Here is a 50,248-nt window from a genome sequence, read left to right on the forward strand (position 1 = left end):
CGACCCCCGCAACTACCTGGCCTTCCTGGGCCTCGCCGCCACCCTCTGCTGCTACAAACGCCTGACTCGCCACACCACATAGGACACGGTCTTAGCGATCTGATGTGCCGTAGGACTCGACGGCGAGAACGAGCTGGGTCACGGGTGGCTGGGATCTGAAGCGGACTTCGACCCTGTACAGCCCGGATTTGCGCAGGGTGACGGGAGCGTCGAGGACGCCGCCGTGCGCCGAGAGCCTCGGACTTGTCGCTGCTGCTCCCGTCACGGTGCCCACGATCCGACAACTGGTGCCAGCGGGACTCTAGCAAGTCTGGTCGGCTTCAGTGTCCAGGGTTGGCCTGCAGTGGCATCATCGGAAGGTAGGAGCAGGCCGAGCGGCTGCGGGCTATCGGGAGTCCGGCATGTTCGTTGTGTTCGGTGAGCGCCCCCGGACGTAGTCGATCACGGCGCGGCCGCCGGGCATCGCGCCGTGTCGCCGTATGGGCCGCCCGCCATCGGCGGACGACCCACACGAGGTCGAGCTCGGCACTAAATGGCGTGGATCGTCTGAACGAAGGCGATCCCCAAGACCGCAAGGAAGGCCATGGTGAAGGCGGTGTACCCGAGTACTCCTAGAACGCCCGGTGACCTGTCCGGACCGCTTTTCCGACGCTTCGCCGAGATGGCCAGAAGGGGGCGCGGCTCGGCCCAAAGGTAGGCGAAGAAGCCGAATCCGGTGAGCAAGCAGATCCAGAACCATGCCCAGTATCTCTGAGTGCTTCTTCTGACACCCAAGAGAATGTGACCGATCGTCAACAGGCCTATTAGATAGGCGCCTACACCCAATGGCGACCAGCCGAGCAGGCTCGGATACGCGACCGAGATCAGTAGTTTCAGGCCGCCGAATCCGTGGCTCGGATCGAAAGCCTGGAACTGGACGGTTGCACCGCTACTGGAGACCTCCTGCTCGATGGCTCGCTCGAACGCGTCGATGGCGCCGGCGGGGCCGGGATTCCCATAGGTGAATTTATAAGTTTCCTTCTTGCGCGACAGTATTCCTGTCGACCACTCGACAAATACCTCTGAGCCGTTAGTGTCCAGATTTACTACCGACGCACGTCGCGACCGCAGGTCGTCGACGAGCTCGTCATTGTCGGAACTCGCTGGGAATACCACAACCAGCACCGCTAGATAGCTGGCTATCAACATGAGCAGTGCGGCCCATTTGGTGGCGTTTCTGGACATCAGGTCCGATATCCTGCCATTGAACCGGTTGCTGCCGAGCCGGGCGCTATCCATGGAAAGTTCCAACCCAGTAGTACTCCTGCCTGACACTGGCACCGGGGCCGGTCCCAGTATTTCCCGTGAAGTGGGTCAGGGAGGCGAACCCGGTGTCGTTGTATGCGGCGAAGGCCACGGTGAAGCTGTGCGTCTTCGGCGATACATTGATCACCTGGTATACCACGTCATATCCTCCTAGGAAGGCTTCCGGCGTGGGGTTGGCGGCCCACCCCTTCCCGTCCGTCGCCATCCCCCACAAGTCCTTCGGAAGGGCCTTTGTGAGCTTCTCGCCCAGGTCTTTTCCGTCGACGAAGTCGTTCTGTCCACCTAGTTCGGACAGCGGTACCTGATAGTTGCCGTTGCGGATCTGGGCGGCCAGGCCGTCGAGAATCTCTTGGCTGTGATGGTCTTTTGCGATCTGTTGGGTCAGTTGGCTTCCCCCATCAAACGAGATGTTGGCGCCGTCCTTTCCCTGCGCCCAGAGTTGAAGCAGATCCTGCCAGGTCAGCTGAGGTGAGGTGCCGGACAACTGATTGCAGGCTGCAATCGTTCCGGATGTCACCTCGGCGCCTTCCTTGCACGGCAGGATGTTCCCACCGAGGGTCAAGATATACTTCTGCAGCTCCACGGCAAGCGCTTGGTGGACCCCCTTCTCCAGCTCGTCGTCCTTCCAATCTCCGTGATGAACAAGTGAGTTCAGAGCCCCCTGACAGGCGCTGTCGCAACCGCCCTTGCCTGACGAACTCCCCTTGCCCGAGGAGCCGGATGTGCCGGTTGCGCCAGAAGCGCGTGGTGTCCCGCAGTCGCCGGGCTTGCATCCGCCGCCGTTGTTAGGAGTAAGTCCGTGCTCGGCACCCCACGCTAGGTTCGCGGAGCTTCCACAGGACCCTCCCTTGCAGCCGTTGTCGGGGGAGTAGCCGTAGCACGCTCCCTCCGTCCCGCATCCTAGCGGGATCAGGCCGGATGGGTCGCTGAGGTTGATGGGGTTGTTGTTGCTGTAGGCGTAGGCGTTCCACTGTTGTGGGTTGGTCTGGTCGAGGATGGGGTCGGGGCTGATGAAGCGGCCGGTGGTGGGTTGGTACTGGCGTGCGCCGATGTTGGTCAGGTTGGTGGTGTCGTCCTTGGTGCCGCCGATGTAGCCCTTGGTGCCGATCCAGGTGCCGGGTGCGGGTTGGTTGCCGCGGGGGTTGCCGAAGGGGTCGCTGGTGCGGCGGGTGGTGGCGGTGGTGGCGAGGTCGATGCTGCCGGTGCCGGTGCCGTGGTGGTCGGTTGCCTGGACGACGAAGGTTCCGGCTGCGGTTCCGGCGCCTTGGCGAATGATGGTGAGGCCGCCGGGGATGGGGTAGTAGCGGGTGCCGGTCTGGGTCTTGGTTGCCGTCGTCGTGTTGACGGTGAGTTCGTCGGTGCCGAGGGTGATGGTGTTCTGGCCGGGGTTGCGGCGGATGAGCTGGTTGCCGTCGGCGTCGTAGAGGTAGGTGGTGGTGGTGTTGGGGATGTTCCACTTCTGCCCGGCGGGGACGGTGCTGGCGCAGTCGCCGAGGGCCAGGGCGGTGTTGGCGGTGGTGACGTCGCCGGGGATGGCGAGGCACCGGTTGGATGCGGGGTTGTGGATGGTTCCGTCGGGGCGGGTGTTCCAGGTCTGTGCGGCGGAGTTGTCGCAGGTCTGGAGCTGGACGGCTGAGCCGGCGGTGGTGCCCATGGCCTGGACGCACTTGTCGAGGACGACGAGTTTGCTGTTGGCGACGGTGTAGAGCTGGCTGCCGCCGTTGCCGCAGGTGTTGATCTGCAGGTTGGTGCCGTTGGCGTTGCTGCCGCCTGCGGTGGCGATGCACGTGCCGCCGTTGCCGGTGATCTGTGCGGGGGCGGTGTAGGAGGCGAGTTTGCCCTCGCTGTTCCAGGTCAGCGCGGAGGTCCCCGTGCCGGGGACGCCGGTGCGGATGGCGGTGGTGTTGCCGGCCGCGTCGTACTGGGTGGCTCCGTTGGCGGTCGTGGTGGCGCCGGTCTTGACAGTGGATCCGAGCAGGGCGTGGGCGCCGCCGGTGCCGCCACCGGTGTTGGCCGCGGTGGTCGGCGTGTTGACGGTGCCAGGGACCGGGAACTGCTGGGTGGTGGTGACGTCCTTGGCGGGGTCGCCGTACTGGTCGTGCTGGATCAGGGAGGTGCGGTTGCCGGTCAGGTCGTAGGTGTACTCCTGCCAGTAAGGGCTGGCGCCGCCAACGGTGGTCTTCGCCGGTGCCACCGCGCCGCTGGTGGGTGTGGTGTTGGCGCAGGCGCCCTGGTCGAGGGTCTTGTGCTCGAGCGGGTCCGGGGTGGTGATGCCGCCGGTGTCGGTCCAGGCGGTGGTGAGGCGGCCGAGGTAGTCGTAGGTGAAGCACTGCCGGTCGGTCGCGGCGGGGTTGTTGTCGGGGATGTCGGTGATCGAGGTGATCGAACCGACGGGGTCGTAGGTGTAGTTGGTCTGCTGGACCGCCCCAAGGGTTGAGGTCTGCTTGTCGAGGAACTGGCCGCGGACGCGGCCGGTGGCCTGGTCGTAGTCCGTGGTGGCGACGACCTCGCTGCCCCACGGGTTGACGGTCGAGCGCATCGGGCGGCCGTAGGCGTCGTACGAGGTCTGGACGTCGTAGGTGGTGGCGCCGGCGTAGGAGAACATCTGGCCGTAGCTGTTGTTCGAGTACGCGAGTTCCTCGTACGGCAGACCGCCGGTGGCGGGAAGAGCGACTTCCTCGGGGGTGCCGGTGATCTGGTCGTAGGTGGTCGATGTGGTGTAGGTATAGGTGCCGGAGGCGAGGCCTGCCTCGGCCCCGGGGATGGTCAGGGTGGTGCCGGTCGGGCGGTAGCCGTTGTCATAGCCGGTGACGGCGGACGTGTACGCCTGACCTCCGCTGCTGCCGCCGACATAGCGGGTGGAGGAGCTCGGTTTGCCCTTCATCACCGTGTCGAAAGCCCACGAGGCGAGCTGGTTGGCTGGTGCGACGGCCCCTTGGTAGAGGCCGACTTTCCGGCCGATCAGATCGTAGGTGTTGGTGAGCGTCCGGCCGCGGGCATCGGTAGTGGTGGACAGACGAGATGCGGCGTCGTAGGTGCGGGTGGATGTGCCTGTGTCCGGGTCGGTGGCGCTTGTCTGGCGCCCGCGCAGGTCGTACGTGTATGTCCAAGTGTTGCCCGCGGCGTCGGTGAGGCCGGCGAGCCGACCGGTCGGTGTGAAGCTGTAGCGGGTCACCGCCGCATCGGAAGCCTGCCCGGTGGCTGCAGTCGTGCGGTACCGCCACGCCTCGATGGTGTGGCCGCGGGCGTCTGTCAGGGTGGTGCTTGGCCAGGCGCCCTGCGGGGGGACCACGTCGGTGCGGTCCACACCGGGATAGGAGGTGGTCGTCTGCTTCTGCAAGACACCCCGGGACCAGAACGCCGAGGTGACCGTCCGGCCGAGGCCGTCGAAAGTCAGGCGCGTCTGGGCCGGGATATCGCTGTCCGGGGCGCTGACCAGCGTCGTCGAGGGGCCGGAGTCCTTGTTGTACCAGGGCGCGCTGGAGGCCCAGGCCCGGCCCTGCGAGTCGTACTGGGTGTCAGTGATCAGCCGGCCGGTGTAGCCGGGGCCTGCCGGCGTGGACTGGATCTGGCGGGTGCGGGCGAAGCCGTCGAGCAGCGTGATCTGTCGCGTGTAGACGGGGGTGTTGGCGTCGAAAGTGAGGGTGGAGGAGGTAGTGGTCGACGGGACGCCGGTGGTGTTGGAGACGTTGTAGCTGAACGTCAGGTTGGCGTTCGGTTTGAGCTCCGAGGTCCGGCCGGGGTACCAGACCGCGGTCGGACGCCCGAGTCCGTCGTAGGTTTCCGTGGTCACCTTGTCATTGGCGTCCTTGACCTTCAGCACCAAGGATCGTCGACTGTCGATGGTGGTGACGATGTCCCAGTTCGCGTTCGCCGTACCAGGGATAGGCGTCGATGCTGTGACGGTGGTGGGAAGTTCGCCGGCAGCGGATGACGCGTACGTTGTCGTGCTGGTCGAGCCGCTGGGGTGTTGAGCGTCGATGCTGTTCGGGTTGGTGCTGGAGACGGTCCTGCCGTAGGTGTCGAACGCCTGGGTACCCACAGTCGTAAAGATCGGTGCGCCGGCGTTGTCGTACTGGTCGAGGATCTGATTGGCAGTCTGGTCAGCTGTCGCAGCTGACTGCTTGTAGGGCTTTCCATCGTAGAAGGACCGTTGCCGGGAGACGGTATTGGTGGCCGTGGCCGGGGCGGTGCAGGCGTCGAGACCGGAGACGATCAGGCTCTCGGCGGCAAGGTCAATGCGCTGGGGATCTGGTCCGATGGCATAGTCCGTGCGGGTGCACAGGTCCTGCAGGCCGTCGGCTTGGTTGAGCGCGGTGACCGGCCGGTTTCCGTGGTTTTCGTCACCAGCGGTGGTGCTGGTGACAGCCTGCCAGCTTCCGTCGGCCTTGCGGGCTCGGTTGGTCGTGCTGTTGACGGTGGCCGGGTAGCGGGCAATGAGGTCTGGAAGGCCGCTGCCGCGCGGCTGGGTCGCGGTGGTCCACTCCCGGGCCGCGCTGTTGACGACCTGTGCCATGGCCTTACCGGTCGTCAGATCGATCGTCTCGGTCTGCAGGACCCGGCCGGAGAGCCATTCGACGTCGGTGACGCTTCGGCCGAGGGCATCGGTGAGGCGGGGCACGGTCCGCTGGGCACCGCTCTTGAGGACGTCACCGTCCATGCCCTGCCGGTAGGTGGTGACGGTCCGCGTTTTGGGACTGTCGTTGCCGCTGCCGACCGTGACGGTCACTGTGGCGAAGCCGCGGAAGTCGTTCCAGGTACGAGCCTTGGGGTCGGTGAACTGGCTGTCGTCGCGGTGCCAGGCCGCAGGACCGTAGTCGTAGCTGGTGATCCTGGCAGGGGCGCCGGTGGCGAAGTCGTTCTCGGTGAGCGAGCGGACGGTGTAGTGGTTGAACCAGTCGAAGATGGGGTCGGCACCGGCGACGGACCCGGGTACGGACCAGCGCACCGGGTAGCAGGCGCGGGTGTTGTCGTCCTCGGCCGTCGGCATCACATGGTTGACGCGGGAGCAGTCGCGGTCGTTGTAGTCAACGTTGAGGACGCCGCCGGTCTCGTTGCGGATCTGCTGGATGCGCGGCCGATTCATCCGCGGCGGTGCCGGGACGAGGTCCGATCCGTCGACCCGGTTCGCCAGCATGACCGGGACGAACGACACCGCCGGGGTGCTGACGTTCGGCGTGGCGGTCTTACCGGTGCGCTGCACCGAGTCGAGCCACAGGACGCGCTGGCTGAGGGCGTCCTTGGGGTCGCTGGTGACGTCCAGGGGGTCGCGGAAGGAGTGCTTCAGCTCGTAGGAGTCGACGTCCTGCCAGGCGTTGTTGACCCGGACCTGGGTGGTGACCGATGTCAGGCGCTTGGTGGTGAAGTACGTGGGGCCCGAAACGGTGCAGGTGCCGGTGTCCTTGCACTCCTGGTCCACCGGTACGTCCGGCCAGTTGTTCTTGTTCGCGACGGAGCGGTTCGCCGGGTCGCAGGCGGAGCCGGTCGCGAGGCAGCGCTCGGCGGTAATGAAGGCGACCCGGGCCGCGGGCTGGAGGGCCCCCTTCGCCGCGACCTGGTCGGCGAGGCGCTGGCCGTAGTCGATGCGAGAGAGCGTGTTCGCCCGGGCGTACGACGTCAGCGTTCCGTTGCCGTTGTTCTGGCCGGCGCCGCGGGAGTAGTAGTTCGTCTCCGGCGCCCAGGTGTAGGTGATCAGGTTTCCGTGGGCGTCCACGACGTAGTCGAGGGACAGGCGCTGCCACATCTGGCACCAGGAGGCCTTGCCCTTGGCCGCGTCGTAGCACGGGTCGCCGCTGTTGGGGGCGTAGACCGGCACGGTGGACGCGGACTTGGTGGCGGGGTCGCTCCTGTCACCACCGGGCAGGTGGTTGAGCCCGAAGTAGTACACCGTGCCGGAGGTGTCGGTGACCTTGGCGTAGGCGCCGTTGTAGGTGCCGTTGCCGCCGGCAGGGTCCGCACCGAACTCGATCCGGGTGCCGTCGTCGTTCTTCAGACGCCATACACCGGTCGCCTCGTCGGACGCGGCCGGCGCTTTCGACTCGCGCACCAGCGGCCCGGCGTGCGAACCCATGGACAGCGTGGCGTTGAACCCGCCCCAGCACAGATCCCCGGACTTGGCGATGCCATCCTTGTCGCACGGGGTGTAACTGCGCTCGATGAAACCGGGGTTGAAGTCCCAGCCGTCACCGATCCAGGACGCCTGGGCGTTGGTGGCCGACGTCTTCCCGTCCACAGACGACGAGTTGTACCCGAGGGACACCTGCGGTGCAGCGCCGCCGAGCGCCGGCGGGACCTCGACGTTGTAGCTGTAGGTGAGCGAGCCGGAGGAGTTGCCGGCCGCCCAACCGGAGGAGCTCGACAGGCTGGTGGCCTGGTACGTCCCGCCGCCGCCGGAAGCGCCGGTCTCCGCACCGAGGAGCACGGCTCCGGCCCCGGTGATCGTCGTCGAGGTGCCGGACAGCGCGGCCTCGACCGCTCCACCGGCCCCCGGCGAGGGCTGCGTGCCGGTGTGTTCCGCAGGGAGTTCCAGGTCGGCGACCAGGCGCTTCGAAGTGGGGTCGTAGGCGGTGGCCACCGGGGTGCGGATCAGGCAGGACGGCACCTGCGGGGTGGTCAGCGCGCACGACGGCATCGTGACCAGCCGGCCGCGGGAGGCGAAGTCGCCGACCGTTCCGCTCGCCGAATCCAGCGCCGCGACATCGACGGCGACCTTGACCGCCTTCGACGCGCCGTCGCCTGCCGGGGCCGGTTCGCTGGCTGCGGGCGCGGTGGCACTCAGGGAGAGCAGGAGACCGTTCACCCGGGCGGCGTCCGCGGTCTTCGTATCGGCTTGAACGACTGTTACCGCGTCCGGGGCGGAGCCCTGCTCGGGGGCGCTGACCCAGACCGGGAGCGTCCCCGCCTGTGAAGGCGCGCTTGTCAGGCCCGCCGTTGCGCTCTTCTGTTCGACGGGGGTCCGGGCGGGGGCGGTGTTGGAGGCCGCCGGGACGGGGTAGTGCGGAGCGGTCTCGGACGGCTTCGGTGTCGGGGTGGCGTTGACCGACGGGGTCTGCGGCAGCGGGGTGTTGGGAGGTGACCACACCCGGGTGAAGTCGGGCTCCGCCGCGATGGCCTGGGAGACGACAGGTCCCAGCAGTGATGAGGTCAGGGCCAGCACCGCGGCGCAGGCTATGCGCCTGCTCACCGGTGGTGATCCGTTTCTTCTGCGAATTGGCATTGGTTGTCCTTTAGCTGACGTTGAGTTAACTAAAGCGCCTCTGTTCAGGGCTGGTGGATTCTATGGGAGGGCTTGAAAGTTGATCCCTTCGTATCGAGAACACGGTGACTGTGATGTGCGTCACTTTGCTGGGGCGGGGTGCCTATGGCAGTCGATGGGGGATATTTCGGAAAAAAAGTCGTTGACGACTTGTCCGGTCCCCTGAGACCGTCCGCCTGGCCTCTGCGCGTCCGGCGTCGAGGGTTCAAACCGGGGAAGATGCCATGGATGCTCCAGGTAGGGATATGACTGACAGTCGACTATCGTTCGAGCGGGCCGCCAAGCCGCGACCCGCTGGACTCCGCTTCTCGTCGCTGGCAGCGATGCTGGCGCTCACGGTGACGCTGCCCGGCCTCGCGTCGCTTCCCGCCGCAGCCGACGCGGCCACCGACCCCTGGCAAGCCGCGCAGGAAGCCGTCACAGCAGGGGACGCCAAGCACGCAGGGGAGTTGCTGGATCCCAGGCCCGCCGAACTAGCCCTCGCCGAGGCCAAGAAGACCGGCAAGGACATCCCGGTCCCCTCGCTGACGGACGAGTTCAGCACCACGGTCGCCACACCCTCCGGCAGGCTCCGCCAGGAACGGAACCTGAACGCCCAGCGCGTGAAGCGCGCCGACGGCTCGTGGACGGCGCTGGACGACACACTGCTCAAGCGCACCGACGGCACCCTCGTTCCGGCGGCAGCGAGTGAAAACCTCGTCATCTCGGGCGGTGGCAACAGCACGCTGGCGACCATGACGACCAAGGACGGCAAGCAATTCGCCGTCGGCTCGCCGTTCCCGGGGCCCTTGCCGGCTCCGACGGTGAGCGGCAACAGCGCCTTGTACGCGTCGGTGGCACCGGATACGGACCTGAAGGTGACCGCGACCCGGTTCGGCGGCTACAGCACCGTGCTGATCCTGCACACGGCCGCCGCCGCCTCGAACCCGGCGGTACGCTCGCTCACCTTCCCCACCAGCACCAAGGGCGTGGAGCTGTCCACCAACGAGGACGGGAGCCTGAAGGCGGTCAGCGAAGGCAAGGAGGTCTTCACTGCCCCCAAGCCGCAGATGTGGTCGGCCGCAGCACCGGTGTCCGGGGGCACCGCGCCGACGCAGGCACCCACAGCAGTGAAGGCGTCGTTCGCCACCCAGTCCTCGGCGACGGCGCCCAGCCCGTCAAGCTCGCCGGCGGAGGGCGGCGGCTCCGGCCAGGCCACCGGGCAGGCATCGGACACATCGAGCACGACGGACGGCCCCGGGGCCGGGGCCACGGTCGCCGATATTCCCGTGACGACAGGAACGGGTGCGAACGGTGGTGGGAGCATCGTCCTGTCGCCCAGCCCGGAACTCCTGGACGGCCCGAACACCAGTTACCCGATCTACGTCGACCCAACGTGGTCGAACGACGCCCGGGGCAAGAGCCACCACGCCTGGGTCCAATCCGCATACTCGACCGGTAACTTCGACCGCACCGGCCCGGCCGGCCTCGACCATCCTGGTGTCGGCTACCAGGGCTGGGAAACCACCAAGGGCATCGAACGGGCACTGTACGAGTTCAACCTGAACGGCTACCTGCCCGACACCGCCATCAACTACGCCAACCTGCGTGTTTGGCAGTACGTGTCCGCCGACCACTCGTGCACCACTCCGTACCCGGTGAGCGCCTACCGCGCCGCAGCCTTCGACAGCAGCATCTCCTGGGGCACCCACCACATCTTCGAATTCCTCGAAGGCAAGGACGTCCCCGGCAATGGAGGCAATGACGCCTGCATGGCTGGCGTCCCCATCGATTTCAACGTCACCAGTGCGATGCGCAACGCCCTTGCAGACACCGGCACACCCCTGGCGTTCGCCCTCATGGGTCGGGAGGGGACCGGTGACAGGATGGCGTTCAAGCGCCTCGCCTACGACGCCGTCCTGTCGACCGAGTTCGACCACGTGCCGCTCCAGCCGGGCGACCCTCGCGCCCTGCCGGCCCCGCGCAGCGTCACCCGAGGCGAGAGCGACGCCTGCGGTGACGGGACGGTCTCCTCGTTCCGCTGGGTGACCGACACGACGGTCAACCTGACCTCGGTCGTCAGCAGCCACAACCAGAGCCAGCTCACCGAGTACGCCAACATCTGGGACGACTCCCTCCCCGGCGCGCCCAGCGTCAGCAACGGCTGGTCGGGCTTCGTCCCCAACGGCAGCCGCGCCTCCTACACCGTCCCCCGCTTCACCCTGCAGGACGGGCACTACTACAGCTGGGCCACCCAGGGCGACGACGGCCTCCTGCGCGGCCCCGCCACGCCCGCCTGCCACTTCGCCGTCGATACCACCCCGCCCGTCGCGGCCTTCGGCACCTTCACCGACCCCAACAAGCAGTTCCCACCGTCCGGCAACGGCCAGACCACCAACCTGCGCCTCGGCGACGAAGGGTCGATCCCGTTCACGGCCTACGACCCCAACCCCTCCGGCAGGCTCGCCTCGGGCGTCGTCTGCGTCCGCTACGGCTACGACCCGCAGCTCGCCGACCACAAGCAGGACTGCGCCCCGGCTGGCAGCACTCTGAACGTCGCCGAGATCAGGACCAAGCCCTCGCACTGGGGCACCAACATCCTCTATGCCCAGGTCTTCGACGACGCCGGCAATGCCTCGCAGACCATGTCGTACGCCTTCTACGTCCCCTGGGCGCCGGGCCCGGTCGCCTTCGGCGACACCACCGGCGACGCCAACCCCGACATCCTGGTCCCGGACAGTGCCGGCAACCTGATCACCCACGGCCGTGCCGCCGATCCGAGCAGCACCGACGTCCCCCCGACCGGGACCGCGATCCCCGCCAACCAGGCACCCGAGGTCAGCGACGGCCGGACGTGGAAGGACTTCAAGGTCACCCACCGGGGCTCCCGCGATCCGGGCAGGAACACCGATGACTTGTTCGTCCATCGCGACGGCGGTGACCAGCTCTACTACTACGCCAACTTGAAGGAGGACCCGGGCCACTTCAACCTGAACGACGTCAAGTCGCTTAACCCTCCGACCTGCTCGGGAGGCGACGCCACCTGCCCTGTGCAGGGTCAGAGATGGGCTCTCATCACCCAGATCACCCCGATCGGCTCGGCCAAGGACACCCGCACCCCCAGCCGTCAGGTCAAGGACGCCACCGGCTTCCTCGCTGTGGAAGACAAGAAGCTCTGGTACTACTCGTTCAAGTCCAACCAGACCCTGCGTGCGCCGACCCTGGTCGCCGCCGAAGGCTGGGACAACCTCGACCTGATGGTCCCGGGCAACACCCTCGCCGTCGATCCCGCCGGTACCACCCCGGTGACCCCGGCCCTGTGGGCGCGTGCCCGCACCGCCACGACCGAACGGGCCGTAGGAGACATCCTCCAGTACGCCCTCACCACCGAGACCCGAGTCGACGGCACCGGCGAGTACACCGTCGTCACCGCCGTCACCCCGGCCAGCGCCTTCAAGATCGGCGCCGGAGTCACCCCGAGCGACTTCCCGACCGTCGGCTCGGACGGTGACGTGACCGGCGACGGCGTGCCCGACCTGTGGGCCCTGGACAGCTCCGGCAAGCTCCACGCCTGGCCCGGCGCACTCACCGGCAAGACGGTCACCGGCCTTGGCACCGACCACTACCGCGGCAACACCCAGGCGCCGGCCGCCCAGTGGAAGCTCCAGGGCAACACCAGCTCCCTCAACGCCGACCCGGCCGTCACTTACAACGCGACCGCCACCGACCTCGCCTTCGCGGACGACACCGTCGACGGTCGCGCCACGAAGGCCGCGGTCTTCAACGGTACGACCTCGGCCATGACCACGGACAAGCCGGCCGTCGACACCCGCAAGAGCTTCACCATCAGCACCTGGGCGAAGTCCAACGGCAGCGGCCAGATCGTCGCCAGCCAGAACACCGCCCACGCCAGCAGCTTCCTCCTCTGGAGCGAAGGCACCGGAGGTGCCTGGCGCTTCGCTCTCGCGCACGGTGACGACAACACCTGGCCCTACGAGTTCACCAACATCAGCAACAGCGCCGCCCTGGTCCAGAACGGCGCCTGGACCCGCCTGACCGCCAGCTACAACGCCGACACCGGCCAGATGAACCTCTACGTCAACGGCACCCTCGCAGGCAGCGCCTTCCACAACGCGGCCACCAGCCCCGCCCCTAGCGGCGGCCTGGTCCTCGGCCGCTTCCAGTACCAGGGTCAGCCGAGCGCCAGCTTCAATGGCAGCATCACCAACTTCGCCGTCTACACCAGCGCCGTCAACCCGCCGACCGCGGCCATGGCGATTCGCCACGCCGCGAGCAACAACTGCCTCGACGTCCCTTACAACGACACCAGCCAGGGACTCGAGATCGTCCCCTGCAACAACACCGCCGCCCAGAGCCTGACCGTCGACTCCACCAATGCCTCCATCAGCCTGCGCGGCATGTGCCTCGACATCACCGGAGGCAGCGCCGCCAACGGAGCCGGCATTGGCCTCGGGCCCTGCAACCCCGGCGCCTCGAACCAGGTCTGGCTCCCCAGGGCCGACGGAAGCCTCTACAACCCGGCGACCGGCCACTGCCTCGACCTGCCCAACAACGACACCACCCCCGGCAGCCGACTCGCCGCCTTCACCTGCAACGGCACACCCGCTCAGACCTGGAGCTTCCCCGCCCTCAGGACCCCGCCCCTGCCGGTCAACCCCTGACCGCACACAACCCGCCGGGGCCCGCGACGCAACACAGCGCCGTGGGCCCCGGCGTTTGAAAGACGAAATGATCCCGGCCGAGCTACCCCAGCGACCGGACGGGCTGCCTCCGAGGCTTTCGAACCGGAATTGGTCCGTGAGGGGTTCAACCGGGCTGGCCACACGTATGCCGCGCACGCCCACGACCCATCGATAGGAGCGACGGCGCACCGTGCCGATCGCGGTGCGGCATGACCTGCTCACCGGCGCTAGGGACCTCGACCTACCGCCGTCAGAAGCACCTGGAAGCTCTCCTGGCACGGCGGCCGGGGCTCCCGTTCGGCATCCTCGTCGACGTGCATGTCCACGCAGTCGCCGGCCATCCACGTTTGAACCGCGAGGGCCACTTGGCCTTCAGCAAGCGCTCCGGCGAACTCGGCGTCATCGCCGGCGACGACCTCGCTGACCGTCGCAGACCTGCTCGACGACGACGGCTACGGCTGGTGCAGCAAGGCACGGCAGCTGCGGCCGACCAGGCCAACACCTACGCCAACCGGGCCGGGGCATCCTCCGACAGAGCCAAGCAGGCCGCCACCTCCGCTCGCCGCGATGCACCTGTTCCGCCACCGCGGCCGCCTCGCTCGCCCACCAGAAGCTGACACTGCTGCGGCGCGAGCGAGACGACCTCCGCCAACACCTCGACATCTACGCGGACCACATCCGGCGTCTGACCGAGGACAACGCCGCCCTGCGGCAGGAACTGGAGAGCCGGAGCGGCGTCACCGTTCTGTCGCAGCGACGCCTGTCGGTGTACACGGGTAAGTGCTCAGCCGCGTACTGCTGAACGTGCTCACCGTGCCGGTTCGGCGGGAGCCTTCTCTCACCGTGCGGTTGCCCGGCGCTGAGTGGCGCAGATCAGTACGGAGACCAGGGCCGCCAGGTCGAGGGCGCCGTCCGGGTCGTCCGCGTAGCGGGTCGTCTGCAGCGGCCCCACTTCGTCCAGGCGTACTCCTTCCGTCTCCAGGACGTGGGCGAGAACCAGTAGCGCCAGGCGGGCGTTGCCGTCCGGGTAGGGATGGAAGAAGGCGATGTCGAGGTACGCCCGGGCCGCGCGGGCCGACAGGGGGACCGACGGGTCGGTGCTCTGCTGCAGGCAGCCGGCGAAGTCCTCCCAGGTGTGGGGCGTGATCCCGTATCGTTCCCGGCCGTCCTTGGCAAAGGCGTCGCTCTGGCGCAGACGCACCTCGTTCACTCCGAGGACCAGCTTCTGCCAGCCGGCGAGAAGGGCCGGGGTGAGCGGCTCTCCCTGCGAGGCCGCGGCGCGGGACAGGGCCATCGCGGCAAGCAGCCGGTCGGCGCGGTCCGGGTCGCGGAGACGGACCGGACCGTCGAACCAGGCGGCAAGTCCGTCGACGGCCGGGCGCGCCGGTGCCGAGCTCACGCTCGCGGCCGAGGACCAGTCGACCTGCTCCCTGACCTTGCATCACGTGGCCAGCGCGTCGTCACTCACGGTAGAATCCGCGGCCGGTCAGGCGAATCGCCAGGTCCTCTCCCACCGCGTCGACCAGGGTCGGGGCGGGCGCGACGTGGCTCTTGAACCGGCCGCCGATCGCGGCCTCCACCGCTTTCTGCGCCTCTTCCAGTCCCAGGCCGGTGGAGGTGAGGAACCAGGTCAGCGTCGTCTCGCAGATCCCGTACCAGGACGACTCGGCGCGGGTGCTGTTGACGACCGCGGTGACCAGGCGGGTCACCGCGCGTTCCAGATGCCAGCTGCGGTCCTCGGCGTCCGCGCCGGGAAGCGGTGCGAGCTGCTCGAAGCGCTCGGCCATGTCCTCCAGCCAGTCACGCCACTCCAGCAGACAGGTCACGACGCGTTCGGCGGTCTCCTCCGCTTCCCCGACCGAGTGCGAATCGCAGCACCAGGTCTCGACGGGACCGCCGTGGTGGTTCGAATGGTCCCAGCCGCAGGCCCACCGGCCATAACGGGACACCAGGAGCACGGTGACCTCGTCGATGAACCGAAATCCCGCCATCCGCTCGGCACCGATGGGAGGCACCCTCGGAACGAGCAGCGCCGTCAGCCGCGCCGCCTCGTCGTCGTCCCAGTCGAAAGCGTTCCGGTCGGGGTCGGCAGCGGACCACGGCAGGTCCCAGGCTCGTTCGCGGTGGATGGACGTGGCGTACCTCCGAGGTGGGACATGACGGAACAACTGATCGATCATGCCGACCGGGTCGAGACCTGTCACCCCAATTTGTTGGCCATCGACCTGCGTCTCCCGCTGTCCGGCTGCCTTCACCCAGCCGGGCACATTCACGTGTACCTGTCTGAGCACTTACCCGGCTCTGGCAAGATTTTCGTAGCCGGAGATCGTCTTGGTTCGGTGGGTGCTCGAACCGCGTTGCGGTCTGCCGTTCCACTGGCCTGGATGGTCGCACGGCTACTGAACCGGACCAGCCAGCGTTTCGATCGACAGCGGCGGGCAGCTCTCCTCTGTCCGGGTAAGGCTTGCCAGCTCTTTCGAGGGTTCGTCACCATCTCGAAGGGCCACGACGTATGCCCTTGCATCCCGCAGACTCAGCCGCGGGGCCTGCTTCCGCAGGTGGCTCATCGCGGCCACCACCCCGGCGGAGTGCATCAGTGCGCGAACGGACAAGGCCAGTGGGTCAGGCGGTCGGATGCCCTTGATCTGCTGGAGGTAGAGCTCCTCCCAGTTCTCGGCTATCCACGTGGTAGCGGGGACGTGGTGGATGCTGCCGTCGTGCCGGTCCACCAGGTAAGGGCCGCTACCAACGAGGCTGTCGCGAACATCACGGGTGCGGGCGTACTCCGCCGAGTTCCAGAAGACGAGCCAGCCGACCGTATGCTCCTCCACGTCGCAGACCGCGAGCTCGCGGAGCGGTCCTGCCCACGTCAGCCGCTCTCGGGCCAGCAGGGACTCGACAAGCTCGACGGCGCGTTCCTTGGAAATCACGCTTCCATCATTCACCGCAGGTCAATCGGGTTTCGGGGGGCGTGGCCGCGCCCGCGTCGAGATCTCAGACGCGGTCTTCAGGCCGTGTAGCGGCGGCGGAGGAGCGGCACTCCGGCACGTCCTGCCATGATGCGCTTCTGTAGCTTCACGTCGGTGATGCGGCCTTCGTTGACGCCGGAGTTGTAGTGCGTTGTGATCCCCTGGCGGACCGCGTGCTTGTCTTCGCGTAGGGCAATGGCCATCCCGGCGAGAGGCGGCAGTCCGCTGGTAGTGAGCTGGTCGAGCCAGCCCGGGAGGGGTGTGCCGTCGCGGGCGTCGAGCATGGCGGCGAACTGGCGGACCAGGTCGTGGGTGCGGTGGAGTTCCGGGCAGTGATCGAGCAGTCGGCGCAGGCGCTGGCCGGTCTGGAGGCTGTGCCGGTGGGGTGCGGTGATGATCCAGCGTGCGGCTTCGCGTGGGGACGGCGGCCGTTCGCGCGGCTCGTCCAGCGGTAGCCCGCGCCGCAGGGGTGCGAGGGCCATCTTCACGCGCTGGTAGTGGCCCAGGTAGCCCTTGCCGAGGAGTTCCTGGTGCAGGGTCTTCGCGCTGTGCTCGTCTTCGTCCCAGCGTTGTTGCAGGTAGTCGAGGTATGGGTCCAGGGCGGAAGGGCGTCGGGGAGCCCGGCGCATTACCTCGTGCCAGGTGCGGGCCCGGGCGTACTTGCGCACCGTGCGGCGGTCAAGCCCGAGCTCTCGGGCCACGGCACTGTAGGGACGGCCGGTACCGGTGAGCGCGTGCACGGCCTCGAACAGTCGCTGGGCATGACGGCCGGCCGCAGTGTCCGCCGGGACGGGACCCGCTGCCGCTTCGTCGGTGGGCTCTGACCCGGCCGGTTCAGCGGCCGGCAGTGCGGCGGGCAGGCAGCTGCGGTGGGCAGCGACGACTTCCTGAACGCGCCGGGACAGGCCTTGCCACAGGTGGAAGCGGTCGCTGACCTGGACAGCGTCGGGGGCGCCGGCAGCGATGCCCTGCCGGTAGGTGAGTGAGCCGTCGCGGCAGGCGATCTCAACACCGGGATGCTCACGGAGCCAGCGGCTCAGCTGTTCGGCGTCCCGTCCCTCCCAGAGGGTCAGCGGAAGCCGTGTCGTGGCGTCGACCAGGAGTGTGCCGTAGGTGTCGCCGTACAGCGCGAAGTCGTCCACCCCCAGCACCCGGGGTGTGACCAGCGGCGGCAGTGGCACCCGCATCAGCTGGGTGAGCACGGTGCACCGCGAGAGCGCGACGCCCAGGACGCTCAGCATCCGGGCGCCACCCCGGCCGGCCAGCACCACGCCGACGGCCTCGACCAGGTGCTGCAACAGCGGGGTTCGCCGCTGGTAGCGCACGGTCAGCCCTGGCACCTGCTCGGCGAAGGTCACCTTCGGGCAGGCCGGGTTCTCGCAGTACAAGCGGCGTACGGATAAGTCGATTCGGAGGGGTCGGCCGCCGAGCGCGACATCGGCGAGATGCCGCGCGTAACGGCTGTGGCACCACTCACTGAGTTCGCCGCATCCAGTACACGCCGCTGGAACACCGGACCGTGTGCGGGCGCGGACCGCCACGACAGAATCGGAAACCTCAACCGAGACAACCAGAACATTGGCTAACTGCGGTAACAGCATGGCTAGTTCAACAGGACACAGCCAGATGCTGCCCACTGGCAAACCAGTCGACCGCCGCCCCGAGATGATCTCCGGCTACGAAAATCTTGCCAGAGCCACTTACCCGTGTACGCCGATAACGCCCTCCCCAGTGATCGCTCGGCCGTCCCCAGTCGGTAGGAGTCGGCCGGACCAACGAGTGGACTCCGCGGACCATCGTTCTGAGGAACGGGCAGACACGCTACCGGCCGAGCCGCTGGAAGTCGCCGAAGTCGCAATCGCCCGTCGTTGCGGCGGTGCCACGGTGTCAAGCCGGCGGTGGGGAATACGCTCCTCTCGGCCGATGTCAGCTGCGCGAAAGCGCCGGCGGAGGTCTTTGGGCCCTCGCCGGCGCCTGAGCGGTGCACACAATTCCATACAGAGTGGAGCACTCAGATCAGTACTCGGACAGGAGGGGTCACGTGTTCATCGGTTCCAGGGCGCCGGCCTGCAGGAAGGCCGCGATCAACTGGTCCGCGACGGCTTCGTCGCCGAGAGCTTCAGCAGCCTCCCGACGTGTCACCTCACGCCCACTCAGAAGGAGCGTGACGCTGGGCAGCGCTGCTTGGGGCAACACCAGCTTGGCACCGGGAACCTGCACCGCGACTCGCTCGTCGTCAAGAGACGTCGTGGACCATCGGAGACCGGCACGTCGGCGGACCGATGAAATATTCGAGGGCGTTGCTATACCGAGCGCCGTTACCGCCATTTTGGGCCCGTCAATCCCGAGACCATTTGCGGCGGATTCCTGGACAACTTCCACGAGAGACGGAGCGCTTATCTCCGAAGCCCCATCGACTACCTTCGTCAGTGCGGTGGAAATTTCATCGAGTATCTCCTGGTCCGATCCCATCCGGAAGAGAGATGATTCCCGGCGGAACCAGTCGTCCTGAGCCGCAAGAATATCCATTACATGAATCAGGACGTCTTTGCGCGTGACTGGATCAACGGAGATTGTGAGGTGGAACGAGTGGCCCTCTTGAGCGGAGGCAGAGTGCATCCAACCCCGGGGAAGATAGAGGACATCGCCTGCAGAAAGCGTGATCGCTGTCGGGTTCACCGCCTGGGATTCAATTTCGGCAGCCTGACTGTCTGAAAGATAGCGCCACGACTCGCGCATGGTAGGCGCAGGGATCACCGGCGGGGAAATGTTCCAGACCTTCGACCCCTCGATCTGTATGACAAAGACGTCGTGATGATCATAATGCGGGCTCAGGCCTTGGGATCCAGCCGGAGTCAGGTATGCATTTATAGCAACCGGACAGTGGAGCTCCTCGGCCAGCTTGCGGGCGAAGCTCCCGCATTTCCGGTTGACCTGGTGAAGGCGATTTGCAACGAGTGTATACCCGTGGCTGATGGCCGCGATGACCTTCGCGCCGTCTATCTGTGCAGATGAGCCAGCTACTGTGTATCGATCGCCTGCAAGAGGGGTTCCGTCTTTTATCAAGCGCATGTCGGATCCGCTGAAGGCGGAAGGCCCGCTGATCAATTCGTCGAATTCCGCCAGGCTGATGAGACCTGACGGATTTGCTGCTCGGGCGACCTTGTAGTGACCGCCGGCGACTATCTGGAGGAATTCCTGGAGGTCTATGCCGATGAGTGCTTCCAGAGTGCTTCCGGTCGAGTTGCTGCCCGTCATGCAATTTCCTTTTCCGAGGTCGGTCCGACACGAATGCTACGACTCAGGCTTGCGCCCGTGGCAACAACTCCCATAAAACCCGCAAGAACGACGAGGCCGACCGTTGCACCGAAAGCCGCTACGGCATATCCAGCTAGCAAATTTCCGAGCGGCGCCGGCGTATTTCCAATGAGTGCGCTAGCGCTCTCGACGCGCCCGCGAAGATGATCGGGAATCGCCCTCATTCGGGCTGCCCCCAGAGAAATGCTCGCAAATGCCGCCACTACAGAAATAGGAGGCATAAAGACTGCGCAAAGCAGCGGACTCGGCGCGAAGGCGATGCCGGCGAGACAGATAGCGATTACCCAGCGAGCCGCAAGCATCATCTGTGACACGGAGACCTTGGGTACGATCTTCGGTGCGATCAAGGCGCCGGCAAGACCTCCGACTCCTAGAGCTCCGAGCGTCCATCCGACAATATTTGGCGACGCGCCCACGTCCTGCAACCGAACCACGGCCGCCAGGGGGAATCCCGTGCCAACTATGTTGCTTCCGGCCACCACGACCGCACACCACAGATAGAACGGGTTCATTCGAAGCCAGGACATCCCCTCGGCCAGCTCGAACCGCATCTTGCGGCGAGGGGAAGCCTGCTCCGCACGCAGGGGGGCATTAATGAAGAACACAGTCGCCACGGATATCGCGTAGGTTATGGCCGTGAACGCGAAGGGCAGTTCCGGGGAGACGGTGAAGAGAGCTCCTCCGATTGCCGGGCCACTCAGTGTGGCGATTCGAATTCGCAGCTCGTTGCGGGCAAACGCAACAGTAATCTGCTCCTTGGGCACCACCATAGGAAGCGCGGCCTTTTCGGCCAAGCCGAAGAACACCCCTGCAATCCCATCGATGAACATCACGATGATGAGGTGCGGGAAAGTCAAATGGCCAAGCAGGTGTGCAACTGGGACTGTTGCAAAGACGGCGGTTCGTGTTACATCTGCCGTCAGCATCACGAGGCGCCGGTCGAACCGGTCGACTAGAACGCCGGCGTGCAGCTGAAGGAGTGCACCAGGAACAACGGCGGCGAAGAGCGTCACTCCTGCCTTCGCCGCCGAGTGGGTAACGGCGAGGACCAGCATCGGCAGCGCGATGGTGGTAGCTCTCGCACCCAGCATGGCGGCCGACTGGCCCAGCCAGAGCAGGATGAAGTTCCTATTACGGCTGAGAGGGAGGATTTCTGCTGCCGCGTCTTTGGCCGGCCTGTCGATGCTGGTCATTAGGTTCCTAGCGCTATTCCCGCGTCTTATCTAGCCTACGAGCTTCAGCACTCCGAGTCGCAGCAGCGTGCGGGTCACGCTGGTGTTCTCGTGGCCGGGTGCACCCGTGATGAAGGTGTCGGTCTGGCGGGTCTGCTCACCCATGGCCCGGAGTTCTTCGGCAACCGGACGGGGGAACGCGAAGACGCTACCGTTTACCGAGACCTGGACGGTTGGCGCGTCCTGCTCGTCTGACGGCATAAAATCTATATCCGTACGGAAGTCGCGCACCACCAGAGAGCCGGGCGCAAGCTCGTCCACTCGCACCTGGTCCGCGAAGTAGGAGGAGAACTTCGACCCTTCCTTGACCTCAGGTTCCTCCCGCAGCGACTGTATGGCTTTTGCCGCGTCGAGGTCACCGAGATTCTTCGCCAGCGACGAAAGGTTCCGAACCAGTTCTTCGGCGAATCCGTCATTGTCGACGGAAAGGTGCGGGTATCCCCAAAACTCAGGGTTGTCCTGTGTTACCTGCTTTACCAGGTCCTGGAGAAGGTCTGACCACCTGCGGGGACGGACCATCACCGAGAGGTGAATCGAAATTGCATCATTTGCTGCGGCGACGTGCGGGCTGTTGTAGGGGAGATAGAGTACGTCTCCGGGCTCAAGCCGGACCGTTACCGCCGGCTCTCCCAGCTCCTCCAGCTCGAACCACGCCGCATCGCCCTTCCGAACCTCCGGCGGGGACCAGACCTGCCAGTCTTTGGTGCCTTCGAGCTGGATGATAAAGAGATCAACCGAATCGTGGTGCGGGCGGAACCCTCGCCTGCCAGCCGGGGTGACGAAAGCGACTGCGTCGCTCCGGCCGGCGAACTTTTCGCTGAGCATGGAAGTGAGCTGGCGGATGTTCGGCTTGATGTGGTTGAGCGAGTTCCACGTGATCGTGGCACCAGTCTTGAAGTGCTCGATTACGCGCTCGGGGATTACCCGGTCAGCGATGTATTCCCGCTGCACTCGCATCTCGGAGGTGTAGGTACGGCCGTGGACCAGCATTCCGGCCTTCGTAACCGCGATGTGGGGCGGTCGGATCACCTCGGAGTGCAGAAGGTCGTCGAGGTCCCGGGCGGAAAGGATGTCCCGCGCGCGCTCGGTCAGGACACCGCGACGAAGAAGCGGCTTCTTGTTGAAGTACTCCCGGAAGAACTCGTCCTCGTCGCCCACGAGTTCGGAAAAGCTGGGGGTGTAATTCATGGCTGCTCTACCTCCGTATTTTTAGACATGCAGCACCGGGGCGGGAATCGCGTGAATTCCCGCCCCGATGCCCATCAAGATCAGAAGATCTCGTTGCAGGCGCGGAGGACGGTGGCCTCCTGAATCAGCTCGATAGACATATTTCACCCCCTGGAATTATTTGAACTCGCCGGAACAACCCATTTTTCAATGGGTGGCATGGGTGGGGTTGCCGATTAAGGCACGCCAGTGCTGGCGTTGGGCGCGCTCTGGCCGGCTCCTGTGCTAGGCATGGAGCGATCCTCAAAGGATCCCGAGCAAAGCGCCCTTTTTCTTAAACCGCAGTCCCCGATGCGGCTGAAATTAAGAAATGGCAAGCGAACCCAGATGCGAGTGTCGGCTCAGGCTGAAGAGCCGACCCCGCTGAAGAAACTCGTGGAGCTGGAAACGCCCCTGAGTTCGAAGTTGTACTCGCCCATCAAAGCTCCCCCCGGTGCTGTATTGCAGCCTCGACGGAAAGTCACGAATCGGCCGCATGGAGAGTGAACCATCGTATGCAACACGATGAACATGTTACTGGTCAGTAAGAGACGCCCGTCACACTTTGATCCGTCCGGTTCTGCAGTTCCGGGCGAATTCTCCCGACTGGAGGAACGTGAAGCCCCGCTTCCTGCGGGTAGTTTGGTCGCGTCGCCCCTTTGGTGCTCATACTGTCCCCAGCGAGGCGAATATCTGCTCTGTGGGGAGCGGTGGCGTGGTGTGGGGCTCGGCGTCCCAGGCGTCATCGATGGACGCGGCACGCTCGCGCCACCCTCACCGGCCACACCGACAGCGTGTGGTCGGTGGCGTTCAGCCCCGACGGACGCACCCTCGCCACCGCCGGCGCGGACGGTACCGTCCGCCTGTGGCCCCATGTCCCGCTGGACGCCGCGACCAACGCCATCTGCAAGGCTGTTTCACACGACCTCACCGATGAGGAGAGAACGCGATACTTCCCCGATCAGGAGATCGGGCCCGTCTGCCCTGTATGACCCCGGCACCCACCACCACCCGCCAGGCCCCACTGCGGGACAGGCTCGCAGGGCCGAGCCCGAGCAGCGGAGACAGGGGCCGAGAGGCGGGCAGTTCCGGGCCCTGAGTCGGGCGGCCGGTGTCCTGCACGCCGAGTCCGTGGACGGGTTGTGCGGGCAGCTGCCGGACGCTCCGGCGTCCTCGCTCCGGCAGGCCGTGGCCCACGTGCTCGCCGGCACCTGGCCGGCCGCCGCCGGAACGCTCATCGCCTGGCCCGAAGGATCCGGCCACGAGGACCCGGGCCAGGACGACGACAGCGAGGGCGGCGGCGACAACGACGAGGCCATGGAATCCGGCGGCCCCGTACGGGGTGAGGCGCGGCTGCGCGACCTGCCGGGCCAGGTCGTACGGATCGCCACGCTCCGCGAGTTCCACGTCCACGACCGGCAGGCCCTGCTGGCCCGGCGGGCGAGCAGGGTTGGGAGTTGATGCCGGCCGATCAGCTCGACGATGACGACCCGCACGACGTGGTCGGCGCGGTCATGTGGCTCGCGGACCCGCCTGCCGACGTCGACGGGGCGGACGCCCTTACCGAACACAGCCAGGCCTCGCTGCTGCGGCGGAACGAGGGGCACGAGGTCGCCGATTGGAGCGCCGAGCCGGTCGTGGCGGACTTCGGTCCCGGTTGGCGCGCCGCCCGGACCGAGCAGTCTCCTGCAGGCGGCCACGGGGAGGAACTTCCGGACTTCGCCGCGCTCTTCCCCATCGGGGCCCCGCCACTGCGAGGACCCGGAGTGCGAGGACGACCGCTGCGGGTGGAAGCTGACCCCCCATACGGCTGACCTTCTCCACACCGCGCTGTCGCTGCTGGCCGACGAGGCGTACGAGGACGCAGAGGAACTCGGCGACGGACGCCTCGTACCGGATGAGCACGAGGGAAATTGGGGGGTGTTCCCGCGGCTGCCGAAGCTGACCTTCGCCACCGACCTCCAGTGGCGGCGCCGCTTCGCCCGCGCCGCCGACGACCTCGCCGGCGACCTCGCGCACGGAAACTGGCCGCAGCCGACCTGCACCGCCGAGGAACTCGCCCTGCACCTCGCCATCGACGACGCCGGCGACAGCACAGACGAGCTCGACGACACCGTGGCCGACCCGCACAGCACACTGCCGGTCCACCGCGACGACTACGACTTCGGCGCCTGCACGGACATGTTCTTCCAGGACACCGACGTCCTCATGCTCTACAGCTCCCGCTTCGTCGGCATCGAGGACCCCGACGGCGACGCCAACCGCCGGCTTGGCGTGGGCGACCTGCGCGCGCAGTTCTGGTTCGAACCGTTCGGGAACATCACGGCCCGCGACCCCCACCGCGGCTTCCGCCACTGAACGGTCGGGCCCGAATAGGGCGGCGGGCCGAGGTGCACAGGTACCTCTACCCGCTGCCCGCGGCGACCGGGGGAGAGCGCGGCAGGCAAGAACCTTCCGGTCTGTGCGGCGGCGCAGGGCGAACGGGCGGTCGAACGGATCGGGGCATCCTTCTGCGGCAGCAGTTCGCACATGAGCTGTTCCAATGTCGGAGAACGCCCGACCCAGGAGGTCGCAGGGCCGCCCAGGATGGCTCGTTCAAACCGGTAAGGCCCCCGCCCCCTTTCCCGCAGGTGCCGGATTGGTCACTCTCTGCGGATGGTCAACAGGTGCCGTGCGATGAAGAAGGACAAGAAGCTCTGCAGGAACCGGGTCTCCCACCCCGGAATCCGCTGCCACCTGCACCAAGGCCTCCCCGCCGGCCCGCGACCCACCGAGCCGTCCCCACACAGGCGGGCAGCGACCGGGGCACCGGCGAGGTCGGCCGTCCGAAGGCCCCGCCGGCCCAGTTCCACGGTGAACCGCCCGTTCCCGGGCGCGCGGCCCACACAGTCATCGAGGACACCCCGGATCCCGGCCCAGCGCACCACCTCCCGTCCGGCTCCGATTCCGCCGCAGGTCGTGAGCCCCGCCGAGACGGACAGTGCCGCCCGGGTGTGCGTCGAACTCGTGGCGGCGGGTGGCGGAGACACCATCGCCACCCAGGCGCTGCGACACGTGAGCGGCACCACCTGGAACGCCCTCGTCGAACGCCATCGGGGAAGGGGCTGCGAGGCGCTCGCGACGCTCGCCCGCGCACTCCTGGACGGGAAGAAGTCGTTGCACGGCCTGCTCGGCAACGTCGTGGGCAGGCTGCTGGCCGCACTGGGGCGGCCCCGGATCGAGCAGATCTTCGCGCGGGAACTGGCCGCCCGGGTACCGCTGCCGTTCGGACAGGAGATCGCCGTTGCCGCACGAGGCCTCCAAGTGGCCGGGATCTTCGTCTGCTTCACCGGCGGCGCCGTGATGCAGGACTGCGCATGCCTGCGAGACCTCCTGGTCCACGAGGGCAGGGCACAGTTCGAGAACCTCCTCCAAGGCGCCCTCCACGACTGGAACGAGCTGCCCGCCCGCATGCACGACGGCGTCGTCATCCCCGGAGCTCGGCGGCCGTGACCGTCCGGAAGATCAGTGCGATGGCAGCTCACCTGCTGTCCGAAGCGAAGCCCAACAATCCGCAGAAAGTCGGTCGACACCCGCACTACTGTGGACTGTATGGGGTGGTCGTTGGGGTACTTGAGACCTACGCAGCCGGAGCTGCTGGACATGCTCTTCCTGTCGGCTGGCCGAGCACTTCATCTCGCCAATGCCTTCGAGTCGAAGTGCAAGTTCGTTCTGCGAACAGGCAACGCGGTCAGGGCCTTTGAGGCCGACCCGGTGGCCGCGCTGCAGGACTCCCTAGCGGCTCTTCCGCCTGACAAGATGCTTGGTCCGACCCTGCGCGATCTTGGCGACCGGCTGGCGCACAGCACTTCCTGGAATGTCGATGTGCTCGACGCGGCGCGTGCGGCCCGCAACTTCATTGCGCACGAGGGCTCCAACGTCGGCGACATACACGCTGTCCACGCCCGCCAGATCCTGGGACACGCCGCGCGGCTACGGGCGGCGGTGTCAGATCTGGCGCACGGGGACAACATTGGGTCAAGGGGTCGCAGGTTCAAATCCTGTCGTCCCGACCAGCATTTCTGCAGGTCGGAAGCCACTTCTATCAAAACGATAGGAGTGGCTTTTTCCTTTGGTGGTCGCAATGTGGTCGTGAACGCTCGTTCACATCGCCTCGCTGGGCACGTTTCCGCAGGCCTGGCCCCTCCGACCTGGTCGTGACGGGGCATTTGTTCGTTCATCCGGGAATCCGCGTGTCGTCGATCGCGGGCTGGTCGCCTCTTCGGCGCTGAAATGGGCCTGGATTCGCGGGAAATAGGCATGCTGGCAGAACCTGCGGCGTCATCTGCTTCGACGGGCCGCACGTTTATCGGGTGTCAGCTATGGGCCGGGAATCCCGGTTGCTTGTCGGCCCTGGAGCGTCCGTCGAGCCGTCTGCGGCGGTGGGGCCGTCAGGCCGCGTGGCTGAACAGCGGGTTCGGCAAGCCGATGTCGTGGGCGGGGGCGTCCGGGTCGTGCCGGGTGCGGGCTTCGACGAGGTGGAGCCTTGCCTCGATGGTGTTCACGGCGGCTCTGGCGATGTCCCAGGTCAGGTGGCTGTAGATGTTCGCGGTGGTGGACAGTGTGGAGTGCCGCAGGGTCTTGGAGATGACGGCCGTGGGGACGTTGCCCTCCAGGGCGAGGGTGGCGGCGAGGTGGCGCAGGTCGTGGATGGTGACGTGGGGCAGTGCGGCCTGTTCGCGCAGCTCGTGGAAGCGCCGGCGGACGGCGGCCGGGTGGAGGGGCTGGCCGTCGGGGCCCTGGAAGACGTGGCCGTTGATGGTGACGGTGCTGCGGGTCATGGCGCGCTGGAGGGCGGCGGCGACGCGCTCGGACAGGGGCACCCAGTTGCGGCTCTTCCTGGTCTTCGGTGCGGTCAGGACGAGTTCGTGGTTGTCGACCGCGGACAGGGTGTGGCGGATGTGCATGACGCGGTCGTCGAGCCGTACGCAGGGGCGCTGGAGGCCGAGTGCCTCGCCCTTGCGCAGGCCGGTGCCGGTGATGACCTCGAAGAGGTCGGCGAAGGCGGGGTCGACGTTGTGGCAGTGGGAGAGGAAGGCGACGGCCTGCTCCGCGGTCCAGGGGACGCGTTCGTCGGGGCGGGGCCTGCGCATGGGCAGGGGCTGGGCGGCGTTGAAGGGCAGGCGGTGGGTGCGCACGGCCGTGCCCAGGGCGCTGGAGAGGGTGGCGAGGCAGTGGTAGACGGCCTGGGGTCCGCGGCCGGCTTCGAGCTGCTCGTGGGCGTAGGCGGAGATGTGGTCGTGGGCGAGTTCCTCCAGGCGCAGCTTGCCGAAGACGGGGATGAGTTCGCAGAGCACGTAGGTGCGGTAGCGGGCGTAGGTGGTGGGCTTGAGCAGGAACTCCATGCCCTTGAGCCACTTGGTGAGGTAGGCGGAGACAGTCTCGTGCGGGTCGGCGTCGAACCCCAGCTGCCGGCCTTCGAGGAAGCGTCGCAGCGCCGTCTCGGCATGCCACTCGTCCTCGAAGCCGCCGCGGCGCACGGTGCGCCTGCGGCCGGTGAGGGAGGGGATGTCGACGGCGAACGTCCACGTGCCGTGCCCCTCCTCGGGCAGGCGCGGGCACCCGGCGCCGAGCTGGCGCCGGGTCGTGTCCCGGCATCCGCAGCGGCGGTGGACCCGGCCCGGCCGTCCTGACTTGCGTACTTCCCCAGCCTCCTGAGGCAGTTGATCCTTGATCGGCCCGCGGAGGCTACCGGGGCACTGCCCCGACAGTCGTCCGCGACCACCATGCGATCACCAACGCCGAATTGAGGCCCTGACCTGCAGCTCGCGGTGAGGGCCCGCACCTGGGCATGCGGATGTGCGGACGACTGCCTCGATACCCGAGTCGGCGCTGCGGATGCCCCGGAAGTTCGTTACGGTACGTAACCGCCTGGGGGTCTGGAGCTGAGGGCCATGCTGGGGTATCAGGGGGGTGCCATTTCTGGATACTCACATTCGCGATACAGGGACTGACTCCTCCGGCGAGCGTTCGGCATGGCCGTCGGACGTCTCCTGCCGTCGATGCGGCTACGTAGTGTCACTGAATGGCGGGCCAGGTGTGTCGGCCGTGGGTGTTCTGTGGGCGCCGGCCGGCCCGGGTGCAGGCGGAACTCCGGGGAATCCGTGGGCGGGTGGTGCGGCAGGCGGTCAGATCAGTCGGTCGCGGTGGGTGGCGCGGCTTCGCGGACGAGCCGGGCGAAGGGGCTGCGGCTGGGGTCGTGCGGCTGTCCGGCGTGCTCGGCGTCGAGGAGGTCGCGGGCGGGGCGCTTGGGGTCGAGCGGGGGTGAGTCGCAGGGCGACGTCGGTGTAGTCGGCGATGGTCTCCTCGAGGTCGTCGAGCTGTTCGCGCAGGGCGTGGGGTCGGGGCGCAGGTGGTCGGTGAGTGCATGGCGTGGTGGACGAGGCCGATGACTGTGGCGTACGGGGTGGCGCCAAGTGGCGGTCGTGGATCCGCGCGGCGGGTACGGAGACGGGGCGGGGGAGGCGAGGGACGTCGCATGGCGGCCCTTCCGCGGCTCGCGCCGGGCAGCGCCGTGCGCCGCCGAGGGGCAAGGCCTGGCGGCGCACGGCGTTGAAACTGTCGGGCCCGGAAGCGGGTGGTTCGGAACGGGCGGCTCAGAGGAAGCAGGGGTCGTCGAGCGCGGGGCCGCCGGCCTGTCCGGGCACCCATTGGCCGCGGGCCGCGCGCCAGGCGCGCTGCTCGTCGGAGTCGGCCGCCGCCTCGGCCAGCCGTTCGGCCTGCCGGACACCGGACAGGCTCGGCGCCGGGGTGGCCTGGTAGCCGCCGAAGCGGGCCACCGGGCTCCACAGCGGGACCACGGCCGGCAGCTCCGGGGCGAGGCCCTCGTGTTCCTGGGCGCCGTACACGATGCGGCCGCCGACCACGGTGAGCACCGACTCGATGTGCGGGATGTCCGCCTCGGGGACGGTGAGGTAGTCCGCACTGAGCACCGTGAGGTCGGCGTAACTGCCTACCCGGAGACGGCCCTTGACCTCCTCCTCGCCGGTGAGTCGGGCGCCGCCGAGGGTGTACAGCTCCAGCGCCTCCTCGCGGCTCAGCCGGTTGGCGGCCGGGCGGAGCGTACGTCCGCTGACGGCCCGTCCGGAGACCAGCCAGTGCAGGGCCACCCACGGATTGTAGGAGGAGACCCGGGTGGCATCGGTGCCGGCGGCCACCGTCAGGCCACGCTCCAGCATCGCCCGCACCGGCGGGGCGTCGGCGGCCGCGGCCGCGCCGTAGCGTCGGACGAACGCCTCGCCCTGGAAGGACAGCCGGTTCTGCACCGAGACGGCGCCGCCGAGCGCCGCGATCCGGTCCAGGCTCGCGGTGGAGACCGTCTCGGCGTGGTCGAAGAGCCAGCGGTTCCCACCGGGGAACAGGCCCTCGGCGGCCAGTCGCTCGAAGACCGCCAGATCGCGGCGGATCGTCTCGTCGTAGCTCGCGTGCAGCCGGAAGCCCCAGTCGTGCTCCATCAGCAGGCGTACCGCTTGCTCGAACCCAGCCTCGTACGGGCCGAGTTCGGGGCGCGGTTCGGAGAAGTTCTCGAAGTCGGCGGCCGCCCAGGTGAGGTTCTCCCCGGCTCCGTTGAGCCGTAGCCATTCGTCCCCGTCGCCGGGGCGGACGGTCTCCACCCAGCGCCGCAGGTCGTCCAGTTCCTGCCCGGCGGTCTGTGGGAAGAGGTGGTAGGCGATCCGGAGTGTCAGCTGGCCGTTCTTCGCCAGTTCAGTGACGGTGCCGTAGTTCTCCGGGAAGCTCTGGAAGCCGCCCGCCGCGTCGATGGCGGAGGTGAGCCCGAAGCGGTTGAGCTCGCGCAGGAAGTGCCGGGTGGAGGTGGCCTTGTCGGCCTCGTCCAGGGTCGGCGCCTTGGCCAGGGTGGAGTACAGCAGTAGGGCGCCCGGGGCGGCCAGCAGCATGCCGGTCGGCTCACCGTCGTGTGCGCGCACGATCTGCCCGCCGACGGGGTCGGAGGTGTCTCGGGTGAAGCCCGCGGCCCGCAGCGCCGCCCGGTTGAGCAGCGCCGACTGGTACAGGTGCAGCACGAACACCGGGGTGTCGGGGGCGGCGGCGTTGAGTTCGGCGAGGGTGGGAAGCCGGCGCTCGGCGAACTGGTCGGCGGACCAGCCGCCCACCACCCGCACCCACTGGCCCGGCGGGGTGCGTTCGGCCTGGGCGCGCAGCATGGCCAGTGCCTGGCGCAGCGTCGGCACGCCGTCCCAGCGCAGCTCCATCACGTAGTTGAGGCCGCCCCGGATGACGTGCAGGTGCGAGTCGTTGAGGCCGGGGACGGCTCGCCGACCGAGCGCGTCGACCACGCGGGTGCGCGGGCCGACCTGCGGCAGGACGTCGGCATCGTCGCCGACGGCGGTGATGCGGCCGGCGCGGATCGCGACCGCGCTCGCCCGGGGGCGCAGGGGGTCGCCTGTGTACACCTTGGCGTTGCGCACGACCAGGTCGGCGGTGTGGTCGGGGGAGGCGCCGGGGGCCGGGGGACCGGGACGGATCCCGGCGACGGGCATGCTCGACATGCGATCTCGCTTTCGGGGAGCAGGAGGAGGGGAGCAGAGAAGGGAGCGGTCGATCACTCGCCGATGAAGGCGAGCAGTTCCTTGTTGACCTCGGTGGCGTGCGTCCAGATGAGACCGTGCGGGGCGCCTTCGAGCACCACCAGGCGGGCGCCCGCGATCGCTTTCGAGAGCGGGACGGCGGTCGAGCGCAGCGGCAGGGTGCGGTCGGCGTCGCCGTGGATGATCAGGACGGGGACGTCGATCCTCGGCAGGTCCGGGCGGAAGTCGGTGAGCCAGGTCGGGGCGCAGTCCGCGGTCGCCTTGGCGGAGGCCGAAACGCCGATGTTCCAGCTGTACTGGACGACCTGGTCGCTCACCCGGTCACCGCCGAGCACGTCCACGTTGTAGAAGTCGGCGAGGAATCCGGCGATGAAGGCGGGGCGGTCGGCGCGGATGGCGCCTTGGATCTCCTCGAAGACGATGCCGTCGACACCGCCCGGGTTGTCCTCGGTCTTCAGCAGGAACGGCGGCACCACGCCGAGCATCGCGGCCTTGGAGACGCGCTCCGAGCCGTAGGTGCCGAGGTAGCGGGTGACTTCGCCGCTGCCCATGGAGAAGCCGACGAGCACCACGTCGCGCAGGTCGATGTGGGTGAGCACGGCGTCGAGGTCGGCCGCGAAGGTGTCGTAGTCGTAGCCGAAGGACGGCTTGTCGGAGGCGCCGAAGCCGCGGCGGTCGTAGGTGATCACGCGGTGGCCGGCGGCCAGCAGTGCGGCCTCCTGCTTCTCCCAGGACGCGCCGTTGAGCGGCCAGCCGTGGATGAGCACGACGGGCCGGCCGGTGCCGTGGTCCTCGTAGTACAGGTTGATGATGCTGGAGTTCTCCTCGTCGACGGGGAGGAAAGGCATGGGTGCACTCCGTGCAGGTGTGGTCCTGCCGACGTCGGAGGCCGGCATGGTGGGGACGCGGTACGAACGAATCCAGGGAGCCGAGGGGAGGCGGCTTTCCTCTGCACGCACCGGTTCTGGCCCGTCCGGGCAGTTCCGGATCAGGCACCGGCCAGTCGTTCTCTCGGCCGGGCCGGGTCGGGCCGGGCCGGGCCGGGTTGGGTCGGGTTGGGCCGGGCGGGGCAACGGCTGCGCGAACGCGGCTGGTCAGCGTTTCGGCGCGGGCCCGGGCGGTCCTTGAGGCCTAGGAATCCGCATTCTCGATACCGCTGGAAAGGATCTCCGCCAGAACCCTGTCGAGCTCGGCCTGCGCCTTGTCCTCCCAGCGCTCCTCGGCGGACTGCGTCCTGGCCACCACGTCGCGCACATGGGCCGACGCCATCCTGACGACGCACCAGGACTGCCCCGAGATGAGCTCGACGTCCGTCTCGTCCTCGCCGTGGGGCCGGACGCGTACGTCTCCCTCGCCCGTCGGCAGGATGAGTCCGGTGGCGAGCAGATCCCGGCCGAATACCCAGGTCGCGGCCGGTGGATCGTCCTCGACTGCGAAAAGGTCCATTCGGACTGCCAGCGCATCGTCCGGCGAATGCCTCATGCGCAGGGTCAGTTCATGCCATTCGTGCTCTGCTGTCATCAGTCTCGCGCTGATCGTCTTTTCGAGGGGGAGCTGCATTACGGTTCCTTTCGCCTTCATTGAAACTACCGGTGATCCGGATATCGTCGAGCCGTTCGGCGCACGCGTTCTTGACCTCTGGTGCACGCGATTCGAGAAGCAACGTGGCGCGGAAGGACCGGGATTCGCCCGCGCCACGCGGTGCGTTCCGGTCAGCTCGTCGCCCGCACCGCGTCCCGGATCAGATCGGCGACCTGCTTGGGCTCCGACAGGGCGACGGCGTGGGAGGCGTCCGGGAGTTCGACGACGACGGACCCGGCCCGCTCGGCGCCGAAGCGCTGGACCTCCGGGTTGATCGCGCGGTCGGCTCCGGCCACCAGGGCCCAGGACGGCTTCAGCTGCCAGGCGGCGGCGGAGGCCGTCTCGGTGAAGGCCGCAGTGGCGACCGGGCGTTGGGCCGCTGCCAGGACCCCGGCGACCTCCTCCGCCACGTCCGCGGCGAAGACGGCGGGGAAGGCCGCCTCGTCGATGGTGACCTCGACCGCGGAGTCGCCACCGACGAGCGGGTAGGTCCACATCTTCAAATTGCTCGTGAGTGAGGAGTCGGGGAAGCGTCTCTCCAGATCGCCGAGGCTCTCGCCCTCGTGGAGCACGTACGCGGCTATGTAGACGAGCCCGACGACGTTCTCCGCGGCGCCGGCCACGGTGATCAGCGCACCGCCGTAGGAGTGGCCGACGAGAAGGACGGGGCCGGCTATCTGGGAGACGACGGACGCGACGTAGGCGGCGTCGGAGGCGAGGCCGCGCAGGGGGTTCGGCGGTGCGATCACCGGGATGCCGCGGCTGCGCAGTTCCGAGATGACGCCTATCCAGGCCGCTGCGTCGCCGAAGCCGCCGTGTACGAGGACGACGGTGGGGGTGGTCATGGCGGTTCTCTTCTCGGTGTCAGGCCGCGTGCGGGGCGTCGGCGACGGCCGAGGTTGCCAAGGACTGCCATTCGCTCGGGGTCATGCCGTACGCGCCCCGGAAGGTGCGGCTGAAGTGCGAGGGGCTGCTGAAGCCCCAGCGGTGCGCTATCGCCGCCACGGTGAACCGGCGGTTGGACCGGCCCAGCTCGACCCTGCAGGACTCCAGCCGACGTCGCCGCACCCACTGGCTCACCGTGATGCCCTCGTTCTGGAAGAGCTTGTGCAGGTACCGGACGGAGATGTGGTGGGCACGTGCGATCGACTCCGGCGAGAGGTCCGGGTCCATGAGGTGCTCTTCGATGAAGCACCGGATCCGGGACAGCATCTCGCTGCCGATCGTCGGTGCCTCGGCCTCCTCGCCCTCCTCCCCGGTCCCGAGGAGTTCCATGAGCAGGACGGACAGGAGGTGGACGGCCGTACGGGCGAGCCGGTCCCCGGGCCTGGACCGGCGGAAGTCGGCCTTGCCGGCGAGCGCGGACAGGAAGTCCGACACCAGCGCCCCCAGCCCGTCGCCACCGGGCACGGGAACACCCACCACCTGGTCCAGTTCCGACTCCGTGACGCCCAGATAGCCGCGGGGCACCCGGAAGAAGATCATGTGGCAGTCGTCGCCGAACTGCAGGAGGTGGCGCCTCGCCGGGTCGCAGAAGACCAGGTCGTGCGGCTCCAGAGCCGTCCTGACCCCCTCGCGGACGGTGGCCGCCGACCCCCGGACGTGCATCCCGAGATAGAGGAAGTTGCCGTTCCCCTCGTTCGGTATGCCGGAACGAATCTCGACGAGCCATTCGGAGGAGGACGCCGGCCGGAGAGCGGCTGGTCGGCGTTCCGCCCATTCCGGCGCGCGTGACATCACTGACTGGGTCATGAGAACTCCAAGCCTACGGTTCTTTGCGGTGGAGCAGCCGTTCGCGCGGCCGCCGGAACGGACACGGAGGCGGTCTACGCGCTCAGGTCCGGTTCCTCGGCGAGGAATTTCTCCACCACCGCGTTGAAAGCCGCCGGGTTCTCAAGGAACGGGAAATGCGAACTCGCCACGTCGGAGGTGAAGACATGGATTCGGGCGCCGGGAATCTGCCGGGTGATGAAGCGCTGCGATTCGGGGTTCACATGGCTTCCCTCACAGCCGATCACCAGGGTCGGCACATCGATCCGGGGAAGCACGTCGCGCCAGTCCTGAGCGCAGTGGTCGAACAGCAGAGGTACACCGGCGTAGGCAGGTGTGGCGGTGATCTCCTGTGCGACGAAGGCGAGGATCTCCGGGTCCGGCTCACCCGAGAACATGCCGCGCACGAAGTCGGCGCGCACCGTGTCGCCCCCGGGGGTTGCGAGCGCGGCACCCAGTTCGAGAAGCTGCGACACGTCGAAGATGGCGCCGGACTGCTGCTGCTCCTCCCCGGTCGTCCAGGGGACGGCGGCGACGGCCGCCGGCTGGTCGACGGCGACGAGGCGCCGGATCCGTCCGGTGCCGTACTGGTCGATGAAGCTCCACCACACCGAGACGCCCATCGACCACCCCAGGGCGTCGAACCGCACCAGCCCGAGGTGGTCGACGAGTTCGAGCACATCGCGGGAGAATCGGGCGATGCGGTAGCCGTGCTTCGGCTTGTCGGACAGCCCGTGGCCCCGGAAGTCGACGGTGACCACGCGACGGCCGGGCGACAGGCTCTCGACCTGGTGGCGGAACATCGCCTGCGTCTGGCCCCAGCCGTGGAGCATGACCAGGGGGACGTCCTCGCCGCCGGTGTCCCGGTAGGCGAGGCGTGTCCCGTCGGTGGTGATCAGTTCCTTCATGACCTCTTCCTTCCCTGGCCACGGGCCTTTGGTCGTGCCCGCGCCGTCTCTCACATCTTCGATGGCGGCCCTTCGCCGCCACCACCGCGTGCTGTAGGAATCGGGTCGCGGATCCTTCTCGCTTTGTCGAAGCGGCGAGGACCGGCGAGGACCGGTGGGGGCCGGCCGGGATCAGACGGCCCGGTCGTCCCCGGCGGCGAGGAGTTCCTCGATCCTGAGCCCCAGGTGCAGCGTGAGCCGGTGACCGCCGTCGTCGAGGTCGAGTCCGGTGATCTCCTGGATCTGGCGCAGGCGGTAGTAGAGCGACGTGCGGTGGAGCCGCAACGCCTCGGCGGTCCTGGGGATCGATCCGGCGTGTTCGAGGAAGCAGCGCAAGGTGTCCCGGAGCCGGTCGTCGCCGTGGGCCTCGTTCAGAGCGCGCAGTGGCTCGGGGACGAGGGAGGCGTTCAGTGCGTGCTCGGGGAGCTGGAGGAGCACGGCGAACTCCCCGAGCAGGTCCCAGTCCCCGATGCTTCGCAGCGAGGGGATCCGGCGCGCGGCCCGGGCCGCGACGAGGGACTGCTCGTACGACCGCCAGGCGTGCTGCAGGCCCAGGTGCCGCCCGCCGACACCGATGACCGGAGACGCCGACGGTTCCAGGAACGTGGCGAGTTCGTCGAGGATGCGGGCCGACTGGGCGGCGACCTCGGGTGGGGCGGGAGGCCGCTCACGCAGTTGGACCAGGACCGCCCGGTCCTGGTCGACCGCGAGGATGCCGTGCGCCGAACGTGCTTGCCGGAAGCCCTCCAGAGCTCCCCACAGAGCCGCCTCGGGTTGTCGTACGGGTTCTGTTCCGCGGCTCAGCTTGACCAGGGTGACCAGGACGTGTTCGGCCTCCCCGAGCAGCCCGAGTTCCACGGCCCGCCGGCGTGCGGCGGTGCGGGTGACGACGTTGGTGTCGACGAGTTCCAGGACCAGGGTCTGTTCGTCGGTCTTCCGAGTGTCGGCGCTGAGCTGTTCGACGTACATCTGGGCGGCCATCAGGCCGGCGGCCCGCCCGATGGCTTCGGTCTCCTTCGGTTCGAGCGTCATCTCGGGCGCCACCACCATGAGCAGCCCCAGGAGGTGCCCGCGTTCGCGCAGCGGCACGACGTAGCGGGGCAGGAGTCCGAGGTCGTCACGGCCTTCGATGAATCCGGGCCTGGGCCACTGGGTCACTCCTTGGGCGAGTACGTAGCGGATCGTCGCGTTGTCGGCGCGGCCCTGGAGCAGTGTGCCGATGCGTACCGGGTCCTCGTCGCCGAAGTGGCGACTCGTGCAGACCACCCGGACCAGCGGATCATCGATCGCGACGGACCGGCCGAGCTGCTCCGCGAGTTCGTCGACGAGCGCCTGAAGTCCAGGGCTGCCAGGGCGGGCTCGCTGGAGCCTTGCGGTCATGCGCTGTTCCTCTCTCGACCAACTGTTCCCTGCGGAACGCTTCCTTTCCGCAGCTGTTGATCATTTTGAGGAGACGGCGATGTCCGCACATCGCATGAAGGGTCCATAGGTACGACGTCGGCAGGGGGTACGAAGCGATCACTCTCCGTTGTCGCGTCTCTCCACCAGTCGGGCCAGCTCCGCGCGGGAGGCGATGTCGAGTTTGGTGTAGGCGCGGCGCAGGTGCGAACCCACCGTGTGGGGCGACAGGGAGAGCTGTTCGGCCACCTGCGGGTTCGTCAGCCCCTGGGCCACGAGCCGTGCCACCCGGAGCTCGGACGCTGTCAGCTCGGGCCATTCCGTGGCCGATCCGGCCGATGAGGGGCGTCGGCGCACACCGGCGGCCCGCAGGCGTCGACGGACCCGCGCGACGTGCCGCTCGGCACCCGCCTGGGTGTAGAGGACGAGCGCCTTGTCCAGGTACGGCACCGCCTCGGGCCTGCGGGTGGTCGCGAGCTTGCGTCCGACGTCCTCCAGTGCCGACGCCCGGGCGATCGGGCGTGAGCACTCCTCGTACAGCCGGACGGCGTGCAGGAGGTGCGCCAGATCGTTGTCGAGCAGCCCGCGGGCGTGCGCGGCACTGGCGGCGAGGATCGTGAAGTCCGGGTTGCGCGCGGCTCGCCGCTCGGCCACCTCGACGGCCGGGGCGGCCCGCTCGGATGCGCCGGCGCGCAGGGCGATGCGGACGAGGGCGGGAGTGTCCATCGGGTCGACCGGGCTCACCAGGGCCGGCCGTTCCTCGGCGAGCGCCGCCAGCACCTCGTCGAGTTCCGCCAGGGCGCGGTCGGGCCGGCCGTCGGAGTCCGCCAGCAGTACCAGCATCCAGGCGCCGACGCTACGGGCGAGCGGTGCGGCCGTACCCCGTACGCGCCGCGCCTGCGCCGCGCACCGCTGGGCGGCTTCGCGGTCGTCGGTGTGGATCGCCACTCGCGTCAGCGTGTACAGGAGCATGAGTTCAGCGAGGTCTCCGCTGTCGAACGCACCCCTCATGTCGGCGGCGGCTTCCGCCTCGGCCCGGGCTTCCGCCAGCCGTCCGGCGTCCAGGAGCGCCCGGGCGCGGTGCATGAGCCACAGGCGTGCGGCCGCCGCCTGGCCCTGGTGGCGGGTGTCGTGGACCCCGGCCTCGGCGAGCGCGAGCGCCTCCGCGGTGCGGCCGGCCACGGTCAGCAGCAAGCACTGCCACAGCGCCTCCGGGATCCAGACCGAAGGGGCGATGCCCAGTCCGGCCGCCAGGGTTGCGGCTCGGCTCGCCCGGTGGAGCGCCTCGTTCCAGTTCATCCGGTAGAAGCACAGGGCCGAGTCGACCACCATCATGGTGGCCTGGGCGATGCCGTCCCGGGCCGCATCGGTGGCCTCCCGCGCCTCGGCAGCGGTCTGCTCCGCGCCCTCGGGGTCACCCGCCAGCGACAGGCCCAGGCACAACAGGGCGAGCAGCCGGGCCCGCAGTGCGGCCGGGATTCCGGGCAGTGCCGCCCCCGCACGGGCCTGGCGGACGGCCTCGGCGAAATCGAAGTGACTGGCGAGGCGCGCCATGGCGAGGCGTATCCGCGCCTCGTCGTCGGGCCTGAGATCACCGGCGGCCAGGGCCGACGCCCCCAGGTCGTGTGCCTGGGCCGGCTGCCCCATCTGCCAGAGCAGCGGGAGCGCCTCGGCGATGACCTTCGGCCGTTCCGCCGGGTCCTCCAGGGTGAGTTCCAGGGCTCTGAGGCTGAGCTCCGCCGCCGCTCCGGGCGCGGTGGCCGCGATATCGGCCGCGGCGGCACGCAGCCGTTCGACGGCCGTCCGGTCGCCGAGCCGCACGCCCACGGCCGGCGGCGTGCACGGCTCGATCGGGGACGCCGCGCGCGCCGGCGGCAGCTCGGCGGCATGGTTCCGCAGGGTTCGGCGCAGGGCGGGAGGGAGTCCGGCTTCCACAGCCTCACGGATCAGCTCGTGGCGGAACTCCAGACGGTCGTCCCTTTCGACGAGCAGACCGGAGTCGAGGGATTCCTGGATCGTGGCGATCAGCGTCGCAGGTCGTCTGCCGAGCAGCCCGGCCAGCAGCTCCACGGGGACGGGGCCTCCCACCACGGCCGCCGTTTCGACGAGTTCGCGGGCCGCGGTGGGAAGCCGGGCCAGCCGGCCCGCGACGGACGGCAGTTGCGTGAGGGAGAGGGATCCGGCCGTGAGCTGTGCTGTGCCGTTCTCGATCGTCACCAGCCCCTCGTCCCGTACCGCGTCGAGCAGGTCCTCGAGCAACTGCGGTACACCCTCGGCGCGGCGCGCGACACGGAGGACGCCCGGGTCGGGAATCGCGCCCAGGACGTCCTCCGCGATCCGGGCGACCGCCGGGTCACCGAGCGGCCCCAGGAGCAACTCGTGCGCCCCGGTCTGCCGAATCCTGTCCAGTGTCGTGCGGACCCGGGAAGGCACGCTCCCGTGGCGCACGGCGACCAGCCACAGGATCGGGTGCGGCGCGAGTGCGGCCGCCAGGGTGTGGAAGGTGAGGAGCGTCAGTTCGTCGCACCACTGGAGGTCGTCGAGGACGATGAGCAGCGGCCCGCTCCGAGTGGCCTCCCGCAGGCGGTCCCCCAGTTCCTGGAGCAGCCAGAACCGCTGGCCTGGCGTCGCGGCGAGGTCCCGTAGCCGGTCGGCACCCGCGAGCGGTTCCTCCCCCGCGAACAGGCCGTCCAGCAACGGGCCGAGCGGCACGAACTGTTCGTCGGGGTCGGCTCCGCCCTGGAACACCCTCATCCCGCGCCGTTTCGCGGACGCCGACGCCTCCGCGAGCATCCGCGACCTGCCGATGCCCGCAGGGCCTTCGACGAGGACGATCCCGCCTGCCCCCCGGGCTAGGGCGTCGAGTCGCGCCTCGACGAACGCCAGTTCCTCAGCCCTGCCGCGGACCGGTGTCCCCCCACCCTCGACGTCCTCGGGGAAGGGCCATGTCGTCAATCGGTTCACACTCACTCCGCCGGCCGGGGCCGCACGGGACGGGGCTCGTCCAACGGGCGGTACGGCGGATCAGTATGCGGCACGGCGGCTTCGCCCGGGCAGGCGGCACCTCGGAGCGACCGGCTTCAGTCGAAGCGCAGGTCGGCGAGCTGCCGTTCGAGGGCGGTGACGTCGTCCTCGGGTTCGGCTCGGGCCGGGCGGTCGGCCATGAGCGCGGCCAGCTCGCCGCCCGCCCGGCGGATGCGGCCGGGCAGGCCGTCGGCGTACTCGTCTCCTCCGGATCCCCAGTCCGCGGACGCCGCGTACACCGCGGTGGGGACAACAGTGGCGCGCAGGTACGCGAAGAGCGGTCGCATGGCGTGCTCCAGCACGAGGGAGTGGCGAGCCGTACCACCGGTGGCCGCGACCAGGACCGGTTTGCCCGCGAGGGCGTCCGGGGCGATAACGTCGAAGAAGGACTTGAACAGGCCGCTGTAGGAGGCCGTGAACACGGGGGTGACGACGATCAGGCCGTCGGCTCCGGTCACCGCGTCGATCGCGGCGGCCAGGCGTGGTGCCGGAAAGCCGGTCACGAGATGGTTGGCGACGTCGCCGGCCAGTTCGCGAAGTTCGACGACCTCGGCCGACACGGCGCGGCCCCGGACGGCGAGTTCGTCGCGGACCGAATCGGCCAGCCGGTCAGCGAGCAGGCGGGTGGAGGAAGGGGTGCTCAACCCCGCGGAAACGGCGACCAGTTTCACGCGGCGCTCACCTCCTGCGCGGTCGCGGCGGCCGTGACCCGCGCCGCGTGGGTGGGGGCGTCCGGCACGTCGTCCGGGCGTCCGATCGCGAACTCCCTGCGCAGCACGGGCACGACCTCCTCGCCGAGGATGTCGAGCTGCTCCAGGACGGTCTTGAGGGGCAGACCCGCGTGATCCATCAGGAAGAGCTGGCGCTGGTAGTCGCCCACGCTCTCCCGGAAGGACAGGGTCCGTTCGATGACCTGCTGGGGAGAGCCCACGGTCAGCGGGGTCTGCTCGGTGAACTCCTCCAGCGACGGACCGTGCCCGTAGACTGGCGCGTTGTCGAAGTACGGACGGAACTCCCGTATCGCGTCCTGCGAGTTCTTGCGCATGAAGACCTGGCCTCCGAGCCCCACGATGGCGTCCTCCGGGCGGCCGTGGCCGTGGTGGGCGTACCGGCGCCGGTACAGCTGCACCATGCGCCTGGTGTGATCGGCGGGCCAGAAGATGTTGTTGTGGAAGAAGCCGTCGCCGTAGAACGCGGCCTGTTCGGCGATCTCGGGTGACCTGATGGATCCGTGCCAGACGAACGGCGGCACGCCGTCCAGCGGTCGGGGTGTCGATGTGAAGGCCTGCAGGGGCGTGCGGAAACGGCCCTCCCAGTCCACGACGTCCTCACGCCACAACCGGCGCAGCAGCGCGTAGTTCTCCCTGGCGAGGTCGATGCCCTGGCGGATGTCCTGTCCGAACCAGGGGTACACCGGTCCGGTGTTGCCGCGCCCCAGCATGAGGTCGACCCGGCCGTCGGCCAGGTGCTGGAGCATCGCGTAGTCCTCCGCGATCTTCACCGGGTCGTTGGTGGTGATCAGAGTCGTGGCGGTGGACAGGACCAGCTTCTCGGTGCGGGCGGCGATGTGTCCGAGCAGGGTGGTCGGGGACGACGGGACGAACGGGGGGTTGTGGTGCTCTCCGGTCGCGAAGACGTCCAGGCCGACCTCCTCGGCCTTGAGGGCGATGGCGACCATCGCCTTGATGCGCTCGTGTTCCGTCGGGACACGGCCGTCGGTGGGGTCGGGTGTCACGTCCCCGACGGTGAAGATGCCGAACTGCATGATGCTTCTGCTCTCCTGAACCTGTCTGGATGCGGTGATCGCGGGCCTCGTAGCCGGAGGACTCCTGATCGTCCGGCGCCGGCGCCCCCCGCAGCCGGACGTCCGGCTGCCGCGGGCGGGGGCTCACTGCGGGTGAGCGGGCGGGAGCGGCCTCACTTCGCCAGGAACGCGAGGAGCGCGTTGTTGACCTCCTCCGCATGGGTCCACAGCAGGCCGTGCGGGGCGCCGTCGATCTCGACGTAGTCGGCGGACGGGAGCGCCTTGTGGAAGGGACGCGCGGTGTTTTCGGCCGGGAGGATGCGGTCGGCCGTGCCGTGGAGGATCAGGGCGGGGACGTCGACGGCCGGGATGTCGGCGCGGAAGTCGGTGTACCAGGTCGACGGCGCCGCCGAGGCCGCGAAGGAGCCGCCGCCGGCCGCGGTGTTCCAGCTGTTGCGGACGGCCTCCTCGCTGATGCGGGTGCCCAGGTTCTCGTCGAGGTTGTAGAAGTCGTTGAAGAAGGCGGTGTAGTAGGCGTAGCGGTCGGCCTTCACCGCGGCGACGATGCCGTCGAAGAACTCCTTCGGGGCGACACCGTCCGGGTTGTCGTCGCTCTTCAGCAGGCAGGGCTCCAGCGAGGCGAGGAAGGCGACCTTGGCGACGCGGGCGGAGCCGTACGCGGAGACGTAGCGGGCGACCTCGCCGGTGCCCATGGAGAAGCCCACGAGGACGGCGTCGTTCAGGTCGAGGGTCTCCATCACGGTGTTCAGGTCGGCCGCGAAGGTGTCGTAGTCGTAGCCGGTCGTCGGCTGGGAGGACCGGCCGAAGCCGCGGCGGTCGTAGGTGATGACGCGGTAGCCGGCGTCGAGGAGCGCGGCGCTCTGGCGCTCCCAGGAGTGGCCGTCGAGGGGGAAGCCGTGGATGAGCACGACCGGCTGGCCGGTGCCGTGGTCCTCGTAGTAGACCTCGACGGCGGTGGTGTTCTCCTGGCCAACGGTGATGTACGGCATGGCTGTGTGTTCCTCGCTCCGGTTCGGCTGGTCCGCGCGTCGTCGCGGCGCGGAATGCCGTCACGCTATGGCGGGGGAGGCGCCGCCGATTGTCGTGCGACGCACCGGGCCTTGCCTGCGGGCGCAGAGTGCGCGGACGCGGACGGGCCGGCCGCGTCGACTTCGGCCTGCGCCAGTACCAGCCGGGTCAAGTGGACCCGTGAGTTCACCGAGAGCTTGCGGAAGATCGACGTCAGATGCGTGTTGACCGTGTGCGGAGACACGACCAGGGCGGTAGCGGCCGACCGGTTGGTGTGTCCTGCGGCGATGAGCCGGGCGACCTTGCGTTCCGAAGCGGTGAGCGCGTCCCACCCCTGGCTGGGGCGAGGGCGGGCCGGGCGTCGACCGGAGCCCGTCACGGCCCGGTCCAGTTCCGCCCGGACCCTGTCGGCCTCGGACCCGGCCCCAGCGTGGGCGTACGCCTCGTACGCCCTCGTCAGGGCGGGTATCGCGGCGGCGTCTCCTACGGCCGACAGCGCGCGGCCGAGGTCGGCGCAGGCCGCCGCGAGGTGCAGCGGCCGGGGCCCGTTGAGAAGGATCCGGACGGACCGTTCCAGAAGGCCGGGGTCGGCGTTCACCAGCGCCGCCGTGTGAGTGGCCGTCCCCTGTGCCGTCGGCACGGCGGGGTTGTGGGAGGCGTAGTCGGCCGCCTGGGCCGCGAGGTCCACGGCCAGGGCCCGGTCTCCGGCACGCAGGGCGATCTGCACGGCCTCGACGAACCGGGTGCGCAGGAGCCTCCAGCGGACGAAAGGGTGGTCCCGCTGGGCGGATCGAAGCCGTTCGGCCGCCGCCACGTGATCGCCGTCGTTGTCGGCGAGGAGGGCCTCCAGGTACTGGTGGGCGGCGTGGTTCCCCGGGTTCGGCCGGCCGGCCACCGCCGCCCTGACGACCTCGATGTGTTCCTCTGCGGCTTCGCGATCGCCACGCAGCAGCGCCAGCCAGCCCCGGTGGACGCGGATGTTGACCAGGTTCGCGGGCACGTGGATGTCCGCTTCCAGCCGCTCGGTGGTGACGAGGTCGGCCTCCGCGTCGTCGAGCCGCCCGAGCCCCAGATTCAGGCTTCCCTGCGCCCACATCAGCATCGCGGGTCGCAGCGGGTCGTCGCCCGCCGTCCGCAGCAGGTGCCGGGCCGTGTCGAAGTCGTCCAGGTGGACACGGGCGACGACCTCCTCGGGCAGGAACGCCGCGTCGAACGCGCTGAGCGCCGTGTGATGGTCGACGGCGGACGCACACTCGCCCGCGTTGAGGGCGATCTCGCCCAGGCCCCACAGCGCGACGACGCGGGCCTCCCGGTCCTGCGCACGCTCCGCCTCGGCGAACGCCCGTTCCGCGGTCCCGCGAGCGCTGCCGAGGTCGCGGCCGCGGGACTGGGCGAGCGCGAGTCGCGCGGTCAGCCGGGCGCGGACCGCCGGGTCGGTGACGACGCCCAGGGCGGCCGTCGAGCGGCGGGTCAGCTCATGGATGTCGTCGAGGTGCCACAGCGTGTCCCCGAGGACCGACTGCAGACGGGCAAAGACGTCCAACGGGGGCTGCCGGGCCAGGAGGACGTCGCCGGTCTCCCGTGCCCGGGTGTACCGGCCCGCACGGGTGAGGGCGGTGATGGCCCGTTCACCCACGTCGAACTCCGCGGGATCGTGGGGCGCCACCAGTTCCATGGCACGTACGGACAGATCGGCGGCGAGGTCGGGCATGACGGTGAGCACGTCCGAGGCGGCACGGCCGAGCAGCCGGATCGCCTCCCGGTCACCCGGTTCGGCGCTCTTGAGCAGGTGCGGGACCGCGTCGGCCGAGGTGCGGCCCGCCGCGACGAGCCGACTCGCCGCCTCCCGGTGCAGTGCCCGCCGCGCGGAGGGCGCGAGGTCGGCGTAGACCGCCTGCCGGAGCAGGTCATGGCGGAACACGAGGCGTTCGCCGTCGTCCTCGATGAGTCCGGCGCCGATCGCCTCGTGCAGTTCGCCGATGAGGCCCGAGGCCGGCTTGCCGTACAGGGCCGCGGCGTCGGCGAGGTGGAAGGCGCGGCCCAGGACCGAGCCGATCCGCAGGAATGCGAGGGTGCCCGGTCGGAGCGCGGACAGCTTGCGGCGGACCCCGAGCACCAGCCGCTCCGGCGGCTCGGCCCCGTCCGCACCCGACGCCGCGATGCCTTCCAGCACCTCCGTCGCGAGGAAGGGGTTACCGCCGGCGGTGTCGAGCAACCCGGTGACGCGATCCGGTACCGTCCCGCCGAGTACGTCCCGCGCCAACTCGGCGAGCGCCGCGCCGGACAGCGGCCGCAGCGCGAGCGTCGCCGTCCGGGTGGCGCCCCCGCGCAGGTCCGGGTTCTCCCTCCCCGCGAGCAGCCAGAGAACCGGGGAGGCCAGCAGTCGTGCCGGCATGACGTTCAGTGCGAACCGGCTCAGCGGATCGGTCCACTGGACGTCGTCGATCGCGATCAGTGTGGGCGCGCCCGTCGAGCGCTCCTCGATCAGCCGGGCCAGCCGCTCCACCAGCCAGACGCGCTGGTCGTGGTGGCCCGCCAGGTGCGCGAAGTCCTCCGGGGCCAGCAGCGGCGGGTCGCCGTGCAGCAGGCCCGAGGCCAGCGACGCCAGCGGTGCCAGCTCGTGCAGCTCCTCGGCGCGCCCCCGGCTGACGGCGAACCCGCTGGCGCGTGCGATCGAGACGGTCTCCTCCAGCAGGGCGGTCTTCCCGATTCCCGGCTCGCCGAGGAGCAGGGCGATCCCACTGCCGTCGCCGTCGCGCACCGCCTCGACCATGGCCCGCAGCTGTTCCAGCTCGGCTTCCCGGCCGCGCAGACCCGGCCGGCTCAGCCGGGCGCCCGTGCTCATCTCCTGCGGTGTCATCCCTTGACGGACCCCGCGAGCAGACCTCGGGCGACGTGCCGCCGGAAGAGGAGGAACACCAGCAGCGGGACGAACGCCGACACGAACGCCCCCGCGGTGAGCCGCTGCCACTCGTTGCCGCGCGTCCCGGCCATGGTCGCCAGTCCGACTGTCACCGGAGCGGTCTCGGCGGTCCCGCCCGACAACGTGATCGCCACCAGCAGGTCGTTCCACACCCAGATGAACTGGATGACCGCGAACGTCACCAGGACCGGGCGGGCCAGCGGCAGGACGATCCGGAGCAGCAGCGTCGCGTGTGACGCGCCGTCGACCCGGGCCGCTTCGATCAGGTCACGGGGCAGTCCGGCCAGGAAGTTGTGGAGGAGGAACACCGCGAACGGCAACGCGAAGACCGTGTGGGCGAACCACACCTGGCTGAACCGAGCTGCTCCGGTGGCGTTCCAGGCGGGCAGGAACAGCCATCCACGGGAGAAGAGCCGCAGCAACGGGACGAGCACCATCTGGAGGGGCACGATCTGGAGCGCGAAAATGCCGACGACAAGCACGTCGCGCCCCCTGAAGTCGATCCACGCCAGGGCGTACGCGGCGAGGAACGCCAGGACGAGCGGGAACAGCACCGAGGGCAATGTGATGACGATCGAGTTGACGAGGTGGTCGGCGAGCCGGCCCGACGCGTTCCCGGTGCCGAACAGCACCTCACGGTAGTTGGCGAGCGTGAGGTGGGGCGAGCCGAACACGGTCCACCAGCCGGTCGTCTTGATCGCGGCTTCGGGACGGAACGAGGAGAGAAACAGACCGAGCGTCGGCACGGTCCACAGGATCGCGACCACCACGGCGGCCAGCGAGAACACGCGGGAGGACAGACGCTCCCGGGCACCGCTCACGCCACGCTTCCCGCCCTCCCCGCTCACGCCGCGCTCCGCTGCGCACGGACCTTGTAGGCCACGACAGGGGTGACGAGGAGGAAGAGCAGCACCGCGAGGGCCGCGCCGTGGCCGCTCCGGCCGTAGCGGAAGGACTGGTCGTACATCTCGTGGGCGATGACACCGGTGTCGAACTGCCCGGCGGTCATGGTCTTGACGATGTCGAACGCCTTGAAGGTGCCGATCACCTCGGTGAGGACGACGACCAGCAGCGTGGGTCTGATCGACGGCACGGTGATGTGCCGGAAGATCTGCCGCGGTGACGCGCCGTCCAGCCGGGCCGCCTCGATGATCTCGCCGGGAACCGCCGCGATCGCGCCCGCCAGCAGGAAGGCCGCGAAGCCCGCCTGGCTCCACACCATCGCCACGATGAGGAACAGGATGTTCCAGGGGGAGTCCACGAGCCACTGTCTCGGCTCGCCGCCGAACGCCACGACGAGTTCGTTCAGCAGCCCGATCTGCTCCGCGCCAGCCGGCCGGTAGGCGTAGACGAACTTCCAGACCAGGCCGGCGCCGACGAACGAGATCGCCATCGGCAGCAGGACGAGGGACAGGGCGAGCACTCGGAACCGCGCACGTACGACGGCCGCGGCGTAGAGGAGACCGATCCCCGTCACCAGCGAGGGCACGAGCACCACCCACGCCAGGGTGTTGCGGAGCGCGATCAGCGCCTCGGGGTCGGTGAACATCCACACGTAGTTGTCGACTCCGACCCAGGTGTCCCCTTCGTCTCCCATGAACGACAGGCCGAGGGTGTGCAGGCCGGGAAGCAGGAGGCCGACGGTGAGCAGCAGCAGGGCGGGGGCCAGCAGCAGGAAGGCCGCGCCCCGCCGCCGTACCGGCCCTCGGTGAAGTGCCAGGAGGATCAGGCCGACCACGGCCGAGAACGCGACGACGCCCTGGAGAAGGTGGGCCAGCTTGGGTTGCTGAGCGACGACGTCGAACGACATCAGTGGCTCGGCCAGGACCGTTCGATGGCCGCCGCCACCGATTCGGTGTCCTTGCCGCTGATCCAGTCGACGGCTCCCTTCCAGAACGTGCCCGCACCGACTGCCGCGGGCATCTGGTCGGAACCGTCGAACCTGAACTGTGTCCGGGGATCCTGGAGCAGCTGGATCGAGAGCTTGTCGATCGGGCCGGCAGCGTCGGCCGGATCCACTCCCTTGTTCGCGGAGACGAAGGGGCCCTTCTTCATCCGCGCTTCGGCGAAGTCGGCGCTCGCCAGGTATTCCCGGAAGGCTCGCACCTCGGGGCGGTCGGAGAATGCCGCGGCGAACGTCCCTCCGCCCAGGACGGGCTTGCTGGCTGTGTCCACCCCCGGAAGGAGGAAGGCGAAAACGTCCCCGTCCGGTCCGATCCGGGTGCCCTTCGGCCAGTGCTCGGCGTAGAACGACGCCTGGCGATGCATCGCGCAGTCGCCGGAGAGGATCGGCGTGCCGCCGTCCTGGTAGGAGATCGAGGCCATCGAGCGGGCCGGTCCGTAGCCGCCGTTGGCATAGCGGTCGTTCTTGAGGATGGATCCCACCGTGTCCATGGCCCGGATCACTCGCGGGTCGTTGAACGGGATCCGGTGGGAGACCCACTGGTCGTAGACATCCGGCCCCTGCTGGCGGAGCAGGACGTCCTCGATCCAGTCCGTCACGGGCCATCCGGTGGCCTCGCCGGATTCGAGGCCCGCACACCACGGATTGACCCCCGATGCGGCGACCTTCTCCGTCACGTCCATCAGTTCGGCCCAGGTGCGGGGGACGGTCAGCCCCCTGTCGCGGAAGAGCTTCGGCGAGTACCAGACGAAGGACTTCACGTTCGCGACCAACGGAGTGCCGTAGAGGGTGCCGTTCACGGTCGCGTAGCTGTTCCAGTCCGCCGACCAGCCCTGTTCGGCCAGGGAGACGAGCTCCGCGCTCGCGGGTTCGAGCTTTCCCCCGCGCGCGAAACGTTCCAGGAGCCCGGGCTGGGCGAAGAACGCCATGTCGGGGGCGTGGCCGCCCTCGACCCGGAGTTGGATCTGGGTCTCGAACTCCCCGTTTCCCTCGTACTGGACGTCGATCCCCGTGCATGCGGCGAAGCCGGCCCAGGTCTCTTCGAACAGGTCTGCTTCCCGGTCCCGACTGGGCGCGTAGACGGTGACGTGGGTCGCGGGGTGTTTGCCGTACCGCGTGTACGGCCCGCAGTCCCCGGCCTCGCCGGACGAGGAAGCGCTGGGAGGGGCGACGCATGCGGCGGCCGTGACGACGATGGCGATAACGGCGAGCGCGAGCCTCGCGCCGAACCTCATGGGTGTGCTTCCTCCGTTCGCCCGCCGAGTGTTCTCGGGGGCGGACCGAAGCTACCAGCGTTCGAACATAATCAACCAATCGTTCGAGGTCACAGGCTTGTGTGCCCGTCCGAGCCCACACCGGAGGGAGGGCTCGGCACGGGCACCGGCGGCGCGGGCGGGTCAGCGGGTGACGGACCGGGCCGCGTCCTGGATCAGCGCGGCCACTGCTTCGGGCCGGGCGAGCATGACCAGGTGCGAGGAGTCGACCTCGACGGTGGTCATGCCGGCCCGCTCGTAGCCGTAGCGCTCCACGTCGGGGTTGATGGTCCGGTCGGAGGTGGCGACCAGGCCCCACGACGGCTTGCTCTTCCAGGCCGCGACCGGGGCCGCCTCCGAGAAGGCCCGCGCGGCCAGGGGGCGCTGGGAGACGGCGAGCACCGCGGCGAGCCCGGGGTCGACGTCGGCGGCGAAGAGAGCGGGGAACCGCTCGACATCCACCGAGACGTCGGTGCCGGCCTCGGCGGATCCGATCGCGGGGAACGGCGTGAAGACGAGCGCGTCGGCGAGGCCGGAGTCGGGGAAGCGCCCCTGCAGCTCGCCCAGGCTCTCGCCCTCCTCCAGCGCGTATCCCGCCAGGTAGACGAGTGCCTGGACGTTCTCCTCCACGCCGGCCAGGGTGATGACGGCGCCTCCGTAGGAGTGGCCGACCAGGACCACGGGGCCGTCGACGGCACGAATCACCGAGGCGATGTACGCGGCGTCTTCCACCAGGCTGCGGTTGGGCACCGCGGGAGCCACTGCCTTCAGGCCTGCGGCAGTCAGCTCCGGTATGACGCGGGCGTAACTGGAGGCGTCGGCGAAGGCGCCGTGGACCAGCACGACGGTGGGTTCGGCGGATCGGGACATGGGGGAACTCCTGTTCAGTCGTTGTGACGGTGCGGTTGCGGTGTTCATGAGCGCGGGACGGTCAGAGCGTTCGTCGCACGCCGGCCTGGCGTTCCAGGTTGCGGAGCTGGACCGCGAGGTCGCCCTCGACAGCGGTGTGGGCCGGCCCGCTGCGGCCGATGGGCAGGACCTCCTCACTGCGCATGTCCTCCAGCATCAGGGCGAAGGCGGTGTACATCGCGACGATCGCCACCACGAGGCCGAGGGCACCCGACGTGCGGGTGAGCCATTCGGCGCCGGTGAGACCTGACAGACCGGTGGTCGCCCAGCGGGGCAGGGAGACCAGCACGACGAGCCACAGCGCGCGCTTGGGCCGTGTCACGGCGGTCATCAGCGCCCCGAAACACAGGAGTGCGAGGTTGAAGACGCCCAGCACGCGCAGACCGTCGGCCGAGCCGCTGAACATGACGAGCGCGTAGGCCAGCCAACTGCCGGCGAAGACGCCCATCAGCGTCGCCGCGATCACGTCCCGGGCGCCGAACGCCAGGATGCTCACCAGGAACTGCAGCGCGAAGGCCGGCAGCACGCACAGGGCGACGGCGCCGCGGGCCTCTGTGTCGAAGAGCCCGAGCTGCATGCACCCCGTCATCACGGAGGCGATCGCCACCGTGAAGAAGCCCAGCGGCATGGGGGAGGCGATGGGGCGGAGGTTGATCCGGGTCATCGACCGGAGGTCGGGTTCGAAGCGGCGTCCCGGGGGAGCGTCAGGCCGGCCGGCCTGTCCGCCGTCGGCGCCGCCGACCACGACGACGTCGTACGTGTCCTCCATCAGCCGCGCACCAGAGGGGTGTCCACGAGGTGCTCGGCCAGGAACCACACCTGCGTCTCGCCGGTGCGGATGACCTCGGAGACGAGCAGGTCGGTGCTGCCCTCGTCGCCCTCGGCCGAGATCCGGGCGGCGGCGTCCCTCGCGTCGATCAGGATCCGCTCGTGCGCGTCGAGGAGCCTCGACAGCATGGCGGGGACCTTCTCCACACCGTTCGGCGGCCGGGGAATGGCCGTCAGTTCCGCGACGTGGCGCGGGTCTGCGACCGCGACACCGCCGAGGCTCTGGATCCGCTCGGCCAGTGCGTCCACGATGGCCAGTTGGGCCTCCGCGTGCTTGTCCAGCATGAGGTGGAGCGGGTAGAAGGTCGCCCCGCGCATGAGCCAGTGGTGCTTCTTGTAGAGGGAGTACAGGATCTGTGTGTCGGCGAGTACGCGGTTCAGCCGCTG

The 50,248-nt window shown here is 68.8% G+C and carries 34 protein-coding genes and 1 pseudogene; 7 read left to right on the top strand and 28 right to left on the bottom strand.

Annotated elements, in window-relative coordinates; all coding sequences use genetic code 11:
* Nucleotides 1-528 precede the first annotated feature (528 nt).
* The gene (locus ACFWJ4_RS23635; RefSeq protein WP_380546729.1) at nucleotides 529-1,290 is read right to left on the bottom strand and encodes a hypothetical protein; all 762 of its coding nucleotides are present in this window, start codon (nucleotides 1,288-1,290) and stop codon (nucleotides 529-531) included.
* On the bottom strand, nucleotides 1,271-8,461 hold the full coding sequence (locus ACFWJ4_RS23640; protein WP_380546731.1) for an RHS repeat-associated core domain-containing protein: 7,191 nt from the start codon (nucleotides 8,459-8,461) through the stop codon (nucleotides 1,271-1,273). The genes ACFWJ4_RS23635 and ACFWJ4_RS23640 overlap by 20 nt, the downstream gene beginning before the upstream one ends.
* Before the next feature lie 344 nt (nucleotides 8,462-8,805).
* Here ACFWJ4_RS23640 and ACFWJ4_RS23645 point away from each other — a divergent pair, with 344 nt between their 5' ends.
* Entirely contained in the window at nucleotides 8,806-13,221 is a 4,416-nt protein-coding gene (locus ACFWJ4_RS23645; RefSeq protein ID WP_380546733.1) for a ricin-type beta-trefoil lectin domain protein, read from the top strand.
* Between the two features lie 859 nt (nucleotides 13,222-14,080).
* On the opposite strand, the gene ACFWJ4_RS23650 is transcribed toward ACFWJ4_RS23645, so the two are convergent.
* From ACFWJ4_RS23650 to ACFWJ4_RS23680, 7 genes are all read right to left on the bottom strand, one after another.
* Nucleotides 14,081-14,641 (bottom strand): Fic family protein, encoded by a 561-nt coding sequence (locus tag ACFWJ4_RS23650; protein WP_380546735.1) that lies wholly within the window; start codon nucleotides 14,639-14,641, stop codon nucleotides 14,081-14,083.
* 61 nt (nucleotides 14,642-14,702) lie between these two features.
* Nucleotides 14,703-15,509: a hypothetical protein gene (locus ACFWJ4_RS23655; protein ID WP_380546737.1), complete on the bottom strand. Its 807-nt coding sequence runs from the start codon at nucleotides 15,507-15,509 to the stop codon at nucleotides 14,703-14,705.
* A gap of 129 nt (nucleotides 15,510-15,638) precedes the next feature.
* On the bottom strand, nucleotides 15,639-16,172 hold the full coding sequence (locus ACFWJ4_RS23660) for a YrhB domain-containing protein (RefSeq protein ID WP_380546739.1): 534 nt from the start codon (nucleotides 16,170-16,172) through the stop codon (nucleotides 15,639-15,641).
* Between the two features lie 77 nt (nucleotides 16,173-16,249).
* Nucleotides 16,250-17,812 (bottom strand): ISL3 family transposase, encoded by a 1,563-nt coding sequence (locus ACFWJ4_RS23665; protein WP_380546741.1) that lies wholly within the window; start codon nucleotides 17,810-17,812, stop codon nucleotides 16,250-16,252.
* A gap of 436 nt (nucleotides 17,813-18,248) precedes the next feature.
* Nucleotides 18,249-19,469, bottom strand: a complete 1,221-nt coding sequence (locus ACFWJ4_RS23670) for a cupin domain-containing protein (protein ID WP_380546742.1) — start codon at nucleotides 19,467-19,469, stop codon at nucleotides 18,249-18,251.
* Nucleotides 19,466-20,722, bottom strand: a complete 1,257-nt coding sequence (locus ACFWJ4_RS23675) for an MFS transporter (protein ID WP_380546744.1) — start codon at nucleotides 20,720-20,722, stop codon at nucleotides 19,466-19,468. The genes ACFWJ4_RS23670 and ACFWJ4_RS23675 overlap by 4 nt, the downstream gene beginning before the upstream one ends.
* Nucleotides 20,723-20,752: 30 nt before the next feature.
* Nucleotides 20,753-21,949, bottom strand: coding sequence for a JmjC domain-containing protein (locus ACFWJ4_RS23680; RefSeq protein WP_380546746.1), 1,197 nt, complete (start codon nucleotides 21,947-21,949; stop codon nucleotides 20,753-20,755).
* Nucleotides 21,950-22,740: 791 nt separating this feature from the next.
* Between ACFWJ4_RS23680 and ACFWJ4_RS23685 the strand changes: the two are divergent.
* From ACFWJ4_RS23685 to ACFWJ4_RS23710, 6 genes and pseudogenes are all read left to right on the top strand, one after another.
* A pseudogene (locus tag ACFWJ4_RS23685) lies at nucleotides 22,741-22,836 on the top strand (WD40 repeat domain-containing protein); the annotation flags it as partial.
* Nucleotides 22,837-23,098: 262 nt separating this feature from the next.
* Nucleotides 23,099-23,428 carry a hypothetical protein gene (locus ACFWJ4_RS23690; RefSeq protein WP_380546748.1) on the top strand — a complete coding sequence of 110 codons (330 nt, stop codon included), beginning with the start codon at nucleotides 23,099-23,101 and terminating at the stop codon, nucleotides 23,426-23,428.
* The gene (locus ACFWJ4_RS23695) at nucleotides 23,428-23,781 is read left to right on the top strand and encodes a hypothetical protein (RefSeq protein WP_380546750.1); all 354 of its coding nucleotides are present in this window, start codon (nucleotides 23,428-23,430) and stop codon (nucleotides 23,779-23,781) included. The genes ACFWJ4_RS23690 and ACFWJ4_RS23695 overlap by 1 nt, the downstream gene beginning before the upstream one ends.
* A gap of 106 nt (nucleotides 23,782-23,887) precedes the next feature.
* On the top strand, nucleotides 23,888-24,325 hold the full coding sequence (locus ACFWJ4_RS23700; protein ID WP_380546752.1) for a hypothetical protein: 438 nt from the start codon (nucleotides 23,888-23,890) through the stop codon (nucleotides 24,323-24,325).
* A gap of 600 nt (nucleotides 24,326-24,925) precedes the next feature.
* Entirely contained in the window at nucleotides 24,926-25,459 is a 534-nt protein-coding gene (locus ACFWJ4_RS23705) for a hypothetical protein (RefSeq protein ID WP_380546754.1), read from the top strand.
* Nucleotides 25,460-25,609: 150 nt separating this feature from the next.
* The gene (locus tag ACFWJ4_RS23710) at nucleotides 25,610-26,167 is read left to right on the top strand and encodes a hypothetical protein (RefSeq protein ID WP_380546794.1); all 558 of its coding nucleotides are present in this window, start codon (nucleotides 25,610-25,612) and stop codon (nucleotides 26,165-26,167) included.
* A 230-nt stretch (nucleotides 26,168-26,397) separates the two neighbouring features.
* On the opposite strand, the gene ACFWJ4_RS23715 is transcribed toward ACFWJ4_RS23710, so the two are convergent.
* The 19 genes from ACFWJ4_RS23715 to ACFWJ4_RS23805 form a co-directional block, all read right to left on the bottom strand.
* On the bottom strand, nucleotides 26,398-27,486 hold the full coding sequence (locus ACFWJ4_RS23715; protein WP_380546756.1) for a tyrosine-type recombinase/integrase: 1,089 nt from the start codon (nucleotides 27,484-27,486) through the stop codon (nucleotides 26,398-26,400).
* A 1,116-nt stretch (nucleotides 27,487-28,602) separates the two neighbouring features.
* A complete protein-coding gene (locus ACFWJ4_RS23720) occupies nucleotides 28,603-30,513 on the bottom strand; it encodes an amidohydrolase (RefSeq protein ID WP_380546758.1) in 1,911 nt (636 codons plus the stop codon).
* A 53-nt stretch (nucleotides 30,514-30,566) separates the two neighbouring features.
* Nucleotides 30,567-31,400, bottom strand: a complete 834-nt coding sequence (locus tag ACFWJ4_RS23725; RefSeq protein WP_380546760.1) for an alpha/beta fold hydrolase — start codon at nucleotides 31,398-31,400, stop codon at nucleotides 30,567-30,569.
* A 283-nt stretch (nucleotides 31,401-31,683) separates the two neighbouring features.
* Nucleotides 31,684-32,112: an SsgA family sporulation/cell division regulator gene (locus ACFWJ4_RS23730; protein ID WP_380546762.1), complete on the bottom strand. Its 429-nt coding sequence runs from the start codon at nucleotides 32,110-32,112 to the stop codon at nucleotides 31,684-31,686.
* A gap of 152 nt (nucleotides 32,113-32,264) precedes the next feature.
* Entirely contained in the window at nucleotides 32,265-32,978 is a 714-nt protein-coding gene (locus tag ACFWJ4_RS23735; protein WP_380546764.1) for an alpha/beta fold hydrolase, read from the bottom strand.
* A gap of 19 nt (nucleotides 32,979-32,997) precedes the next feature.
* Nucleotides 32,998-33,885 carry an AraC family transcriptional regulator gene (locus ACFWJ4_RS23740; protein ID WP_380546766.1) on the bottom strand — a complete coding sequence of 296 codons (888 nt, stop codon included), beginning with the start codon at nucleotides 33,883-33,885 and terminating at the stop codon, nucleotides 32,998-33,000.
* 74 nt (nucleotides 33,886-33,959) lie between these two features.
* Entirely contained in the window at nucleotides 33,960-34,865 is a 906-nt protein-coding gene (locus ACFWJ4_RS23745; protein ID WP_380546768.1) for an alpha/beta fold hydrolase, read from the bottom strand.
* Nucleotides 34,866-34,982: 117 nt separating this feature from the next.
* Complete coding sequence (locus ACFWJ4_RS23750) at nucleotides 34,983-36,230, bottom strand: PucR family transcriptional regulator (protein WP_380546770.1); 1,248 nt, start codon at nucleotides 36,228-36,230, stop codon at nucleotides 34,983-34,985.
* A gap of 138 nt (nucleotides 36,231-36,368) precedes the next feature.
* Entirely contained in the window at nucleotides 36,369-39,218 is a 2,850-nt protein-coding gene (locus tag ACFWJ4_RS23755) for an ATP-binding protein (protein WP_380546772.1), read from the bottom strand.
* Between the two features lie 110 nt (nucleotides 39,219-39,328).
* Nucleotides 39,329-39,943, bottom strand: coding sequence for an FMN reductase (locus ACFWJ4_RS23760; RefSeq protein WP_380546774.1), 615 nt, complete (start codon nucleotides 39,941-39,943; stop codon nucleotides 39,329-39,331).
* Nucleotides 39,940-41,037 (bottom strand): LLM class flavin-dependent oxidoreductase, encoded by a 1,098-nt coding sequence (locus ACFWJ4_RS23765; RefSeq protein ID WP_380546776.1) that lies wholly within the window; start codon nucleotides 41,035-41,037, stop codon nucleotides 39,940-39,942. The genes ACFWJ4_RS23760 and ACFWJ4_RS23765 overlap by 4 nt, the downstream gene beginning before the upstream one ends.
* 152 nt (nucleotides 41,038-41,189) lie before the next feature.
* Nucleotides 41,190-42,026: an alpha/beta fold hydrolase gene (locus ACFWJ4_RS23770; protein WP_380546778.1), complete on the bottom strand. Its 837-nt coding sequence runs from the start codon at nucleotides 42,024-42,026 to the stop codon at nucleotides 41,190-41,192.
* Between the two features lie 65 nt (nucleotides 42,027-42,091).
* Entirely contained in the window at nucleotides 42,092-44,890 is a 2,799-nt protein-coding gene (locus ACFWJ4_RS23775) for an ATP-binding protein (RefSeq protein WP_380546780.1), read from the bottom strand.
* Nucleotides 44,891-44,901: 11 nt separating this feature from the next.
* The gene (locus ACFWJ4_RS23780; protein ID WP_380546782.1) at nucleotides 44,902-45,789 is read right to left on the bottom strand and encodes a carbohydrate ABC transporter permease; all 888 of its coding nucleotides are present in this window, start codon (nucleotides 45,787-45,789) and stop codon (nucleotides 44,902-44,904) included.
* Between the two features lie 23 nt (nucleotides 45,790-45,812).
* On the bottom strand, nucleotides 45,813-46,778 hold the full coding sequence (locus tag ACFWJ4_RS23785; protein ID WP_380546784.1) for a carbohydrate ABC transporter permease: 966 nt from the start codon (nucleotides 46,776-46,778) through the stop codon (nucleotides 45,813-45,815).
* On the bottom strand, nucleotides 46,778-48,106 hold the full coding sequence (locus ACFWJ4_RS23790) for an ABC transporter substrate-binding protein (protein ID WP_380546786.1): 1,329 nt from the start codon (nucleotides 48,104-48,106) through the stop codon (nucleotides 46,778-46,780). The genes ACFWJ4_RS23785 and ACFWJ4_RS23790 overlap by 1 nt, the downstream gene beginning before the upstream one ends.
* A 162-nt stretch (nucleotides 48,107-48,268) precedes the next feature.
* Nucleotides 48,269-48,994 carry an alpha/beta fold hydrolase gene (locus ACFWJ4_RS23795; RefSeq protein ID WP_380546788.1) on the bottom strand — a complete coding sequence of 242 codons (726 nt, stop codon included), beginning with the start codon at nucleotides 48,992-48,994 and terminating at the stop codon, nucleotides 48,269-48,271.
* Between the two features lie 61 nt (nucleotides 48,995-49,055).
* Nucleotides 49,056-49,802: an acetate uptake transporter family protein gene (locus tag ACFWJ4_RS23800; RefSeq protein WP_380546790.1), complete on the bottom strand. Its 747-nt coding sequence runs from the start codon at nucleotides 49,800-49,802 to the stop codon at nucleotides 49,056-49,058.
* A partial coding sequence (locus ACFWJ4_RS23805) for a Dps family protein (protein WP_380546792.1) occupies nucleotides 49,802-50,248 on the bottom strand: 447 nt, incomplete at its 5' end. The genes ACFWJ4_RS23800 and ACFWJ4_RS23805, both read right to left, overlap by 1 nt.

Source organism: Kitasatospora sp. NPDC127067 (assembly GCF_042724755.1).
GTDB lineage: Bacteria > Actinomycetota > Actinomycetes > Streptomycetales > Streptomycetaceae > Kitasatospora > Kitasatospora lactacystinica.

Coding starts and splice junctions, on each gene's coding strand:
- ACFWJ4_RS23730 (WP_380546762.1), bottom strand. CDS start 32,112: ATGCAGCTCCCCCTCGAAAAGACGATCAGCGCGAGACTGATGACAGCA.
- ACFWJ4_RS23735 (WP_380546764.1), bottom strand. CDS start 32,978: ATGACCACCCCCACCGTCGTCCTCGTACACGGCGGCTTCGGCGACGCA.
- ACFWJ4_RS23740 (WP_380546766.1), bottom strand. CDS start 33,885: ATGACCCAGTCAGTGATGTCACGCGCGCCGGAATGGGCGGAACGCCGA.
- ACFWJ4_RS23770 (WP_380546778.1), bottom strand. CDS start 42,026: ATGCCGTACATCACCGTTGGCCAGGAGAACACCACCGCCGTCGAGGTC.
- ACFWJ4_RS23720 (WP_380546758.1), bottom strand. CDS start 30,513: ATGTCGAGCATGCCCGTCGCCGGGATCCGTCCCGGTCCCCCGGCCCCC.
- ACFWJ4_RS23750 (WP_380546770.1), bottom strand. CDS start 36,230: ATGACCGCAAGGCTCCAGCGAGCCCGCCCTGGCAGCCCTGGACTTCAG.
- ACFWJ4_RS23670 (WP_380546742.1), bottom strand. CDS start 19,469: ATGACGGGCAGCAACTCGACCGGAAGCACTCTGGAAGCACTCATCGGC.
- ACFWJ4_RS23645 (WP_380546733.1), top strand. CDS start 8,806: ATGACTGACAGTCGACTATCGTTCGAGCGGGCCGCCAAGCCGCGACCC.
- ACFWJ4_RS23695 (WP_380546750.1), top strand. CDS start 23,428: ATGCCGGCCGATCAGCTCGACGATGACGACCCGCACGACGTGGTCGGC.
- ACFWJ4_RS23800 (WP_380546790.1), bottom strand. CDS start 49,802: ATGGAGGACACGTACGACGTCGTCGTGGTCGGCGGCGCCGACGGCGGA.
- ACFWJ4_RS23680 (WP_380546746.1), bottom strand. CDS start 21,949: ATGAATTACACCCCCAGCTTTTCCGAACTCGTGGGCGACGAGGACGAG.
- ACFWJ4_RS23675 (WP_380546744.1), bottom strand. CDS start 20,722: ATGACCAGCATCGACAGGCCGGCCAAAGACGCGGCAGCAGAAATCCTC.
- ACFWJ4_RS23725 (WP_380546760.1), bottom strand. CDS start 31,400: ATGCCTTTCCTCCCCGTCGACGAGGAGAACTCCAGCATCATCAACCTG.
- ACFWJ4_RS23790 (WP_380546786.1), bottom strand. CDS start 48,106: ATGAGGTTCGGCGCGAGGCTCGCGCTCGCCGTTATCGCCATCGTCGTC.
- ACFWJ4_RS23665 (WP_380546741.1), bottom strand. CDS start 17,812: ATGCTGTTACCGCAGTTAGCCAATGTTCTGGTTGTCTCGGTTGAGGTT.
- ACFWJ4_RS23765 (WP_380546776.1), bottom strand. CDS start 41,037: ATGCAGTTCGGCATCTTCACCGTCGGGGACGTGACACCCGACCCCACC.
- ACFWJ4_RS23775 (WP_380546780.1), bottom strand. CDS start 44,890: ATGAGCACGGGCGCCCGGCTGAGCCGGCCGGGTCTGCGCGGCCGGGAA.
- ACFWJ4_RS23785 (WP_380546784.1), bottom strand. CDS start 46,778: ATGTCGTTCGACGTCGTCGCTCAGCAACCCAAGCTGGCCCACCTTCTC.
- ACFWJ4_RS23710 (WP_380546794.1), top strand. CDS start 25,610: ATGCTCTTCCTGTCGGCTGGCCGAGCACTTCATCTCGCCAATGCCTTC.
- ACFWJ4_RS23795 (WP_380546788.1), bottom strand. CDS start 48,994: ATGTCCCGATCCGCCGAACCCACCGTCGTGCTGGTCCACGGCGCCTTC.